This window comes from Bradyrhizobium arachidis (genome assembly GCF_015291705.1).
GTDB lineage: Bacteria > Pseudomonadota > Alphaproteobacteria > Rhizobiales > Xanthobacteraceae > Bradyrhizobium > Bradyrhizobium arachidis.
Genome location: NZ_CP030050.1, coordinates 6,695,852 through 6,750,215, shown reverse-complemented (window position 1 = coordinate 6,750,215; position 54,364 = coordinate 6,695,852). Strand labels below are relative to the sequence as shown.

General features: G+C 65.3%; 62 protein-coding genes (2 of these 62 cut by a window edge). 34 read left to right on the top strand and 28 right to left on the bottom strand.

Going from position 1 to position 54,364, the window contains the following annotated elements:
• The 3 genes from WN72_RS31830 to flaF form a co-directional block, all read left to right on the top strand.
• Positions 1-839 carry the 3' end of a DUF1522 domain-containing protein gene (locus WN72_RS31830; RefSeq protein ID WP_027560340.1) on the top strand. It extends 1,402 nt beyond the left edge of the window, so only the last 839 of its 2,241 coding nucleotides appear in the window; the start codon falls outside the window, past its left edge; its stop codon occupies positions 837-839.
• A gap of 242 nt (positions 840-1,081) precedes the next feature.
• A complete protein-coding gene (locus WN72_RS31825; protein WP_027560339.1) occupies positions 1,082-3,322 on the top strand; it encodes a DUF1522 domain-containing protein in 2,241 nt (746 codons plus the stop codon).
• A gap of 291 nt (positions 3,323-3,613) precedes the next feature.
• Complete coding sequence (gene flaF / locus WN72_RS31820; RefSeq protein ID WP_027560338.1) at positions 3,614-3,982, top strand: flagellar biosynthesis regulator FlaF; 369 nt, start codon at positions 3,614-3,616, stop codon at positions 3,980-3,982.
• 68 nt (positions 3,983-4,050) lie between these two features.
• Here the strand turns inward: flaF and WN72_RS31815 are convergent, their stop codons facing one another.
• The 4 genes from WN72_RS31815 to WN72_RS31800 form a co-directional block, all read right to left on the bottom strand.
• Entirely contained in the window at positions 4,051-4,410 is a 360-nt protein-coding gene (locus tag WN72_RS31815; RefSeq protein ID WP_027560337.1) for a hypothetical protein, read from the bottom strand.
• 159 nt (positions 4,411-4,569) lie between these two features.
• Positions 4,570-5,067: a hypothetical protein gene (locus WN72_RS31810; RefSeq protein WP_027560336.1), complete on the bottom strand. Its 498-nt coding sequence runs from the start codon at positions 5,065-5,067 to the stop codon at positions 4,570-4,572.
• A gap of 12 nt (positions 5,068-5,079) precedes the next feature.
• On the bottom strand, positions 5,080-5,451 hold the full coding sequence (flgJ, locus tag WN72_RS31805; RefSeq protein WP_027560335.1) for a flagellar assembly peptidoglycan hydrolase FlgJ: 372 nt from the start codon (positions 5,449-5,451) through the stop codon (positions 5,080-5,082).
• Positions 5,451-6,575, bottom strand: a complete 1,125-nt coding sequence (locus WN72_RS31800; protein ID WP_027560334.1) for a flagellar basal body P-ring protein FlgI — start codon at positions 6,573-6,575, stop codon at positions 5,451-5,453. Before WN72_RS31800 ends, flgJ begins: the two co-directional genes overlap by 1 nt.
• A gap of 284 nt (positions 6,576-6,859) precedes the next feature.
• On the opposite strand from WN72_RS31800, the gene WN72_RS31795 reads away from it, so the two are divergent.
• Positions 6,860-7,273: a flagellar assembly protein FliX gene (locus tag WN72_RS31795; protein ID WP_027560333.1), complete on the top strand. Its 414-nt coding sequence runs from the start codon at positions 6,860-6,862 to the stop codon at positions 7,271-7,273.
• Positions 7,274-7,458: 185 nt separating this feature from the next.
• Here WN72_RS31795 and WN72_RS31790 read toward each other — a convergent pair whose 3' ends face one another.
• Complete coding sequence (locus WN72_RS31790; protein WP_092213791.1) at positions 7,459-7,830, bottom strand: winged helix-turn-helix transcriptional regulator; 372 nt, start codon at positions 7,828-7,830, stop codon at positions 7,459-7,461.
• A gap of 146 nt (positions 7,831-7,976) precedes the next feature.
• On the opposite strand from WN72_RS31790, the gene WN72_RS31785 reads away from it, so the two are divergent.
• On the top strand, positions 7,977-8,588 hold the full coding sequence (locus tag WN72_RS31785; RefSeq protein ID WP_092213388.1) for an NAD(P)-dependent oxidoreductase: 612 nt from the start codon (positions 7,977-7,979) through the stop codon (positions 8,586-8,588).
• Positions 8,589-8,804: 216 nt separating this feature from the next.
• On the top strand, positions 8,805-9,170 hold the full coding sequence (gene dksA, locus WN72_RS31780; RefSeq protein WP_008554760.1) for an RNA polymerase-binding protein DksA: 366 nt from the start codon (positions 8,805-8,807) through the stop codon (positions 9,168-9,170).
• Between the two features lie 284 nt (positions 9,171-9,454).
• Here dksA and WN72_RS31775 read toward each other — a convergent pair whose 3' ends face one another.
• Positions 9,455-9,853: a winged helix-turn-helix transcriptional regulator gene (locus tag WN72_RS31775; RefSeq protein WP_194482932.1), complete on the bottom strand. Its 399-nt coding sequence runs from the start codon at positions 9,851-9,853 to the stop codon at positions 9,455-9,457.
• A gap of 97 nt (positions 9,854-9,950) precedes the next feature.
• On the opposite strand from WN72_RS31775, the gene WN72_RS31770 reads away from it, so the two are divergent.
• Both WN72_RS31770 and WN72_RS31765 read left to right on the top strand, forming a co-directional pair.
• Positions 9,951-10,979 (top strand): SDR family oxidoreductase, encoded by a 1,029-nt coding sequence (locus WN72_RS31770; protein ID WP_092213390.1) that lies wholly within the window; start codon positions 9,951-9,953, stop codon positions 10,977-10,979.
• A gap of 81 nt (positions 10,980-11,060) precedes the next feature.
• Positions 11,061-11,840: a 2-keto-4-pentenoate hydratase gene (locus WN72_RS31765; protein WP_092213392.1), complete on the top strand. Its 780-nt coding sequence runs from the start codon at positions 11,061-11,063 to the stop codon at positions 11,838-11,840.
• A 266-nt stretch (positions 11,841-12,106) separates the two neighbouring features.
• On the opposite strand, the gene flgH is transcribed toward WN72_RS31765, so the two are convergent.
• From flgH to flgF, 4 genes are read right to left on the bottom strand one after another with little or no spacing between them, the layout of a single operon-like run.
• Positions 12,107-12,868, bottom strand: coding sequence for a flagellar basal body L-ring protein FlgH (gene flgH / locus WN72_RS31760; RefSeq protein ID WP_092213394.1), 762 nt, complete (start codon positions 12,866-12,868; stop codon positions 12,107-12,109).
• A 3-nt stretch (positions 12,869-12,871) separates the two neighbouring features.
• Positions 12,872-14,011, bottom strand: coding sequence for a flagellar basal body P-ring formation chaperone FlgA (gene flgA, locus WN72_RS31755; protein ID WP_167380652.1), 1,140 nt, complete (start codon positions 14,009-14,011; stop codon positions 12,872-12,874).
• A 10-nt stretch (positions 14,012-14,021) separates the two neighbouring features.
• A complete protein-coding gene (flgG, locus tag WN72_RS31750; RefSeq protein WP_027560325.1) occupies positions 14,022-14,810 on the bottom strand; it encodes a flagellar basal-body rod protein FlgG in 789 nt (262 codons plus the stop codon).
• A gap of 16 nt (positions 14,811-14,826) precedes the next feature.
• Positions 14,827-15,588, bottom strand: coding sequence for a flagellar basal-body rod protein FlgF (flgF, locus tag WN72_RS31745; protein WP_027560324.1), 762 nt, complete (start codon positions 15,586-15,588; stop codon positions 14,827-14,829).
• Positions 15,589-15,967: 379 nt separating this feature from the next.
• On the opposite strand from flgF, the gene fliL reads away from it, so the two are divergent.
• The 6 genes from fliL (at position 15,968) to WN72_RS31715 (ending at position 23,181) form a co-directional block, all read left to right on the top strand.
• A complete protein-coding gene (gene fliL / locus WN72_RS31740; protein ID WP_027560323.1) occupies positions 15,968-16,468 on the top strand; it encodes a flagellar basal body-associated protein FliL in 501 nt (166 codons plus the stop codon).
• An 18-nt stretch (positions 16,469-16,486) separates the two neighbouring features.
• Positions 16,487-17,689, top strand: a complete 1,203-nt coding sequence (fliM, locus tag WN72_RS31735) for a flagellar motor switch protein FliM (protein WP_027560322.1) — start codon at positions 16,487-16,489, stop codon at positions 17,687-17,689.
• On the top strand, positions 17,686-18,132 hold the full coding sequence (locus tag WN72_RS31730) for a DUF6468 domain-containing protein (RefSeq protein WP_027560321.1): 447 nt from the start codon (positions 17,686-17,688) through the stop codon (positions 18,130-18,132). Before fliM ends, WN72_RS31730 begins: the two co-directional genes overlap by 4 nt.
• Before the next feature lie 9 nt (positions 18,133-18,141).
• Entirely contained in the window at positions 18,142-18,903 is a 762-nt protein-coding gene (locus WN72_RS31725) for a MotE family protein (protein WP_092213396.1), read from the top strand.
• Positions 18,904-19,006: 103 nt separating this feature from the next.
• Entirely contained in the window at positions 19,007-22,759 is a 3,753-nt protein-coding gene (locus WN72_RS31720; RefSeq protein ID WP_143130546.1) for a tetratricopeptide repeat protein, read from the top strand.
• Positions 22,760-22,944: 185 nt separating this feature from the next.
• Positions 22,945-23,181: a hypothetical protein gene (locus WN72_RS31715; protein ID WP_027560318.1), complete on the top strand. Its 237-nt coding sequence runs from the start codon at positions 22,945-22,947 to the stop codon at positions 23,179-23,181.
• A 107-nt stretch (positions 23,182-23,288) separates the two neighbouring features.
• Here the strand turns inward: WN72_RS31715 and fliP are convergent, their stop codons facing one another.
• Both fliP and WN72_RS31705 read right to left on the bottom strand, forming a co-directional pair.
• On the bottom strand, positions 23,289-24,047 hold the full coding sequence (gene fliP, locus WN72_RS31710) for a flagellar type III secretion system pore protein FliP (protein WP_027560317.1): 759 nt from the start codon (positions 24,045-24,047) through the stop codon (positions 23,289-23,291).
• Positions 24,044-25,015, bottom strand: coding sequence for a flagellar biosynthetic protein FliO (locus WN72_RS31705; RefSeq protein ID WP_092213400.1), 972 nt, complete (start codon positions 25,013-25,015; stop codon positions 24,044-24,046). Before WN72_RS31705 ends, fliP begins: the two co-directional genes overlap by 4 nt.
• 359 nt (positions 25,016-25,374) lie before the next feature.
• On the opposite strand from WN72_RS31705, the gene flgB reads away from it, so the two are divergent.
• The 10 genes from flgB (at position 25,375) to WN72_RS31655 (ending at position 34,670) form a co-directional block, all read left to right on the top strand.
• The gene (gene flgB, locus WN72_RS31700) at positions 25,375-25,779 is read left to right on the top strand and encodes a flagellar basal body rod protein FlgB (RefSeq protein WP_092213402.1); all 405 of its coding nucleotides are present in this window, start codon (positions 25,375-25,377) and stop codon (positions 25,777-25,779) included.
• A 14-nt stretch (positions 25,780-25,793) separates the two neighbouring features.
• Positions 25,794-26,219, top strand: a complete 426-nt coding sequence (flgC, locus tag WN72_RS31695) for a flagellar basal body rod protein FlgC (protein WP_027560314.1) — start codon at positions 25,794-25,796, stop codon at positions 26,217-26,219.
• 16 nt (positions 26,220-26,235) lie between these two features.
• Positions 26,236-26,544, top strand: coding sequence for a flagellar hook-basal body complex protein FliE (gene fliE / locus WN72_RS31690; RefSeq protein ID WP_027560313.1), 309 nt, complete (start codon positions 26,236-26,238; stop codon positions 26,542-26,544).
• Between the two features lie 117 nt (positions 26,545-26,661).
• Positions 26,662-26,925, top strand: a complete 264-nt coding sequence (fliQ, locus tag WN72_RS31685; protein ID WP_011088555.1) for a flagellar biosynthesis protein FliQ — start codon at positions 26,662-26,664, stop codon at positions 26,923-26,925.
• Between the two features lie 17 nt (positions 26,926-26,942).
• Positions 26,943-27,713, top strand: coding sequence for a flagellar biosynthetic protein FliR (fliR, locus tag WN72_RS31680; RefSeq protein WP_027560312.1), 771 nt, complete (start codon positions 26,943-26,945; stop codon positions 27,711-27,713).
• A gap of 7 nt (positions 27,714-27,720) precedes the next feature.
• Complete coding sequence (gene flhB, locus WN72_RS31675) at positions 27,721-28,800, top strand: flagellar biosynthesis protein FlhB (RefSeq protein WP_027560311.1); 1,080 nt, start codon at positions 27,721-27,723, stop codon at positions 28,798-28,800.
• Between the two features lie 154 nt (positions 28,801-28,954).
• Complete coding sequence (gene cckA, locus WN72_RS31670) at positions 28,955-31,543, top strand: cell cycle histidine kinase CckA (protein WP_092213404.1); 2,589 nt, start codon at positions 28,955-28,957, stop codon at positions 31,541-31,543.
• Positions 31,544-31,865: 322 nt separating this feature from the next.
• On the top strand, positions 31,866-32,876 hold the full coding sequence (locus WN72_RS31665; protein ID WP_092213406.1) for a Tim44 domain-containing protein: 1,011 nt from the start codon (positions 31,866-31,868) through the stop codon (positions 32,874-32,876).
• Between the two features lie 145 nt (positions 32,877-33,021).
• Positions 33,022-33,702: a lectin gene (locus WN72_RS31660; RefSeq protein WP_092213797.1), complete on the top strand. Its 681-nt coding sequence runs from the start codon at positions 33,022-33,024 to the stop codon at positions 33,700-33,702.
• 260 nt (positions 33,703-33,962) lie between these two features.
• The gene (locus WN72_RS31655; protein WP_092213408.1) at positions 33,963-34,670 is read left to right on the top strand and encodes a glutathione S-transferase; all 708 of its coding nucleotides are present in this window, start codon (positions 33,963-33,965) and stop codon (positions 34,668-34,670) included.
• A 295-nt stretch (positions 34,671-34,965) separates the two neighbouring features.
• On the opposite strand, the gene WN72_RS31650 is transcribed toward WN72_RS31655, so the two are convergent.
• The 4 genes from WN72_RS31650 to WN72_RS31635 form a co-directional block, all read right to left on the bottom strand.
• On the bottom strand, positions 34,966-35,640 hold the full coding sequence (locus WN72_RS31650; RefSeq protein ID WP_092213410.1) for a methyltransferase family protein: 675 nt from the start codon (positions 35,638-35,640) through the stop codon (positions 34,966-34,968).
• Positions 35,641-35,717: 77 nt separating this feature from the next.
• A complete protein-coding gene (locus WN72_RS31645; RefSeq protein ID WP_092213412.1) occupies positions 35,718-36,839 on the bottom strand; it encodes a helix-turn-helix transcriptional regulator in 1,122 nt (373 codons plus the stop codon).
• Positions 36,840-37,243: 404 nt separating this feature from the next.
• Entirely contained in the window at positions 37,244-37,417 is a 174-nt protein-coding gene (locus WN72_RS31640) for a hypothetical protein (RefSeq protein WP_167380653.1), read from the bottom strand.
• A 257-nt stretch (positions 37,418-37,674) separates the two neighbouring features.
• On the bottom strand, positions 37,675-38,148 hold the full coding sequence (locus tag WN72_RS31635; RefSeq protein ID WP_092213414.1) for a hypothetical protein: 474 nt from the start codon (positions 38,146-38,148) through the stop codon (positions 37,675-37,677).
• 242 nt (positions 38,149-38,390) lie between these two features.
• Between WN72_RS31635 and WN72_RS31630 the strand changes: the two genes are divergently transcribed.
• Complete coding sequence (locus WN72_RS31630) at positions 38,391-40,046, top strand: fumarate hydratase (RefSeq protein ID WP_027560303.1); 1,656 nt, start codon at positions 38,391-38,393, stop codon at positions 40,044-40,046.
• Positions 40,047-40,141: 95 nt separating this feature from the next.
• Here the strand turns inward: WN72_RS31630 and WN72_RS31625 are convergent, their stop codons facing one another.
• From WN72_RS31625 to WN72_RS31600, 6 genes are all read right to left on the bottom strand, one after another.
• Positions 40,142-41,062, bottom strand: coding sequence for an SH3 domain-containing protein (locus tag WN72_RS31625; protein WP_092213416.1), 921 nt, complete (start codon positions 41,060-41,062; stop codon positions 40,142-40,144).
• Positions 41,063-41,077: 15 nt separating this feature from the next.
• On the bottom strand, positions 41,078-41,374 hold the full coding sequence (locus tag WN72_RS31620; protein ID WP_092213418.1) for a hypothetical protein: 297 nt from the start codon (positions 41,372-41,374) through the stop codon (positions 41,078-41,080).
• 107 nt (positions 41,375-41,481) lie between these two features.
• Positions 41,482-42,036 carry an inner membrane-spanning protein YciB gene (locus tag WN72_RS31615; RefSeq protein ID WP_027560300.1) on the bottom strand — a complete coding sequence of 185 codons (555 nt, stop codon included), beginning with the start codon at positions 42,034-42,036 and terminating at the stop codon, positions 41,482-41,484.
• A 12-nt stretch (positions 42,037-42,048) separates the two neighbouring features.
• Positions 42,049-42,624 (bottom strand): hypothetical protein, encoded by a 576-nt coding sequence (locus tag WN72_RS31610; protein ID WP_092213420.1) that lies wholly within the window; start codon positions 42,622-42,624, stop codon positions 42,049-42,051.
• Positions 42,625-42,700: 76 nt separating this feature from the next.
• Positions 42,701-42,964 carry a hypothetical protein gene (locus WN72_RS31605; protein WP_027560298.1) on the bottom strand — a complete coding sequence of 88 codons (264 nt, stop codon included), beginning with the start codon at positions 42,962-42,964 and terminating at the stop codon, positions 42,701-42,703.
• Positions 42,965-43,028: 64 nt separating this feature from the next.
• Positions 43,029-44,426: a carotenoid oxygenase family protein gene (locus WN72_RS31600; protein ID WP_092213422.1), complete on the bottom strand. Its 1,398-nt coding sequence runs from the start codon at positions 44,424-44,426 to the stop codon at positions 43,029-43,031.
• A gap of 106 nt (positions 44,427-44,532) precedes the next feature.
• Here WN72_RS31600 and WN72_RS31595 point away from each other — a divergent pair, with 106 nt between their 5' ends.
• Together WN72_RS31595 and WN72_RS31590 are read left to right on the top strand one after the other, a co-directional pair.
• Positions 44,533-45,264 (top strand): TetR/AcrR family transcriptional regulator, encoded by a 732-nt coding sequence (locus WN72_RS31595; RefSeq protein WP_092213424.1) that lies wholly within the window; start codon positions 44,533-44,535, stop codon positions 45,262-45,264.
• Between the two features lie 45 nt (positions 45,265-45,309).
• Entirely contained in the window at positions 45,310-45,924 is a 615-nt protein-coding gene (locus WN72_RS31590) for a DUF6321 domain-containing protein (protein ID WP_092213426.1), read from the top strand.
• A gap of 8 nt (positions 45,925-45,932) precedes the next feature.
• On the opposite strand, the gene WN72_RS31585 is transcribed toward WN72_RS31590, so the two are convergent.
• Positions 45,933-46,538, bottom strand: a complete 606-nt coding sequence (locus WN72_RS31585) for a hypothetical protein (RefSeq protein WP_167380654.1) — start codon at positions 46,536-46,538, stop codon at positions 45,933-45,935.
• 159 nt (positions 46,539-46,697) lie between these two features.
• On the opposite strand from WN72_RS31585, the gene WN72_RS31580 reads away from it, so the two are divergent.
• Positions 46,698-47,252 (top strand): SET domain-containing protein, encoded by a 555-nt coding sequence (locus tag WN72_RS31580; RefSeq protein WP_092213799.1) that lies wholly within the window; start codon positions 46,698-46,700, stop codon positions 47,250-47,252.
• Positions 47,253-47,401: 149 nt separating this feature from the next.
• On the opposite strand, the gene WN72_RS31575 is transcribed toward WN72_RS31580, so the two are convergent.
• Together WN72_RS31575 and WN72_RS31570 are read right to left on the bottom strand one after the other, a co-directional pair.
• The gene (locus WN72_RS31575) at positions 47,402-47,800 is read right to left on the bottom strand and encodes a hypothetical protein (protein WP_092213430.1); all 399 of its coding nucleotides are present in this window, start codon (positions 47,798-47,800) and stop codon (positions 47,402-47,404) included.
• A 37-nt stretch (positions 47,801-47,837) separates the two neighbouring features.
• On the bottom strand, positions 47,838-48,068 hold the full coding sequence (locus WN72_RS31570) for a hypothetical protein (protein ID WP_194482931.1): 231 nt from the start codon (positions 48,066-48,068) through the stop codon (positions 47,838-47,840).
• Positions 48,069-48,169: 101 nt separating this feature from the next.
• On the opposite strand from WN72_RS31570, the gene WN72_RS31565 reads away from it, so the two are divergent.
• On the top strand, positions 48,170-48,991 hold the full coding sequence (locus WN72_RS31565; RefSeq protein WP_092213434.1) for a helix-turn-helix domain-containing protein: 822 nt from the start codon (positions 48,170-48,172) through the stop codon (positions 48,989-48,991).
• An 81-nt stretch (positions 48,992-49,072) separates the two neighbouring features.
• Positions 49,073-49,738: a DsbA family oxidoreductase gene (locus WN72_RS31560; RefSeq protein WP_092213436.1), complete on the top strand. Its 666-nt coding sequence runs from the start codon at positions 49,073-49,075 to the stop codon at positions 49,736-49,738.
• 5 nt (positions 49,739-49,743) lie between these two features.
• Here WN72_RS31560 and WN72_RS31555 read toward each other — a convergent pair whose 3' ends face one another.
• On the bottom strand, positions 49,744-50,913 hold the full coding sequence (locus tag WN72_RS31555) for a GNAT family N-acetyltransferase (protein ID WP_027560288.1): 1,170 nt from the start codon (positions 50,911-50,913) through the stop codon (positions 49,744-49,746).
• Positions 50,914-51,082: 169 nt separating this feature from the next.
• Here WN72_RS31555 and WN72_RS31550 point away from each other — a divergent pair, with 169 nt between their 5' ends.
• Together WN72_RS31550 and WN72_RS31545 are read left to right on the top strand one after the other, a co-directional pair.
• The gene (locus tag WN72_RS31550) at positions 51,083-51,511 is read left to right on the top strand and encodes a YeeE/YedE family protein (protein WP_092213801.1); all 429 of its coding nucleotides are present in this window, start codon (positions 51,083-51,085) and stop codon (positions 51,509-51,511) included.
• A 5-nt stretch (positions 51,512-51,516) separates the two neighbouring features.
• Positions 51,517-51,984 (top strand): DUF6691 family protein, encoded by a 468-nt coding sequence (locus tag WN72_RS31545; RefSeq protein WP_092213438.1) that lies wholly within the window; start codon positions 51,517-51,519, stop codon positions 51,982-51,984.
• 57 nt (positions 51,985-52,041) lie between these two features.
• Here WN72_RS31545 and WN72_RS31540 read toward each other — a convergent pair whose 3' ends face one another.
• Both WN72_RS31540 and WN72_RS31535 read right to left on the bottom strand, forming a co-directional pair.
• Positions 52,042-52,368, bottom strand: a complete 327-nt coding sequence (locus tag WN72_RS31540) for a hypothetical protein (protein ID WP_027560285.1) — start codon at positions 52,366-52,368, stop codon at positions 52,042-52,044.
• Between the two features lie 104 nt (positions 52,369-52,472).
• Entirely contained in the window at positions 52,473-52,877 is a 405-nt protein-coding gene (locus tag WN72_RS31535) for a hypothetical protein (RefSeq protein ID WP_092213440.1), read from the bottom strand.
• Between the two features lie 153 nt (positions 52,878-53,030).
• On the opposite strand from WN72_RS31535, the gene WN72_RS31530 reads away from it, so the two are divergent.
• Both WN72_RS31530 and WN72_RS31525 read left to right on the top strand, forming a co-directional pair.
• Positions 53,031-53,261, top strand: coding sequence for a hypothetical protein (locus WN72_RS31530; protein WP_027560283.1), 231 nt, complete (start codon positions 53,031-53,033; stop codon positions 53,259-53,261).
• Between the two features lie 13 nt (positions 53,262-53,274).
• Positions 53,275-54,364, top strand: partial view of a pyrroloquinoline quinone-dependent dehydrogenase gene (locus WN72_RS31525; protein ID WP_092213442.1) — the 5' portion only. The gene runs 950 nt beyond the window's last position; 1,090 of the gene's 2,040 nt are visible here — the first part of the coding sequence; it begins with the start codon at positions 53,275-53,277; its stop codon lies beyond the right edge, outside the window.

The window sequence follows — 54,364 nt, the reverse complement described above, 5'->3', positions numbered from 1 at the left end:
CCTTCACGGCGAGCCGCGCCGCATCGGCCGGCGGTGTCTCGGGCAAGACCTTGACCTTCTCCTCCTTCAACGGCGGCACGGCGGTCAACGTCACCTTCGGCGACGGCACCGGCGGCACGGTCAAGACGCTCGATCAGCTCAACACGCAGCTGCAGGCAAACAACCTGTCGGCCACGATCGACGCCAACGGCCTGCTCACGATCTCGGCGACCAACGACTATGCGTCCTCGACGATCGGATCTGTGATCGCTGGTGGCACGATCGGCGGCACGATCACGACCTCACTGACCTGGACGAACGCGACGACGCCGACCGTCGACGCAGTTGCCCAGGCCACCCGCTCGAACCTGGTTGCCCAGTACAACAACATCATGTCGCAGATCGACACGACCTCGGTCGACTCGTCCTTCAACGGCGTGAACCTCTTGAACGGCGATCAGCTCAAGCTGGTGTTCGACGAGACCGGCAAATCGAGCCTGAACATCACCGGCGTGACCTTCAACTCGAAGGGTCTGGGGTTGGCCGGCCTGGTACAGGGTGTCGATTTCATAGACAACTCCGCGACCAACAGAGTGCTGGCCAAGCTGAACGCAGCCTCGAGCACGCTGCGGTCGGAAGCCTCGACGCTCGGTTCGAACCTCTCGGTCGTGCAGGTGCGTCAGGACTTCAACAAGAACCTGATCAACGTGCTCCAGACCGGCTCGTCCAACCTGACGCTGGCCGACACCAACGAGGAAGCGGCCAACAGCCAGGCGCTGTCGACCCGCCAGTCGATCGCGGTCTCGGCGCTGTCGCTGGCCAACCAGTCGCAGCAGAGCGTGCTCCAGCTGCTCCGCTAATAAGCGCCTGAAATCACGGAACTAAAACTGGCGGCGGGGCTTCGGCCCCGCCGCTTTTTTCGTTCGTGCAGGGGCTCGATCGAGCCCGTGTTCCGGGCCGGGGAGGGCGCTAACCCGGCATTAACCCTATCCCTTAAGTCGCCGTTAACCATACTTTAAAGGACAGCCCCTAAAACTCGACAAAAGCCCGCTTTCCAGATCGGCGAGCCCGATTCGTATCCGGTTCAAAAGGAAGACCGCCAATGTCCAACATCGTTCTCTCGGCGTCAGTTCGCCAGAACCTGTTGTCGCTGCAATCAACGGCCGACCTGCTCGCCACCACCCAGTCCCGACTGTCGACCGGCAAGAAGGTGAACACGGCGCTGGACAACCCGACCAACTTCTTCACCGCGCAGGGGTTGGACAACCGGGCAAGCGACATCAGCAACCTGCTCGACGGTATCAACAACGGTGTGCAGGTGCTTCAGGCGGCCAACACCGGCATCACCTCGCTGCAAAAGCTGATCGACAGCGCCAAGTCGATCGCCAACCAGGCGCTGCAGACCACGGTCGGCTACTCGACCAAGTCGAACATCTCGACCACGATCCCCGGCGCGACGCCGGCGGATCTGCGCGGCACCACGAGCTACACTTATGCGACCGCGACCGGCAACGTCGTCACCAACGGCACGGGCGGCGGTACGACTCCGATCACCACCGGCACCACGCTCGGCGGCGTTTCGCAAGCCCTGACCGGTAACGCCGCTCCCGACGGTGCGGGCACGGCGGCCAGCCTTGCGCCGAATCTCAAGTTGCTCGGTACGCCGAGCGCCACCACCATTGCGGCGAACGGCGCACCATCCGACGGCGATGTGTTGATTGTCGACGGCAAGACCATCACCTTCCGGGCAGGGGCCGCCCCTGCGGTCGCCAACGTTCCCGCCGGCTCAGGCAAGAACAACAACGTCGTCACCGACGGCAATGGCAACTCCACGGTTTACCTCGGAACAGCTGCCGCCCCGGCCGCCTCCGTCCAGGACGTGATGGACGCGATCGATCTCGCAAGCGGCGTGCAAACCGCGGCGATCACGGGTGGCACCGCAACGCTGTCGAACTCCTCGGGCGCCAACGCCTCCATCGCCGGCGGCCAGCTCACCCTCACCACCGGCACCGGCGCCGATCTCAGCATCACGGGCAAGGCCGACTTCCTCAAGGCGCTGGGCCTGACCACCGCGACCGGCTCCGGCAATGTCAATGTGACCAAGGCGCGTCTGACCGCCCCAGCCACGCTGGGCACGCTCGTTCAGGACGGATCCACGCTCAACGTCGACGGCAAGACGGTCACGTTCAAGAACGCGGCCGCGCCTGCTGCCGCGCCGACCGGGTCGACCAAGATCGGCAACATCGTCACCGACAACAATGGCAACTCCGTCGTCTACCTCCAGGGCGCAACCGTTCAGGATTCGCTCAACGCGGTCGATCTGGCGTCGGGCGCCGGTATCGTCAGTGGCGGCGCCGTGGTCGCGGCCAGCGGTTCGTCGCTGTCCACCGTCGTCAACGGCGCTCTCAAGCTCAGCACCGGTACCACCGCAGATCTGTCGATCACCGGAACGGGCAACGCGCTGTCCGCGTTCGGGCTGACCGGTCCGACCGGCACGGGCACCGCCTTCACCGCGGGACGCTCGCCGGGTCCGGGCAGCATTTCGGGCAAGACGCTGACCTTCACCTCCTTCAACGGCGGCACGCCCGTGAACGTCACCTTCGGCGACGGCACCAACGGCACGGTCAAGACGCTCGACCAGCTCAACAATCAGCTTCAAGCCAACCACCTGACGGCGACGATCGACGCCAACGGCGTGCTCACGATCACCACCGTCAACGAATACGCCTCCTCGACGCTCGGCTCGGTGACCGCCGGCGGCGTCGTCGGCGGCACGATCACCGGCACGGTTGCCTTCACGACCGCGCAGCCGCCGATCCAGGATCCCGTGGCGCAGACGGCGCGCTCCAATCTGGTCAACCAGTTCAACAACATCCTGGCGCAGATCGACACCACTTCGCAGGACGCTTCGTTCAACGGCGTCAACCTGCTCAACGGCGACACGCTGAAGCTCGTCTTCAACGAGACCGGCAGTTCGACGCTCAGCATCAACGGCGTGGTGTTCAACGCGGCCGGCCTCGGCCTCAGCAACCTCGTCAACGGCGTCGACTTCATCGACAACGGTGCGACCAACAAGGTGCTGGCGAGCCTGAATGCGGCCTCAAGCACGCTGCGCTCGGAAGGTTCCGCGCTCGGCTCCAACCTCTCGATCGTGCAGGTGCGTCAGGACTTCTCGAAGAACCTGATCAACGTGCTGCAGACCGGCTCGTCCAACCTGACGCTGGCCGACACCAACGAGGAAGCGGCCAACAGCCAGGCGCTGTCGACCCGCCAGTCGATCGCGGTCTCCGCGCTGTCGCTCGCCAACCAGTCGCAGCAGAGCGTGCTCCAGCTGCTCCGCTAGTCTCGCGGCGTAAGAAATTGAATCGTAACGTCGCGGCGGAGCTCATGCTCCGCCGTTTTTATGGAGATCGCTAAGGCAGGATTAGCCGAGATCGATGCGCATCATGCGAGACGTGTTTACAGCGCGCATGTGCACATCTAGCTTCGCGATGACGAAGGACTCCGCGACCCGTAATAGTCCGGAGGGCTTCCAAGCAGACACGTAAGCAAATCTTAAGCGGTGCTGCCTAGGGTTGGGAAAGAAATCCTTAAGCGCGTTCAACGGGCTAGGTAAACCTCCAAGGTGTGATTGATGTCGAATTCCGCTGCCTCGGCTTACGCGCGTGTCGCAACGACCACCGCCTCTCCCCGGGACATCGAAGCGCAAACCCTGCTGAAGGCCGCCAACAAGCTTCAGGATGCCGTCAACAGCGCCGATCCGCTCAGCGAGCAGACCATGCAGGCGCTGATGTTCAATCGCAAGCTCTGGACGATCTTCCTCAGCGAGGCGATGCGCGACACCAATCCGCAGCCGCTCGACGTCCGGCAGAAGATCGCCAATATCAGCGTGTTCGTGCTGAGCCAGACCGCCGCGCTCCAGATGAGCCCGCAGTTCGATCACTTCCGTCCGCTGATCGAGATCAACCGCAACATTGCCGCCGGTCTGTCCGGCCGCCCGTAAGGACGGTGCTCCCCGCGACCGGCTCAACCTATCTCGGCACCGCGCTTGCTATGCGCGACACCTGATCGTCAGGCGCTGAGGTCCGTATTGAGCGGACGCGAGGGCTGGGCCTTCAGATCCTCCGCATGGAAGTAAGCCCGCCGGCGCAGCATCGCCTCGTCGGGAAACTGGTTGACCACTGCGTCGGTCTTCTCGTTGACCACCTGAAAAACGAACGAGGCGGCCGCCTGGTCGAACACGACCTGGCGCGAGATGTTCTGATTGTTCTGGAGATCATTGCGCACGGCCGCGCTGGTATCGCTCGCGGCGACCGTCTGGCTCACCGGCAAATCAGTTTGCACGGCCTCGTTCGCCGCCGAATTCGACGTCGTCACGATCTGCGCGGGGGCCGGTATCCCCACCGGCCGGATGCTGAAATCTGTACTCATGGCAGCCTCCTGGTTGCCTTACGCGAGTCAAATCCCAACCCCTCTCAATGCGCAACCATGGAACACCAGGATTGAAGACCGGGTAAGGAAACGTGCCTAACCGCGCGACGAGATCGCCGCGCGGTTTTTCGTAAAATTGTCGCTTGTTGTTGCGCGCGCTCAGAGCGAGCGGCTGACCGCGAGCGGCGTGATGTGGCGCGGGCCGGGAGCGGCGCGGCGTCCTGCGGCCGTATAGGTGTTCGGGACGTTGCGCTTCTGGATCTCGGCGTTGACGCCCCGCACGACGCTCTCGGAGACCGCATGTGCGGTGGCAAGCACCGTGAGATTGACCTGGAGCATGGCGCGGAACGCGTCGTGATGACGATGCAGCGTCGAGAGCAGCTCGGGTGCGGATTTCGCCAGCTGGGCCTGGTTGGCCTTTAATTCACTGACGGCGACGACATAGTTCTTCGACAGCTCCTGCTTCCTGCTCTCGAGCGTCATCGCCTCGCGGACCTTGCCGGCACGGACGAGCTCGGTCTCGCGTTCGATCAGGCCGAGCAGGGCGTTCATCGCATCCATCAGGTTCTCGGCGAGCTTGCGCGCTTCAATGCTGCCGGGCGCGGTGTTCGGGCGCTGCGCTGGCATCGGCTGACGTGCGGCGGTGAATTGGTTCATCTCGTTTTGACCTTATGCCGTGCGGATGGTTTTCGCCTGCTGCATGATCAGGGTGCGGTAGACCTCGGTGGCAACGCCGACGCCGCCGGCCTTGGCGAAGTTCTTGGAATATTGCTCGGTCAGCATCGAGCGCCACACGCCGGTGCCCGGCGTGTCGCCGAATGGGCCTTCGCCCTTCAGGCCCGAGGTCATCTGCGAGAACATGCTGTTGAGGAACATCGCCTCGAAATCGGTGGCGGTCTTCTGCGCCTTGGCCTGCTGCTGCGGCGAGACCTTCTGCAGCGCGGCGGCGAGCTCGAAATCGGGGCGGCCGTTCCGGCTCTCGACGGAGAAGGCCGGGGAGTAGGTGGTGAGGTGCGGGGTGTTGATCGTGCTCGTCTGCATCACATCACCTCGATGTCGGCTTCGATCGCGCCGGCGGCCTTGATCGCCTGGAGGATGCTGATGAGATCGCGCGGGCCGATGCCGAGGCCGTTGAGGCCGTCGACGAGCTGCTGGAGCGAGACGCCGTCCTTGACGAGAGCCAGTTTCCTGCCGTCCTCGGTGACGGAGACGCTGCTACGCGGCGCGACCACGGTGCGGCCGCGTGACAGTGGGTTGGGCTGGCTGACCTGCGGGCTCTCCGAGATCGTGACCGTGAGGTTGCCCTGCGCCACCGCGACGGTGGCGACGCGGACGTCGCGGCCCATCACGATGATGCCGCTGCGTTCGTCGATGATGATCTTGGCGGCCAGATCAGGGTCGACCTGGAGCTGCTCGATCTCGGTGAGGAAGGCGACGACGTTGCCCTTGAACTCCGGCGGGATCGAAAGCTGCACCGTCGAGGGATCGATCGGCTCAGCGGTCTTGACGCCGAGATAGTCGTTGATCGCCGCTGCGATCCGTTTGGCGGTGGTGAAATCGGCATTGCGCAGCGCCAGGCGCACGTTCGGCAGCCGGTTGAGCGCGAACTCGATCTCGCGCTCGATGATGGCGCCGTTGGCGATGCGGCCCACGGTCGGCACGCCGCGCACGATTTTTGCAGCTTCGCCTTCGGCCTGGAAGCCGGAGATCGCGAGCGAGCCCTGTGCCACCGCATAGACGTTGCCGTCGGCACCGAGCAGGGGCGTGACGAGGAGGGTGCCGCCCTGGAGGTTCTTGGCATCGCCGAGCGCGGAGACGGTGACGTCCATGCGCGTGCCTTGCGTGGCGAAGGCCGGCAGATTGCCCGTGACCATCACCGCGGCGACGTTGCCGGTGCGGATGGTGGCGCCGCGGATGTTGACGCCCATGCGCTCGAGCATCGCTTGCAGCGACTGCTTGGTGAAGGGGATGTTGTTGAGCGTGTCGCCGGTGCCGTTGAGGCCGACGACGAGGCCGTAGCCGATGAGCTGGTTCTGCCGCACGCCTTCGATGTTGGCGAGGTCCTTGATGCGCGAGGTCGCAGCCGCCGAACTGACCGACAGCGCCAGCGCCGACAGCGCGGCGCAGGCCACCCCAACAATCCTCACCCAACGAACGCCTGGCATTCTCTGCTCCCCAAGGCCCCTCAAAAAGCCTCCTCAAATCGAAGGACCTTCTGCGACACTCCCATGACGAGCTGGTCCGACGCTTTCCTTGCGAGCGCTGTGCCAACCCGGCGCAGTGGAGCTAGATCGCTGAATAGGTTGAATAAATCTGTTTCGACCGGTGTCAGCGGCCGTTGTCTCTGAGGAGCGAAACTGCCGCATGTCGGCAGATTTTGCCGGGCTGTTTACGTCCCGTTAACCATAAAACAGCGAAGGTGAGGCATCGATCACCCGGATTGCTTCCGATGCGCATCTACGGACCGAACGGCACCACGCTTGGAGCGCCGGCCAGCCAGGCCAGGCGAACGGGCTCGGGCACCTTCGTGCTGCCCGACACCTCGTCGGCGCAGGAGACGCGGAGCGCCGCCGCACCGAAGGCTGCCGGCAATATCGACGCGCTGATCGCGCTGCAAGGCATCGAGGAGGATCCGGTCGAGCGCCGCAAGCGCTCGGTCGCCCGCGGCAAGACCGCGCTCGACGTGCTCGACGATCTCAAGATGGGGCTTCTCTCCGGCAATCTCGACGCCTCGACCGTGATGCGGCTGCGCGATGCGGCGGCGAATTTGAAGTCGTCCTCGGGCGATGCCGGACTGGATGCCGTGCTTGCCGAGATCGAGCTGCGCGTCGAGGTCGAGCTGGCCAAGGCCGGGCAGGCCTGATCGTTATCCGTCACCCCCGCGCAACGGCGAAGCCGTTGTCGCCTGAGGTGGCCGCTTCTCCAGCGGCCCTCGAAGGGCGACGGCCCCGCTGAAGCATCTCGGCCGTACATCCTTCGAGGCTCCCGGCGCGATGCTTTGCATCGCGCCACTCGCACCCCAGGATGACGGGTCTGCCACTCGTCCTGTTAAGCCGCTTCATCCTTCAGCTGCGCGTCGTAGCGGCGCTGGGCGGCGAGGACGTCTTTCAGATTTTGCTCGGCCCAGTCGCGCAGGGGATCGACTGCGGCGGCGAGGGTTATGCCGAGCTGCGTGATCGAATACTCCACCGTCACAGGCACGGTCGCGATGGCGCGGCGCTTGATCAGGCCGTCGCGTTCGAGCGATTTGAGAACCTGGCTCAGCATCTTCTGCGAAATGCCTTCAATCGTCCGGCGCAACTGATTGAAGCGCATCGGCTCCTCGCGCAGCAGCAACAGGATCAGCACCGCCCATTTGTCGCCGACGCGATCGAGGATCTGGCGCGTGGGGCAGTTCGCTGCATAGACGTCGGGTTTCATCATTGGGGTCCTCAGATCCATTTCCGTTCCGGCGGTTACGCGGGTTACTCCGGCGTAATCAGGTAAGCACAAAGTGCTCTCTTAACACCAGCATTCTTTGCGATATCTAGTCACCGATAGTTACTATAGAAGCAAAGGAGCCTTCCATGAAAATCTCAGTCGCCGGCGCCTCGGGCCGGGCCGGGTCGGAGATCACCAAGGAACTGTCGCGCCGCGGCCACGCGGTCACGGCCATCGCCCGCAATCCCGACAAGATCGCGGCTCTGCCGAATGTCACGCCGACCAAGGGCGACGTGCTCGACCAGGCCGGCCTCGCCAAGCTGTGGGCGGGGCACGACGTTGCGGTGAGTTCCGTGCACTTCCTCGCCAGCGACCCGCTCAAGCTGATCGGTGCGGCGAAGCAGTCCGGCGTAAGCCGCTACCTCGTCGTCGGTGGCGCGGGCAGCCTGGAGGTCGCTCCCGGCGTGAAGCTGGTCACAACCCCCGGTTTTCCCGCCCAGTACAAGGCCGAGGCCGAGAAGGGTTCCAACTTCCTCGACCTGCTGCGGCAGGAGAAAGACCTGAACTGGACCTTCATCTCGCCATCGGCGCTGTTCGTCGAGGGGGAGCGCATTGGCAAGTTCCGGCTCGGGACCGATCAGCTTCTCGCAGATGCGAACGGGAAAAGCTGGATCAGCTTTGCCGACTACGCCATTGCACTGGCCGACGAGATCGAGCGCCCGGCCCATCTGAGGCAGCGCTTCACGGTCGGCTACTAGGCCTTCGGCCGCCCCCCAGGCTCTCCAGGATAAACCTTCCTGTGCAAGGGCTTGGGGGCGGCACCTGGGCGATCAGGACAATATTGTCTGTCACAGGACGTAGCTATATAAGGCCCCGCTCAACGGACCCCGTTCCGTTAGCGAGTCGTTGCTTAGACAGATGGGCCGCCCTTGGAAAAGTTGAAAAACTACCGACCAACCGAAAAAGAGCCTTTCATGAACGACCGGCAGAAGGAGTACTTCCGTTTGAAGCTCCTCGCCTGGAAGGATGAGATCCTCAAAGAGTCCAAGCTCACCCTGCAAGCGTTGCAGGAGGAGAACGTCAACCACCCCGATCTTGCCGATCGGGCATCGTCCGAAACCGACCGCGCCATCGAACTCCGCGCCCGCGACCGCCAGCGCAAGTTGATCGCCAAGATCGACGCCGCGCTCCAGCGTATCGAGGACAACACCTACGGCTATTGCGAGGACACCGGCGAGCCGATCTCTTTGAAGCGGCTCGAAGCCCGACCCATCGCGACGCTCTCGGTGGAAGCGCAGGAGCGCCACGAGAAACGCGAGAAGGTCTATCGCGACGAATAGAGCCCGAGCCGCAGAGTTGCGGCTCTTTGTTTTTGGGACGCAAGGCGCCGTTTCGCGCCGGGACCAGCTTTTTGCCTGTCGCCTGCGGCCGCGCACGTCAATGTGTGAGCGCAATCGCGAAAAGTGAATCGCGATCAATGGGCTAGAGTCACTTCCTCCGAGCTCACGTGAGTTCGGATGAGAAACAGCCTTCACTTCAGGTGGGGGAAGATTTTGCGAGTCGCGTCAACAAGATCGACTCCAAGCTTGCGGCGCTGAACGAGCTGCATCACGCATCGCTGCAATCAGGCCTGTCGCGACGCCGCAAGGCGCGCATCGCCATAGAGCCTGGACCAGCTCAACATTTCCTTAAACGCCGGCAACAGGCCGTAAGCCGCATCCGTCAGCTCGTACTCGACCCTTAAGGGTTTTTCCGCGAACACGGTTCGCGTTACGAGGCCATCCTGCTCGAGCTCGCGCAGTTGCGTCGTCAGCATGTGCTGGGTGATGCCGCCGATCGATCGCCGCAACACGCCGAAACGAACCGCACCGTTCATCAGCGCGAACAGGATCTCCAGCTTCCACTTGCCGCCGAGGGCATGGATGGCCCGCTTGAAGTCGGCGAGCAGGGTAGGGTCCGGGCTGCAATCGCAGTCGCCATCGCAAACGCTGGTCAGGTTTTCCATACCGGTCTCGAAATCCATTCTACTTGTTCCCCCAGGACATAGTGACCAGATGCGGCCTTGAGCAGGGCCATGGCGGAACCAAATTCGCCGGCCTAAGCAGCGAGGGAATTTGGGAATGAGCACTGTTCTGGTCACTGGCGGCTCGGGCTTTGTCGGAGTCCACGTCGTCCTGCAACTGATGGCCGCCGGCCACAAGGTGCGGACCACGGTGCGCCGGCCGGACCGGCGGGACGACGTGCTGGCCATGCTCCGCGAGGGCGGGGCGGCTGCACCGGAGAGCCTGTCGTTCTTCACCGCCGACCTCACCGCGGACGACGGTTGGCGCGAGGCAGCCGCCGGCTGCGATTACGTGCTTCATGTCGCCTCGCCGCTCTCGACCAATGTCCCCGAGGACGAGAGCGAGATGATCATCCCGGCCCGCGACGGCACGCTGCGGGTGCTGCGGTCCGCGCGCGAGGCTGGCGTCAGGCGCGTCGTCATCACCTCGTCGCTGGGTGCAATCGGTTATGGCCATCTGCCGCGCGAAAAACCGTTCGACGAGACCGACTGGACCAATCTCGAGGGCGCCGACGTGCAGCCCTACATCAAGTCCAAGACGCTGGCCGAGCGGGCGGCCTGGGATTTCATCGCGCATGAGGGCGGCGGGCTCGAGCTGTCGGTGGTCAATCCCGCCGGCATTTTCGGCCCCGTGCTGGGGCCGGACTTCTCCGGCTCGATCGAGATCGTCAAATCGCTGCTCGATGGCGCCATGCCGGCGGTGCCGCGGGTCTATTTCGGCGTGGTCGATGTGCGCGACGTCGCCGACCTGCACCTGCGGGCGATGATGGCGCCTGAAGCGAAGGGCGAGCGTTTCATCGCGGTCTCCGGCGAGACGATGTCGATCCTCGATATCGGCAAGGTGCTGCGGCGGGAACTGGGACCGCGGGCGCGGCGGGTTCCGCGGTTCCAGGCCCCGGATTGGCTGGTGCGGCTGGCCGCGACCCGGGTCCCGCTGCTGCGCGCAGTGGTGCCGATGCTCGGACGTGTCAGGCATTCCTCCAGCGCCAAGGCGAGGTCGGTGCTCGGCTGGCAGCCCCGCTCCAATGACGAGGCGATCCTCGCCACCGCCGAAAGCCTGATCCGGCTTGGCCTGGTCAGGAGTTGAGGCCGCCCGGGCGCGCTTGTCAGGCCCGGGCGGGGATGCTGAAGTGCCGTCCTCGATTGGGTAGCGTGGGAGACGGCGCCGATGGACAAGATTCTCGCAGGCGCAAAGGCGATCGCGCTGGCGCGCCGCAACCATGCGCCGCTGGCGGCGCTGGAGCGTCCTCCCGCCGATGAGGCCGAAGGCTACCGGGTCCAGCGGGCGCTGCACGATCTGCTGCTGCCGCATGTCGGGCCGCTGGTCGGCTACAAGATCGGCTGCACCAGCCAGGTGATGCAGGACTATATCGGCATCCCGCACCCTTGCGGTGGCGGCGTGTTCGAGAAGGGAGTGCATGACAGCGGCGCGAAGCTTGCCGCCAAGGACTATGTCCGTGTCGGCGTCGAATGCGAGATCGCGGTGCGGCTGCAGCGCGACCTCGCCGCCGGCGAGGCGCCGTTCACGGCCGAATGGGTCGCCGAGGCGGTCGAGGCCTATCAACCCGCGATCGAGATCGTCGACGACCGCTATGTGAAATGGGAGACGATGGGCGCGCCGACACTGATCGCCGACGATTTCTTCGCCGCCGGCTGCGTGCTGGGCGAGGCGGTGCCGCGCTCGTCGGTGCCGGACCTGAAAGCGGTCAAGGGCCGCGCCATCGTCAACGGCGAGGAGGTCAGCCACGGCACCGGCGCCGACGTGCTCGGCCATCCCCACAACGCGCTCGCCTGGCTCGCCAATCATCTCGCCGCAGAAGGCAAGGGTCTGCATGCGGGGCAGCTCGTGCTGACCGGCAGTCTTGTGAAGACACTGTGGCTGAAAGCCGGCGACAAGGTGCGGATGGAGCTGGATGGGCTGGGCGTGGTCGAGGTGGAGTTTACGTGAGCTCTCCGCGTCGTCATTGCGAGGAGCGAAGCGACGAAGCAATCCAGAGTCTTTCCGCGGAGGGATACTAGATTGCTTCGCTGCGCTCGCAATGACGGGGTGTGAGGCGGCGACGTCGCTACAATTGCGCTGATGTCACGCGCTGCAAGCAAAGCATAGATCGCGAAAACACATGCGGCCCTCGCCAGGGGAGCTAGCGAGGGCCGCGTAGTACACCGTCGTTCGCGCCTAGGTTCGCGAACACGATGTGGGAGCTCGGGAGAGACTTAGAAGGGCAGCAGCACGTCCATGACTTGCTGGCCGTAGCGCGGCTGCTGCACGTCCATGATCTGGCCGCGGCCGCCATAGGCGATGCGGGCCTGTGCGATCTTGGTGGAATCGATGGTGTTGTCGCTCTGGATGTCTTCGGGGCGGACGATGCCGGCGACCACGAGCTCGCGGATCTCGTAATTGACGCGGATCTCCTGCTTGCCCTCGACCACGAGGTTGCCGTTCGGCAGCACCTGGGTCACGACGGCGGCGACGTTGGTCTGCAACGCTTCCGTGCGGTTGACCGAGCCCTTGCCGTCGCTGGAGGCGGAGGAGTCGGCAGTGAGGATGCGGCCGGGCAGGATCTTGTTCGCCTGCGTGATGGTCTTGGACCCGATGAAATCGGTAATGCCGGAATCTTCCGAGTTGGTGCGGCTGCGCTGGGTCTCGTTGGCGATGTTGGCCTTGTCGGTGATGTTCACGGTCACCGTGAGCAGGTCTCCGATCTGGTGGGCGCGCTGGTCCTTGAAGAAGGCGCGGCTGCCGTTGCGCCACAGCGAGTTCGGATTGTAGGAGGCGACTTCCGGCTTCGGCATCGGCATTTGCACCGGCTTGTAGCCGGGCTGCGTCGTCGGATTGTCGATCGCCGACAATTTCGGTTGCTCGCCGATCTGCGACAGCCGGTCGATCGAGGAGCAGCCGCCCAGCGCGCTGGCTGTCAGCAGCAGGGCAGAGATCGCGATGCGACGAAAACGGGAAGCCGAACTGAACGAGGACATGACTTACTCTGACTTGGCTGGAGCTTGCGAGACGCGAGTTTGCGGGATCTGGGCTTGTGCGACCTGAGCCTGTGATGCGGGAGCCTGGACCAGGTTCCGGACGAGAGCCGCTGTGTCGACGGGTGCGGGCGCTTCGTCCCGCTTCAGCGAGGAGGTCTGCTCGACCGCAGGTGCCATCGGTGCGGACTGGCTCGCGCCCTGGACCGTCACCTGACCGCGGCCGGTGACGACACCGGTCAGGGTGCGCTTGGTCTGGAGGTTGAGGACGCTCACGGTGTCGCCCTCGGCGCCGCTCTCGATCGCCTTGCCGCGGGTGGTGAGGTAGATGCCGGGCACCTGATAGATGACGGTGACGCTCTGGTCGCGCTGCACGAAGTCGGGCTTGACGATGTCGGCGACGCGGATCGGGGTGCCCGCGCGCATCGGCCGGCGCAGCTGCATGCCGATGGTGCGCTCGCGCGAGGCGGGCTCGCCGGTGACTTCCGCCTTGGGCCGCCGCTCCAGCGAGATGTCGGAGGATTTGAGGAGGTCCGCGCGGTCGATGTCGCGCGTCAGCACGGCCACTTCCACCGTCTCGATCGCGGTGCCGGTGAAGCGCAGCTTGGTCGGCGTCGGATTGCTGTCGTTGCTGACCTCGAAGGCGATGTCGAAACGGCCGCTGCGGGCGTCGTAGCGGGTCGCCACCGGCTGGAGCGCGCCGGTGTTGGAGGCATCCAGCCGCATGTCGGAGACGCCGCGGTCGAAGGTCACGGTGATGTTGGCGGCATCCCCAAGGCCGAAGCGGCGATCGAGCGCGGAGGCGACCGCGATCTCGAGATCCTTGTTCGCGAGCGTGCGGGCGAGGCGGGTGACCTGGACCTCCTTGATATCGCCGGTCATCACGCCGATCACCTGCTTGGCGCGGAGCACGCTCAGCACCTGGGCGACCGGCAGCGCGCCGGTGGTGCCGAGATCGGGCGAGCGGTAGACCGGGATCAGGGCGGCCGAGCCGGCATTGTCGATGAGGTCGCCGACCCGCACCACGTCCGACGTCACGGTGACGCTGGCGCGCAGCATCGGCACGGCGATGACGTCGTCGGCGGCCTGCGCCGGCAGGGCCAGCATCAAGAGAGCGGAGATCGTGGCGATTGTGGTGCGGATCATCGTCATCACCTCAGCGGAACAGCGCCGTGGTCGATTGCATCATCTGGTCGGCGGCGCTGATGACCTTGGCGTTCATCTCGTAGGCGCGCTGCGCGGCGATCAGGTCGCTCATCTCCGAGACGACGTCGACATTGGCCTGCTCCAGGCTGCCTTGCGTGATCTTGCCGTAGCCTTCGGAGTTCGCGGTGCCGTCCTGCGGCGGACCGGAGGAGGGCGTCTCGGTGAACTGATTGCTGCCGACCGGCTGAAGGCCGGCCTTGTTGATGAAACGGGTGAGGCCGATCTGGCCGAGCACGGTCGAGGTCGACGAGCCCGGCAGCGTCACCGAGACCTGGCCCTGCTCGTTGACGGCGAGGCCCGAGGCATTGTTCGGGATCGTGATCGTCGGCTGCACCGGGTTGCCCTGCGCGGTGACGACGCGGCCCTGATTGTCCATCTGGAAGGTGCCGTCGCGGGTGTACTGGTAGGTGCCGTCGGGCATCAGGATCTTGAAGAAGCCTTCGCCAGAGACCGCGAGGTCGAGATCGTTGCCGGTCTGCGACAGCGTTCCCTGCGTCATGCTGCGCGGCGTGCCGACGGTCTTGACGCCGCCGCCGATGTCGACGCCGACAGGCACGATGGTGCCCTGATCGGAGGCCTGCGCGCCGACGCGACGGACGTGCTCGTAGATCAGGTCCTGGAACGCCGCGGTCTGCTTCTTGAAGCCGGTGGTGCGCAAGTTGGCGATGTTGTTGGAGATCACCTGAACGTTGAGTTCCTGTGCCGCCATTCCGGTCGCTGCGGTGTGAAGCGCCTGCATGTCAGTTCTCTCCTAATCAGGCCGGAACGTCGGCGAGCTTCTCGATCGCCGATTTGTGGAGGTCGCTCTGCTGCTGGAGCAGGTTGGCGATGGCGGTGTAGCTGCGCATGACCTCGACCATGCGGCTCATCTCGCCGACCGCATTCACGTTCGACTTCTCGATGTAGCCTTGCTGCGCCGTGGACTTGGTGTCGGCCTGCTGGGTCGCCGATCCCGCGCTGTAGAGGTTGGCGCCGAGCTTGCTCAGCTTGGCCGGATCGTCGAACGACACCATGCGGATCTTGCCGCGAATCGAGTCGGTCTTGGCGGTGCCCTCGAGCACGGTGATGGTGCCGTCGGGCGCGATGTTGATGTCGTGGTCGGTCGGCTGGAACGTGATCGGTCCGCCGGTGCCGAGGACGAGGTTGCCGTCGGAGGTAACGAGCTGGCCGGTGCTGCTGAGCGTGAATTTGCCGTCGCGAGTATAGCGCTCGGCGCCGTTGGCCTGCACCGCGAAGAATGCGTTGCCCGAGATCGCTACGTCGAGCGGGTTCTTGGTCTCCTCCATCGGCCCCTGGCCGACGTCGCGGAAGGTGCCGCGGTCCTGCACATAGGAGACGCGCCGGTCGGAGCCGACGAAATTGTCTTCGCGCGCGTTCGAGTTGAGGTACTCCTCGAACAGCGAATGGTCGGCCTTGAAGCCGTTGGTGTTGGCATTGGCGACGTTGTTGGCGATGACATCCATCTGCCGTTCCAACGTCATCTGCCGCGACAGGCCGATCAGAAGCGCGTTCTGCATCGGAAATCTCCCCTGAGTGGGCCTGCCACCTCGCTCTCCCAAGCGCCTTGGCGGACCCGTGAACGAGACTGTCAGGTTCTCCCAAACCGTTCGGTCTCGCCCCTCTCTCAGCGAAAGCCGTGCCAACTCATAAAAATTAGATATTACAATGATTTATCGATTTTTCAGCCGCGCCGGCAGGCGGCAGAAAGGTTCTGTTAGCCATGTTTGCCCGGCAGATTTTTCCTAGCAGAGGCCCAATCGAAAGGTTCCGTTAACCATTATTACCGTAGCGTTTGCGTGTAAGAGGAGCGCATTGCGCTGGGGCATTTGTATCGCGTCACTGTCTGCCAGGAGGCTTCGCTCTTTCGATTCCTTTGAGAGATGAGCCGGGCGACCCATGGCAGAGAATGAAGCGGAAGGCGGCGCAGCCACTGAGGGCGCAGAAGCCGCTCCGCCGAAGAACAAGCTGAAGCTCATCATCATGGCCGTCGGCCTGCTCGCCGTCCTCGGCGGCGGGGCTGCGACCTGGTTCTTCTTCTTCCGCCATGGCGAGGACGAGCATCATGCCGAGGCGGCGCCGCCGCCCAAGCCGCCGGCCTTCGTCGACGTCCCCGACATGATGGTCAACCTCGCCGGCGCGCCGGGCGAGCGCGTGCAATATCTGCGGCTCAAGATCGTGCTGGAGCTGAAGGAAGAGAAGCAGATCGAGGCGATCAAGCCGACGATGCCGCGCGTCACCGACATCTTCCAGACCTATGTGCGTGAACTGCGCCCCTCCGACCTCAACGGCTCCGCCGGCATCTTCCGCCTCAAGGAAGAGCTGACCAAGCGCGTCAACGCGGCGGTCGCGCCGATCCAGGTCAGCGCGGTGCTGTTCAAGGAAGTCGTGGTCCAGTGAGGGTGACGGGCTAGCACCATGGCCGGCAACGAGCAGATGGACCAGGATGCGATTGCCGCCCAATGGGAGGCGTCGCTCGATTCCGAGGATCCCGCAGAGGCCGCGAAGGCCGCTGCCGAAAACGAACTATCGGAGACCATGGCCCTGCAATGGGCGGCCATGGTCGAGGACGGCAGCCGCGATCTCGGCACCGGCAAGAATTCCGGCGAGCGGGTGCTGTCGCAGGAGGAGATCGACAATCTCCTCGGTTTCACCGTCGGCGACGTCACGCTCGACGACCACAGCGGCATCCGCGCGATCATCGATTCGGCGATGGTCTCCTACGAGCGTCTGCCGATGCTCGAAATCGTCTTCGACCGTCTGGTGCGGCTGTTGACGACCTCCTTGCGCAATTTCACCTCCGACAACGTCGAAGTCTCGCTCGACCGCATCACCTCGGTGCGCTTCGGCGACTACATGAACTCGATCCCGCTGCCCGCCGTGCTCTCGGTCTTCAAGGCCGAGGAGTGGGAAAATTTCGGCATGGCGACGGTCGATTCCAACCTGATCTACTCGATGATCGACGTGCTGCTGGGCGGCCGCCGCGGCACCAGCCAGCTCCGCATCGAGGGCCGGCCCTACACCACGATCGAGACCGAGCTGGTCAAGCGGCTGGTCGAGGTGGTGCTGGCCGACGCCGAGCAGGCGTTCCGGCCGCTCTCGCCGGTGACCTTCACCATCGACCGGCTCGAGACAAATCCGCGCTTCGCCGCGATCAGCCGTCCCGCCAATGCCGCGATCCTGGTGCGCCTGCGCATCGACATGGAAGACCGCGGCGGCAATATCGAGCTGCTGCTGCCTTACGCCACCATCGAACCCATCCGGGGCGTCCTGCTCCAGATGTTCATGGGCGAAAAGTTCGGCCGTGACCCGATCTGGGAGGGCCATTTCGCCACCGAGATCGTCCAGGCCGAGATCGCCGTCGATGCCGTGCTCTACGAGGCCGACATTCCGCTCAAGCAGCTGATGCGGCTCAAGGTCGGCGACACCCTGCCGCTCGACATGCGCGCCGATGCCAACGTCACCGTGCGCTGCGGCGACGTCACCCTGACCGAGGGACGGATGGGCCGGGTCGGGGATCGCGTCGCGATCCGCGTGACGAAACCCTTGCGCAAGCCAAGTACGACACTTGCGATGTTCGAGAAGGTGGACGAGCAGAACAAGATGATGGAGGCCCCATGAACCACTCCCTGGGAATGGCGATCGAGACGCTGGTGGCTATCCTGCTGATGCTCACAATCGGCTACTGCATCCTGCTCAACAAGCGCTTGACGCGGCTGAAGGCCGACGAGCATTCGCTGAAGGCCGTCATCGCCGAGTTGATCACCGCGACCGAGATCGCCGAGCGCGCGATCGGCGGGCTGAAGCTCGCAGTGCGCGACGTCAACGAGAACCTCGGCAGCCAGCTCGCGGCGGCGACGCAGATGTCCGACCAGCTCTACAAGCAGCTCGGCGAGGCCGATAACGTGGTGCGGCGCCTGTCCAAGATCGCGATCGCCGCGCGCCCCGTCACCAGTCCGGAAACGGCCGCAGCGCCCGCAGCCAAGCCCGCCTCGGCGAAGGCCGTGGCGGCGGCGGCCGAAGCCTTCTCCGAGCGCCGCCGATCCAACGGCCTTGCCGCATGAAGTCAGGGTATGAAGTCCTTTCGTAACATCCGCGTCATTCCGGTCGTCCTGGTCGCCGTCGCAGGTCTCGCCACGCTGAAGGTCGCGGGTCTCGTGATCAATGGCGGCTATGTGTTCGATTATCAGCCGAACCCGATCAAGAAATCCTGGGCGCAGGAGAACCTGAACTTCCCGACCGGCCGCGAGGACCCCGACATCACGGGATCGACCCATGGCGCGCCGAAGGAGGCGCCCAAGCCCGCTGCGCCCGAGACCAAGCCCGAAGGCACGGTGGTCAAGGTGGAGGAAGCCCAGCCGCAGGTCTCGGCCTCCGAGCGCGCGATCCTCGAGCGCTTGCAGGCGCGCCGCCAGGAGATCGAGGCCCGCCAGCGCGAGATCGACATCCGCGAGAGCCTGCTCAAGTCGGCCGAGAAGCGCATCGAGAACAAGGTTGAGGAGATGAAGGCGGTGGAGACTCGCATCTCCGCGACGCAGGCCGAGCAGAAAGCCGCCGAAGCCCAGCGCATGAAGGGCCTCGTGACCATGTATGAGGGCATGAAGCCCAAGGACGCGGCGCGGGTGTTCGACCGGCTGGAGATGGGCGTATTGATCGAGATCGCCTCGGCCATTGCGCCGCGCAAGATGTCGGACATCCTCGGATTGATGTCGCCGGAAGCCGCCGAGCGGCTGACGGTCGAGATGGCCCGAAGAGCCAATGGCGGCGGCGATCTCTCCGCTTCGGCCGGTGACCTGCCCAAGATCGACGGCAAGCCGACCCAAAAGCCGAATTGAAGGCTCATACTTAAGAAGTCCTTAATTGGCAAAACCTACATTCGAAGGCAGGAGCCGGCCTTAGCGCCGGCGTGGATCGTCGAAATCGGAAGACATGCCGCCAATGGCGCGAGAGGCTGGATTGTTGTCGCGAGCCCGCGCTTTGGCGCGGGGGCTGTCGCGTCATGTCAGCAAGGCGCCGGTGCTGGTGGTCTGCCTGATGCTCGGCTTCGACGGCACGGCCCGGGCTGCCGATCCGATCCGCGGCGAGGCAACCTTCTCGGCCGGCGGCGGCTTTGCCCGTCTGGTGATCAAGCTCGGCGAGGACGTTCCCTCCGAGGTGACGACCGCGGGCTCCATCCTCATCGTCCGGTTCGACCGGCCGGTCGACGTTCCCGTCGATCGCGTTCCGGAAGGCGCGCCTGATTACGTCAATTCCGCCCGGCGCGATCCTGATGGCGGCGCCATCCGTCTGTCGCTGGCCCGGCGCGTCACCGTCAACACCATGAATGCCGGCGAACGCACCTTCATCGACCTTCTGCCGGAAGGCTGGAAGGGACCGCCGCCGAGCCTGCCGATGGACGTGGTCAAGGAGCTCGCCGAGCGCGCGCGTGTAGCCGAGCGCGCACTGCGTGCGCAGCGAGCCGCGGCCGAGAGCAAGAAGCGTCCGCAGATCCGCGTGCGCGCTTCGATCCAGCCGACCTTCGTCCGCTTCGTGTTCGAGATGCCCGACGGCGTCGGTGTCTCCTCCGTACTCAACGAGCAGAAGCTCACGCTCGCCTTCAATGCCAACCTGAATTTCGATCTGGCGGATGCCGTCGTCGCGGCGCCGCCGAACGTCGCTTCGATCAAGCAGAAGGCCGACATCGACCAGACCAATGTCGAGATCGCGCTGATCGGCGATTCCGACGTGCACTCCTTCCGCGACGACAAAAATTATGTCGTCGACATCTCATTCCAGCCGGAGAAGGGCAAGACCGCGGCGACGGCCGAGTCCGTGATCGCGCAGGCGAAGCCCGCGGCCCAAGGCCATGGACCTGCGCCTGCGCCGGAAAAGCCTGTGGCCGAGAAGCCGAAGGAGGCCCATCGCGAAATCGCGCCGCCGACGTCCGAGACGATCGCGCGCGAAGCCAAGATCGAAGTGAAGCCCGAGGTGAAGCCGGAAGCGCCCGCCGCGATGCCGCCCGTCGAAGCGCCGAAGCCGGCGCCGGCTCCCGCGGCTGAAGCCGCGCACGCTGCGGAAGCGCCCAAGGACTTGCAGAAGGAAACTCCGAAGCCTGTTGCTCCCGTGGCGGAAGCCGCCGTACCGGTCGCTCCGGTCAAGCCAATGGCGCCTGCAGTCGCCGAGGCGCCCAAGGAAATCGTCAAGGAGATCGTCAAGGAAGCTGCTCCGGAGCCTGTCAAAGCCGAGGCGCCGGCCGCGCCGCAGCCCGCGATTGCCAGCGTCGATGCGCGCCGCGACAGCGACGGTCTGCGCGTGACGTTCCCGATTCAGGTCGCAACGGCTGCGGCGGCGTTCCGCCGCGGCGACACGGTCTGGGTGGTGTTCGACACGCCGAAGCCGATCGATGTCGAGGCGATCCGCACCAAGGGCGGCGCGATGATCGGCGAGGTCGGCCGCGTGCCGCTCGACAAGGGGCAGGCGGTCCGCATCCGTCTCACCCGGCCGCTGGTCTATTCGCTGACCAGCGAGGAGGTCGGCAAGGAGACCAACTGGCTGCTCACGCTCGCCGACAAGATCCAGGCGACGCCGCTGCCGCTGATGATGTCGCGCAACATCACCGATCCCGCGCTCGCCAATCTCGCGATCCCGTTCGCCAATCCGGGCCTGTTGCATAAGCTGACCGATCCCGACGCTGGCGACACGCTCTATGTCGTCACCGCGCAGCGGCCGGTGCGCGGCTTCATCAAACGGCAGGATCTCGTCGATCTGTCGCTGCTGGAATCCGCGCACGGCATCGCGATCCGGCCGAACTCCGACGAGGTCGGCGTCGAGGTCGGGTCCGACAAGGTCATCCTCGGCAAGAAGGGCGGATTGACGCTGTCGCCGGTCGACATCTCGTCCGAGCGCGCGCCGACCGCGGTGCGCCCGATCTTCAGCCCCGAGGGCTGGCGCAAGGGCCAGTCGGAGAATTTCTGGACACGCCAGAGCGATCTGGTGACGGCGATCTCGGCGGTCGAGCCGGGGCAGCGTTCGCTGCCGCGGCTCGACCTCGCGCAGTTCTACATGTCGCGCGCCATGTACCACGAAGCCAAGTCCGTGACAGATGTGATGCTGAGCGATCCCCTCAACAAGGAGGAGAGCAGCGCGCTGATCATGCATGCGATCGCGAGCATCCTGATCGGCCGGCCGGCGCAGGGTCTGAAGGACCTCGCCAATCCCGTGATCGGCAACAGCCACGATTCCCAGCTCTGGAAAGCGCTCGCCTATGCGCGCCAGGGCAAATGGGCGGACGCCCGCGAGAAATTCAAGAACGTCGAGTTCGCCATCGCCTCGCTGCCGCTCGACATCCAGCGCATCGTGACGATGGACGCGATGCGCGCCGCGCTCGAGGTGAAGGACTATGCCGGCGCCTCCAAGCGCCGCGGCGAGATCGAGGTGGTCGGCGTGCCGCCCGAGGCGGCGCCCGGCTTTGCCGTGCTGCGCGGCCGGCTCGCCGAGGCGCTCGGCCATGACAAGGACGCGCTCGACGACTACAAATTCGCGGTTGCCTCGAACGACCGCCAGGCGGCGGCCGAGGCCAAGCAGCTGGAAGTGGCGCTGCGCCAGAAGCGCGACGAGATCAGCAAGGAAGACGCGCTGCGCGATCTCGAGACGCTGTCGATGACCTGGCGCGGCGACTCGATCGAGGTCAAGACGCTCCAGATGCTGTCGAAGATGTATGCCGAGAGCGGGCGCTATCGGGATGCGCTCGCCGCGGCGCGCACCGCAACGAGGCTCCAGCCGAACGCGGAAGCCTCGCGGCAGGCGCAGGACCTCGCCTCCGACCTGTTCACGCAGATCTTCCTGGGACCGAAGGGCGACGAGCTGCCGCCGGTCGAGGCGCTCGGGATGTTCTACGAGTTCCGCGAGCTGACGCCGATCGGCCGCCGCGGCGACGAGCTGATCCGCCGGCTCGCCGATCGTCTCGCCTCAATCGACCTGCTCGACCAGGCTGCCGAACTGCTGCAATACCAGGTCGACCACCGCCTCGAGGGCGCCGCGCGCGCGCAGGTCGCCGCGCGCCTCTCCATGATCTACCTCGCCAACCGCAAACCCGACATGGCGATCACGGCGCTGCGCGCGAGCCGCATCAGCGATCTCTCCGGCGAGCTCAGGCAGCAGCGCCTGCTGCTGGAAGCGCGGGCGCAGAGCGACGTCGGCCGCCACGATCTCGCGCTCGACATCGTCTCCAACGTCTCCGGGCGCGAGGTGCTGCGTCTTCGCTCCGACATCTTCTGGGCGGCGCGGCGCTGGCGCGAGTCCGCCGAGCAGATCGAGCTCTATTACGGCGACCGCTTCCGCGACTTCAAGCCGCTCAATGCGGTGGAGAAGAGCGACATCATCCGCGCCGCCGTCGGCTATGCGCTCGCCGACGATTCGATCGGCCTGTCGCGCTTCCGCGAGAAATACGCGCCGCTGATGAGCGAGAGCGCCGACCGCGTCGCCTTTGACATTGCCAGCAAGCCGGCCGCGGCCTCCAGCGCCGAATTCGCCGAGATCGCGAAGCTCGCTGCCAGCGTCGACACGCTCGACGGCTTCCTGCGCGAGATGAAGCAGCGCTTCCCCGACGCCACCGCCCGCGCGCCGGCCGCGCCGCAGGCCCATGACGAGACCGACCACACCGGCTCGCTGCCCACGATCCCGGTCGTGCGGCAGATCAAGATGACGCGCTAAAGCGCGATGAGATTGAGATAAATCGTCATCGCGCTTTGGCTTCTTGTTGTTTGAGCATGATCTTCTCGGAAAACCGCTTCGCACTTCTCCGGATCATGCTTTAGGAACCCTGCTACCTCTCGGCCTCTCGACAGGTGCCGCGCAAGGCGGCAACCTGTACCCCTTCATGCCGGGAGAGCGTTGAAATGAGCAAGCCTGCCAAGACCGAAGCCGAACTCATCGCGATGGCACGGGCCGAACTGAAGGCCCATGCCGATGGCCCGGACGACCTCGCCATCTCCATCGTCCGCGACGGCGACAGCTGGGAGTTCCGCGCCGACGCCGATCAGGCGACGAGGGACAAGCCAGGCTTCCCGGAAAGTGTCGCCATGCTGGTGCAGATCGGCGATCACCTCAGCAAGCAGTATGACGTGAAGGGGTAGGGGCGAACTGTAAACGTCGTCTCGCTGTGCGCCACATTCTCGGTGTCATCGCTCGCCTTGTGCGCACTTGCGCACTAGGCGGGGCATGACAGCGGAGATCGCGGCCGCTACCCCCCGTAACTCTGCACCAGGCTCCCCGCCACCAGCGACCAGCCGTCGACCAGCACGAAGAAGATGAGCTTGAACGGCAGCGAGATCGTCGCCGGCGGCAGCATCATCATGCCCATCGACATCAGGACCGAGGCGACGACGAGATCGATGATCAGGAACGGGAGGAACAGCAGGAAGCCGATCTCGAAGGCGCGTTTCAGCTCGGAGATCATGAAGGCGGGGACGAGGATGCGCAATGCGAGCTCGTCGGGGGTGGCGGGCGGCGGTTCGCCGGAGAGATCCAGGAACAGCTTGAGGTCCTTCTCGCGCACGTTCTTCTGCATGAAGCCGCGCAAGGGCACGGAGGCGCGCTGGAGCGCGTCCTCGACGCTGACCTGGTTGGCGACGAGCGGGCGGATGCCCTCGTCGTAGGACTTTTGCAGCACCGGTCCCATCACGAAGAAGGTGAGGAACATCGCCAGCGCAATGATCACCGAGTTCGGCGGCGCGGTCGCTGTGCCCATCGCGGTGCGCAGCAGCGACAGCACCACCACGATGCGCGTGAACGAGGTCATCATGATCAGGATCGACGGCGCGATCGACAGCACCGTGAGAAGCGCGATCAGCTGGATCGCGCGCTCGGTGACGCCGCCGCCGCCAGCACCGCCGCCGAGATTGATGCTGATGTCCTGCGCATAGGCAGGCATCGCGAGCGAAGCCGCGCCGATCAGGACAGAAAGAAAAACAACTCTACGCGGGAGGGCCGGCAGCCTCACGAAGACGGCTTCGGACGGCCGAGCAGGGAGGCCATCTCGTCTTCGAGATTCTCAAAGCTGGTCTTCTCCGCGGCCGGCTTCGGCGGCGGGGCAGGTGGCGCCGGCGGCTCACTGCGGGCTGCGCGGGGCGGCGCCGCGGGCGGCTCGGGCGCAACCGGAGGCGCGACCGTCTCGCCGCCCGGGCGGCGCAGCGCAGCTTCGAGACGCTGCGCCATCTCGGCGAGATTCTGCTCTGCGCTCGAGGGCGCAGCAGCGGGGCCCGGCGGCGGAACCGGCGGTGCCTGGGGCACGGGCGGCGGCGGTGCGGCCGGGCGATCGGCGCGCACCGGCGGCACCTTTACGGGCTCGCTCTGGCGCGGCGGACGCGGCATTAGCGGCGGCTCGCTGCGGGCAATGCGCGGCGGCGGCAGCGGCTCGGGACGCGACTCGCGCTCGGGGCGCGGCGCGATCGGCTCTGGCGGAAAGCCGGGCAGCGACGGCTCGCTGCGGCGTTCGGCCAAAGCGGGCGCGGGCCGGCGCACTTCGTCGGCGAAGGAGGGGCGCGCAGGCCGCGGCGGCGGCTCGGGTATTGGCGGCTCGGGATGATCGAGCAGTTCGGGCCGCGGAGCCTCATCGGCCCAGCCGCCGGCATCCGGCATCGGGGCGAGGCGTGGCGGTTCGGCGCCGTTGGAACGCTGCGGAAGCTGGTCGCGGCCCGGGGCGGCGCGAACGATATTGGGCTCGACGACGATATCGGTCGGGCCGCCGATCATCAGGAGGTGCTCGACATTGTCGCGCCGGACCAGCACCAGGCGGCGCCGGCCGTCGACCGCGGCAGCATCGATCACGGCGAGCCGGGGCATCCTGCCGCGCTGGGTGTTGGCGCCGAGCCGGTTACCGGCGAATCGGCGCACCAGCCATGCAGCGACGCCGATCAACGCCAGAACGACGATGAACGCGAGGATGAAGGTGATAGGGCTGCCTTGCATACATGTCCCCGACAAATGGCGCTTCTCTTGCGCCCATGGTCAGATGCGCCAACCACCGGCGTACGATGCCCCAAACTGCGATCTCTTAACGTCCCACGGCAAGTTTTGCCGTCCCCAAACTCTTATTAACCTATGAATCGCCCGATCCAAAACGACTTCTTGGCCTGTGCACGCCCGGCCAAGCGGTTGGGTTAATACCACTTTTGGGAACGTAGAATCACGGGGCAGCGAATTCGTGTCCCGGCAAGGGACAAGCGAGCATCATGCGTTCCCGGCATCCTTAACCACCTGTTAACCATACACGCGGCAAATTCTGCCTAGCTTCGGACACAGGTCCGACGGCGGAAGGAGCCGCAACGATGTCCATCAACGACCTCCCGGTGCTGTCGGCGCTTCGTACCAAGATGCAGTGGCATCAGGAGCGCCAGCGCGTCCTGTCCGAGAACGTCTCTAATTCCGACACCCCCAAATTCCGCCCGCGCGACCTGGTCGAGCCGAAGCTCGACAAATCCGGCGCGGTGACCGGCTCGATGGGCCCGCTGGCGATGACCGTGACCAGCGCCTCGCACATGACGCCGTCGGGCGCGGCCTCCAGCTTCGACCAGAACAAGAATGCGGGCTTCGAGACCCGCCCCGCGGGCAATGCCGTCAATCTCGAAGAGGAGATGATGAAGGCCGCCAGCAACCAGATGGACTACGCGGCGGCGACCTCGCTCTATTCGAAGAGCCTGCATCTGCTCAAGACCGCGATCGGCAAGGGCTAGCGCAGGGGTAGACCATGGCGAATGACAGCAGCGACTTTGCCCGCTCGATGGCGATCGCGACCTCCGGCCTGCGCGCGCAGGCCGGGCGCATGCGGGTGATCTCGGAAAACATCGCGAACGCCGACTCGACCTCGCAGACATCAGGTGGCGATCCCTACCGGCGCAAGGTGCCGACCTTCTCCTCAGCGCTCGATCGTACGCTCGACGCCCAGGTCGTCACCCTTGGCAAGATCAAGCCCGACCAGTCCAACTTCCGCGTCAAATACGAGCCGAACAATCCGGCGGCGGATGCCACCGGCAACGTCAAATATCCCAACGTGAACTCGGTGGTCGAGATGACCGACATGCGCGATGCGCAGCGGTCCTACGAGGCCAACCTCAACATCATCAGTGCGACGCGCCGGATGATCCAGCGCACGCTCGACATCCTCAAGAGCTGAACAGGACATTTGAGCCATGGCATCACCGACAATCGCCGCCAATGCCTACGCCAATCTCGCCCGCGTGCTGGAGAACAGCGGCGCCGGCAAGGGCAGCGAAGCGAGCGGGCAGTCCTTTGCCTCGCTGCTGAAAGACGCCGTCGGCAGCGTCATGGAATCCGGCCGCAAGTCCGACGCGCAGACGGTGGCGATGGCCGCCGGCAAGGCCAACGTGATGGACGTGGTGACGGCGGTCGCCGACACCGACGTCGCGGTGTCCACGCTCGTGTCGGTCCGCGACCGCGTGATCGCCGCGTATGAAGACATCCTGAAGATGCCGATCTGATTTTTGGGCACGTCATTCCGGGGCGGTGCGAAGCACTGACCCCCGGAATCTCGAGATTCCGGGTTCTCGCTTCGCGAGCTCCGGAATGGCGGAAACTACTGGAAGCGAGAATTCAAAATGACCGGACCCGAAACCCTCGACGTCGCCCGCGATGCAATCTGGACCATCGTGATCGTGTCGTCGCCGCTGATGGTGGTTGGCCTCGTGGTCGGCGTCATCGTGTCGCTGTTCCAGGCGCTGACGCAGATCCAGGAGCAGACGCTGATCTACGTGCCGAAGATCCTCGCCATCTTTGCCACGATGCTATTAGCGCTTCCATTCATGGCCGACTCGCTCCACGCGCACATGCTGCGGATCTCGTCGCGAATCATCGGCGGCTGAGGCACAATGCGCCCGTCATGCGCATCGACGTCTCGCTGCTGCCGGCGCTCGCCGCGTCCTTCATGCTCGCCTTCGCCCGGGTCGGCGCGATGGTGATGCTGCTGCCAGGCCTCGGCGAGACCAACATCCCGACGCGCATAAAACTGTCGATCGCGCTGCTGCTCACGCTGATCATCCTGCCGTTGCACCGCAATGCCTATCATGTCGACATGGGATCGCTGGCGCCGCTTCTGGTGCTGATGCTGCATGAGATCGTGATCGGCATCGTGCTGGGCGCGACCGCGCGGGTGACGCTGTCGGCCCTGCAAGTCGCCGGCTCTGTGATCGCGCAGCAGATGGGGCTCGGCTTCGTCACCTCGGTCGATCCGACACAGGGCCAGCAGGGCGTGCTGGTCGGCAACTTCCTGACCATGCTCGGCGTCACGCTGCTGTTCGCCACCGACAGCCATCACCTCGTGATCGCGGCGCTGAACGACAGCTACTCAATTTTCTCGCCTGGTGAGACCGTGTCGAGCGGCGATGTCGCTTCGCTGGCGACGCGCGCCTTCGCCGCCGCGTTCCGCCTGGGCTTGCAGCTCTCCGGGCCGTTCCTGGTGTTCGGCCTCGTCTTCAATATTGGGCTCGGTGTGCTGGCGCGGCTGATGCCGCAGATGCAGGTCTACTTCGTCGGGGTGCCGCTGTCGATCTTCGCGGGCTTCCTGGTGCTCGCCGTGGTGCTCACCGCGATGATGGGCACGTATCTGGATTACTTCATCGGTGTCATGCACCAGATGATGCCGCTCAAATAGGTGATCGATGGCGGAAGACAACGATCCCGAAAGTCAAACAGAAGACCCGACACAAAAGCGCCTCGACGAGGCGCTCGAACGCGGCGACGTTGCGAAAAGCCAGGAGATCAATACCTGGTTCATGATCGCGGGCGGCACGCTCGTGGTCTCGACCTTTTCGGGATCGGTCGGCAGCGGGCTGGTGACGCCGATGCGCAACCTGCTCGCCAATTCCTGGATGATCAGGACCGACGGCAGGAACCTGCTCGCGCTGATGCAGCAGATCGAGTTCGCCGTGCTCGCCGCGGTCGGCGTGCCGCTCTTGATGCTCGTGCTGGCGGCGATTGCCGGCAACATGCTCCAGCACCGCCTGGTGTGGTCGGCCGAATCCCTCAAGCCGAAGTTCAGCAAGCTCTCGCCCGCCGAGGGCTTCAAGCGCATCTTCGGCAAGCAGGCGGCGGCGAACTTCCTCAAGGGGCTCGGCAAGCTCGTCGTGCTCGGCGCGGTTATGACCATAGTCCTATGGCCGGAGCGGCATCGCATGGAGGCGATGGTCAAGCTCGATCCGGCCGCCATGCTGGGCGCTACCACCAGCATGACCATCCATCTGCTCGGGGCGGTGGTCGCGGCGCTCGCGATCATCGCGATCGGCGACTATTTCTTCCAGTATCGCAGCTGGTTCCAGCGGCAGAAGATGTCGCTCCAGGAGATCAAGGAAGAGTTCAAGCAGTCCGAAGGCGACCCGCACATCAAGGGCAAGCTCAGGCAATTGCGCCAGCAGCGTTCCAAGAAGCGCATGATGGCCGCGGTTCCCAAGGCCTCCGTGATCATCACCAACCCGACCCACTATTCGGTGGCGCTGTCCTACGAGCGCGGCATGTCGGCGCCGATCTGCGTCGCCAAGGGCGTCGACAACCTCGCCTTCAAGATCCGGGAGATCGCGCGCGAGCACGACATCCCGATCGTCGAGAACGTGCCGCTGGCCCGCGCGCTCTACGCCACCGTCGATATCGACCAGGAAATCCCGACCGAGCACTACCATGCGGTGGCCGAAGTCATCGGCTACGTCATGCGGCTGAAGCGCGGATTCGGCGCCGGGCGGGGATAAAACACCCGAAAAGTACCGGAAATGGCCGTAATCTGGGAATCAGCGTACCTTTCGCCCCTGCTGCCCTTGCGCCTCCGGGTCCGATTGAGGCAGGGAAGGCCCCGTGCGCGCGGCGGCGCGTTGATTCTCTGCCAACAGGCTGCGCCAGCTTGAGATGACTGCTGAGACCAACCACGACCTCACACGCGAGCCCGTTGCGGCGCACGAGCCGTCGCCGCGCTCGGGCAGCATTGCGCTGGTGCTGCTGGTGGCCGCCGGTCTCGTCGCGGTCGCCATCGGGCTGATGACGCTCGGGCGCGCGCAGGCGCAGCCCTACATCCTCGGCATCCTCGCCGTGCTGGCGATGGTCGGCCTGTTCAACCTGTTCGCCTTCGCCGCCGGCATCATCCGCTTCGCCGACCGTAATCTCGACGATCCCATCATCGCCCGCATCTCCGATCATGCCTTCGACGGCCTCGCCGTGACCGATCCGCGCGGCCATGTGGTCTATTCCAACGCGGCCTATCTGACGTTGACGGGCGCTGCCGGTCCGCAGGACGTGCGGCCCGTCGAGCGCGTCTTTATCGGCAACCCTGACGTTTCCGAGGCCGTATTCCGCCTGCTGAAGGCTGCCCGCGAGGGCAAGCGGCAGCAGGAAGAGGTGCGCATCTCCGGGCACGAGGGCAGCCAGGGCCGCTGGCTGCGGATGCGGGTACGTCCGCTCGGCAGCGGCAAGCGCGAGGCGAAATACGCGGTGTGGTCGATCGCCGACATCACCCGCGACCGCGAGCGCCAGGAGGACGTGTTCCAGGAGCTCCAGCACGCGATCGAATATCTCGATCACGCGCCTTGCGGCTTCTTCTCGGTCAATCCGGCCGGCGAGCTTGCCTATGTCAACGCGACGCTGGCGAACTGGCTCGACTACGACCTCGCCGAGATCGGTTCCGGCGGGTTGAAGCTCTCCGACATCGTCTCCGGCGACGGCGCCTCGCTGCTCACCGCGATCGTGGCGGTTCCGGGCGAGGTGAAGACCGAGGTCTTCGACATCGATCTGCGCATGCGTACCGGCAAGACCATGCCGGTGCGGCTCTATCACAAGCTTGCTTTCGGCGCCGACGGCGCGCCGGGGCCGTCGCGCACGCTCGTCATCAGCCGCGCCCGCGACGAGCGCAGCGATCCCGATCGGGCCGCCGAAGTGCGCTTCATGCGCTTCTTCGACCACACGCCGATGGCGATCGCCACCGTCGATCGCGCCGGAAATGTCGTGCGGGCGAACGCGCGCTACGCCAAGCTCGGCCAGGCGCTCGGCCTCGACAGCGCCTCCAAGTCGATCTTCCGCGCGGTCAATTCGCGCGACCGCCAGCTCCTGATCGCGGCCATCAACCAGGCCGCCGACGGCCAGGCCGACGTCGCGCCGGTCGAGGTGGCGCTGGAAGGCACCAAGGAGCGCTGGGGCCAATTCTTCGTCACGCCGGTGGACGCCGCCGAGAACGAGGCGGAAGCGGCCATCGTGCACATGCTCGAGACCACCGAGCGGCGTGCGCTGGAAAACCAGATCAACCAGTCGCAGAAGATGGAGACGGTCGGCCAGCTCGCCGGCGGCATCGCGCACGACTTCAACAACGTGCTCTCCGCCATCATGATGGCGAACGACTTCCTGCTGAACGCGCACAAGCCGACCGATCCGTCGTTCCAGGACATCATGCAGATCAAGCAGAACGCGACGCGCGCCGCCACATTGGTGCGGCAGCTGCTGGCGTTCTCGCGGCGGCAGACGCTGCGGCCGCAGGTGCTCGATCTCGGCGACGCGCTGTCCGACCTTGCCATGCTGCTGCGCCGGCTGATCGGCGAAAAGGTCAAGCACGAGACCATCCACGGCCGCGATCTCTGGCCGGTCAAGGTCGACGTCTCCCAGTTCGAGCAGGTCATCGTCAACCTCGCGGTGAATGCGCGCGACGCCATGCCCGACGGCGGCAAGCTGATCATCCGCACCGCCAACGTCACCGCCGAGGAAGCAGCCAAGCTCGCCTATAAGGGCATGCCGGCCGCGGACTACGTGCGGATCGAGGTCGCCGACACCGGCACCGGCATTCCCGCCGACATCCGCGACAAGATCTTCGAGCCGTTCTTCTCGACGAAAGAGGTGGGCAAAGGCACCGGCCTCGGTCTCTCCACCGTCTACGGCATCGTCAAGCAGACCGGCGGCTTCATTTACGTGGACTCGGAGCCGGGGCAGGGTACCTCGTTCCACATCTTCCTGCCGCGCCATCATCCCGAGGCGGAGGTGCAGGTGGAGCAGCCGCCGGCCACGGCCGTCAGCGCCACCAATGGCGCCGCGAAGGAGGCCGCGCCCGCGGCCGCGGAGGCGAAGCCCCGTACCGATCTCACCGGGCAGGGCACGATTCTTCTCGTCGAGGACGAAGAGGGCCTGCGCGCGCTCAACGCCCGCGGCCTGCGCTCGCGCGGCTACACCGTGGTCGAGGCCGAGAACGGCGTCGAAGCCATGGAGGTGCTGGACGAGCAGAGCGGTGCGATCGATCTCGTCGTCTCCGACGTCGTGATGCCAGAGATGGACGGCCCGACGCTGCTCAAGGCAATGCGCGAGAAGAATCCCGACATCAAGTTCATCTTCGTCTCCGGCTACGCCGAGGACGCGTTCGAGAAGAGCCTGCCCGAGGGCCAGCAGTTCGACTTCCTGCCAAAGCCGTTCACCCTCAGCCAGCTCGTGGCGGCGGTGAAGGAGACGATGACGAAGCAGGGGTGAGGGCTAAGAGGCGCTGCGCCGCTTCTGCAATGCTCCGTCATTGCGAGCGTAGCGAAGCAATCCAGAATCCCTCCGCGGGAAGACTTTGGATTGCTTCGTCGCAAGGGCCCCTCGCAATGACGGAGTCCGCACTCACGGGCAAAAGCGGAATTCACCTCGTTAAGCCAGTGGTAACCCGCGACCACGGTTCCCTCGCGCCACCCCGGCAAACCCCCGCCAAATATGGGCTTTTGCCACATCCCCGCGACTGAGGGCCGCAGCTGTGGGTTCCGAAACCGTCTTCACTTTTCGGGAAGTCTGCCCATCTTAGGGGCACGTCCCCATGCCGGGGATTTGGGAAACGCACATGAATTTCTCGCAACGCTCCCGCAGTCTTTTCAAGACGATCGCTGTCGTGCTGGCGCTTGCGCTGCCGACCGCGCTCGCCATCTCGTCTGCCGATGCGCGCGTCGGCGGCGGCATGTCGTCGGGGTCGCGCGGCTCGCGGACCTATTCGGCGCCGCCGTCAACCACGACCGCGCCGGGCTCGACCTCGCAGTTCAACCGCACCTACACCCAGCCGGGCGCAGGCATGAATTCGGCCGCGCCGGCGCGTGGCGGCCTGTTCGGCCGCGGCGGCGGCTTCCTCGGCGGCCTTGCGGCCGGCTTCCTAGGCGCAGGCCTGCTCGGCATGCTGTTCGGCGGCGGCCTGTTCGGCGGCCTCGGCGGCCTGTCCTCGATCCTCGGCCTGATCATCCAGATCGTGCTCGTGGTGTTCGTGGTGCGGCTGGCGATGTCGTGGTGGCAGCGCCGCCACAGTCCGCAGGCGGCCTATGCCAATGCTGACGCAGGCGCAGGTCCCGGACCGCAGACGAACTATCGCAGCGGCCTCGGTGGCGGACTTGGCGGTGGTCTCGGCGGCTTCGGCTTCGGCGCCCACAACAATGCGCCGCTCGAGATCAAGCCCGACGACTATGAGGCGTTCGAGCGCCTGCTCGGCGATATCCAGACCGCCTGGTCGAACGAGGACGTGGCCAAGCTGCACACGCTCGCGACGCCGGAAATGGTCTCCTATTTCGAGCAGGACCTTGCCCAGAACCGTGCGCGGAACGCCGTGAACAAGGTCACCAACGTGAAGCTGCTCCAGGGCGACCTCGCGGAAGCCTGGCGCGAAGGCGAGACCGAGTACGCCACCGTGGCGCTGCGCTTCGCGCTCACCGACAAGACGCTCGACCGCAACACCGGCGCGATCGTCGCCGGCAGCGAGCAGCCGGGCGAGGCGACCGAAATCTGGACCTTCGCCCGTCGTCCGGGCGGCGGCTGGGAATTGTCGGCGATCCAGCAGACCAACTGATCGCGGACGAGATGAGAAACCAGGGCGTCGTGCTTCGGCACGGCGCCCTTTTCTTTTGGGCGTCTTGCAGCGCGGCATCGGAATAAGCGGGCGCGGCTCGGGTTGGAGTCAGGCGGCGAACCAAAAACACTCCTGGGAGGACAAGATGATCCGTATCGAGAGATCCGTGACGATTTCAGGGCTCGCGCTCACGCTGGCCTTGCTCGCGGCGCCATCCGCGCAAGCGCAGTCAGCTGACATGACGTTCTTCGTGACCTCCAGCGGCCCGGGCAAGGGCGCCGATCTTGGCGGTCTGGAAGGAGCCGATGCGCAGTGCGCGAGGCTCGCTCAGGCCGCCGGCGCCGGTGCCAAGACCTGGCGCGCCTATCTCTCGACCCAGGCGGCCGACGGCAAGCCGGCCGTCAACGCCCGCGATCGCATCGGCAAGGGACCGTGGCAGAATGCCAAGGGCACGGTCATCGCCAAGGACGTTGCCGACCTGCATGGTCCGGCCAACAATCTCACCAAGCAGACGGCACTCAGCGAGAAGGGCGAGGTCAACAACGGCGCCGGCGATGCGCCGAACCGGCACGACATCCTCACGGGAACGCAACCCGACGGCACGGCGTTTTCGGCCGGCGACGACAAGACCTGCAAGAACTGGACGTCGAGCACGCAGGGCGCTGCCGTCGTCGGTCACGCGGATCGCAAGGGTCTGCGCGATGACGAGCCGTCAAAGTCCTGGAACAGCTCTCACCCCTCGCGTGGTCCCGACGGCGGCTGCTCGCAGGCCGATCTGAAGAGCACCGGCGGCGACGGGCTGCTGTATTGCTTCGCGGCGAATTGAGACTCCCGTTATTGCGAGGAGCCACCCGGTCCCGCCTTCGGCGGGCCGGATGACAGACTCCGCGACGAAGCAGTCCAGACTGCCTCTGTGGAAAGATTCTGGACTGCTTCGCGGAGCCTGTCATCGGGCCGCGCTTCGCGCGGACCCGTTGGCTCGCAATGACAGTGTGCTTGTGGCGCGGCTGTTCCGTCTCGCCCTGACGGAACCCCGAGCCACATGCTACATTGGTTCCGCAGCATTCACGCTCACGGACCCCTCCCATGAAATACGAGCTCTACTATTGGCCCGAGATCCAGGGCCGCGGCGAATATGTGCGGCTGGCGCTGGAGGAGGCAGGGGCCGCTTACGTCGACGTCGCGCGGGGGCCGCGCGGCACCAGTGCGATGATGAAGATGATGGACGCGGATGGCGGCACCCCGCCCTTTGCGCCGCCGTTCCTCAAAGCCGGCAAGCTCGTCATCGGCCAGACCGCGAACATCCTGCTCTATCTCGGCAGCCGCCACGGCCTCGCACCGAAGACGGAAGCAGGCCAGCTCTGGGTGCACCAGCTTCAGCTCACCATCACCGATCTCGTAGTCGAGATCCATGACACCCATCATCCGCTCGGACCTTCGCTATATTACGAGGACGCGCGGCCGGCCGCGAAGAAGCGCACCGCCGACTTCTGGGACGAGCGCGTGCCGAAATATCTCGGCTATTTCGAGCAGCTGCTCGCCGGCAATGGCGGCACTTACGTCACCGGCCGCCGGCTCACTTACGTCGATCTCTCGCTGTTCCAGATCGTCGCCGGGCTGCGCTACGCGTTTCCGAAGCGCATGAAGGCGTTCGAGACGGATATTCCGGGTCTCGTCGGCCTGCACGACCGGATCGCCGCGCGGCCGAACATCAAAGCCTATCTCGCAAGCGAGCGCCGCATTCCCTTCAACGAGCAGGGCATCTTCCGCCGCTATCGCGAGCTCGACAATTAGCCGGTCCGGACGGAAGCTGGCGGCAGCCCCCGTTCCGGACCGGCCGTTTCGGGCGCGATCAAGCGCCCGAAAACCTGATGGCTTCCGGCAAATTGTGAGCGATCGTGACCAGCCCGCTCGCTTGACTCATCGGGCGCAAGGTCGTGCTCGTCGGGACAGGGCGGCTTGCAGAACATTGTCGCGTCTTTCGTTGTGTGGGTGCGCGTTTCCTCTAGCGAGGCTCGCATCCGGCGACGTCAGTCGATCGAAGGAGGGCAGCGTTTTTCCGTTTAGGGTGCTGAGGCGTGATGCGCGCTCACCACACGCCCGGCAGCAAACGGTAGTGCACTCGCGCCGCATAATCGGCATAGCCCGGCAAGCCCTCGCGCAGCGTGCGCTCCTCGATTCCGATGCGGACCGCAAACAGCGCGAGGAAGAGGGGCGCCATCGCAAGTCCCCACCACGAGCCAAGCAGCAGCGGGAGGCCCGCGAAGAACAGGACCATGCCGCTGTACATGGGATGGCGCACATGAGCGTAGGGACCCGTCGAGATCACCCGCTGTGCGCGCTCGGCTTGCAGCTTCACCACGGGCGCCGCGAACGAGTTCTCGCGGAACACCCACATCGTGAACAGCATGCAGAGCACGAACAACACGAAGCCGAGGATCTGCAGGGCGAGCGGTACGTCGGATGCAAGCAGCCGCCGGTCGAGGCCCATCGCGACCAGCCAGGCCAGCATCGCAACGATGAACACTGTGATGAACGCCTTGTCGGCGGGCGGCTGGTCCCGCTGGATGACCGGACGCAGACGTTCGGCGAGCAGCGCCGGGTCGAGCCGGTAGAGCCACCAGCCACAGAGCGGGCCGAGCAAGGCAGAGGTGACGAGGAACACCCAGGCCGAAGGCCAGTGCAAGGTCCCGGCGCAAGCGAACAGCAATGCGCCCATCGCGACGGTGAAGATCGTGTTCTGCAACAGCAGTCGGGCGATCATGCTCGATCCGGCTCCATCCCGGACTGTTGTATAGCGATTTTTTCCGGCAAACATGCGGCCGATGCGATGGGCCGGCTTCAGATCTTGATGGGCGGTGTAAAGGCCGCGATGAGCCGAACCAGATCCGCCTGCCGTTTGGTGCCGGTCTTGATGAAGATCCGGGTGAGATGGGTCTTGATGGTCGTTTTGGCGATGCCCATGCTTCTGGCTACGTCAGGAACCCCGCCGATTTCGACGATGGCGAGGAAGACGCGCAGCTCGGTCGGCGTCAGCTTGAACAGCTTGCGGATGAGGTCGGGCGCGACGATCGTATCGATCGTTGCCTTGCTGATGAACAGGACGGCGCAGGCCTCATAGCTGGCCCCGAACATTTGCCGGCGCCCGGCGGTCAGCGGCAGGAGATGCCCGACATAATGCGAGCCGTCGCGGGCCGTCAGATGCAGCGAGATGCTCGCGCTCGTCATCGCGCGGTCGCCGACAGCGGTCCCCGTCAGCGCCTGGCGCAGCACACGATCGGCATTGAGGTCGGACGTCGCGAGCCGGCCGTGGACCGAGCGAAGCACGTCGGCGCCATCGAGAAGCTCCCGCGCGCTTTCATTGGAATGGGTGATATGGCCGTTGCCATCGAGCAGCAGGACGGCGGTTCGCAGGGCGTCGAGCGTCCGGGCCGACGCCGTCCCGAGTTCGTTCTGCTGCTGGAGCTTCTGCCGGACCAGCATCGCGCGCTGCATGTGCGGCGTGAGGTAAGAGATCACCTGGTACATCCTGCGATCGACAGGACCTCCGGCCTTCATGATCGAGAGGCGGGATATCCCGTCGGCGGACTTGTCGAGCAGGATATTGGCGGCGTCCTCGAGACCCTGCGGCCGGGTCCATTCGTTGTAGAACGTGGTCGTCCAGAATTCGTCGACATCGATCCAGTCCCGGATCGTCTGGATCTGGCCGACCGGCGCGTGGAGCACGCCGCGCGACGGATCGAATGGCTCGTAGGTTTCGATGTAGGACTGAATATAGGTAGGCTCGACGCCGACGGCGTGCGAGATCACGGCCTCGCCGCCGGCCCCGATCCGGACCAGACCGCCGCTCTGGCCGCCCGCTAGATCGATGATGCTGCCAAGCGTGGTCGTCCATCGGGAATCGTCGAGCGAGGCATCGTAGATGTCCGTCACCAGCGAGAGCAGCTTGTCATTCAGTTCCATTGGCTTGCAGTTCCATTGGGTGTCTCATGGGCGCCTAGACGGACTCGTCGGCCTCGCAGATGAGCACGCCGGATGCGGAATCGTGATGAGCCGGGTCACACTTGATGTGACTGGGCAGGTGCCCGCTCGGTTCAGCGCCGCCTTTGCGGATGCTGAACGAGGCCGGCCGGATGCTGGCGGCGAGGAGGGCGGACGTGGCGAGGAACAGCCGGGCCGGTGGCCAATGGAGGGCACGGCGGACGCGAACAACAGCGGGCCACCGGGATGAAGAGGATCGCGTTCTGCTCGTGGGGGGCGGGGTCAACCGCGCACGATATCGACCCGGCTAACCGGCAAAGATGCGACCGGACATACGAAAGGCCCGATCGACCGGGATCGGGCGTTTCAAGTTCAGAAGGACGCGATCAGATGAGCTGATCGATCCGCGTGCCCTGGCCCGGCGGCAGCGGCGCGGGCGGCTGCGGCTTGTAGGTCGGGTCGTTGTCCTTGGCCTTGGTTTGATCGTCCTGCTGCTTGATCGCGTCGTAGCTCGGCACCACGATCGCGATCGGCGGCGGCGCAACGGTAGAAACGCTCATCCACAAATCCTCACACATGGAAACAATTGACCCTGCCCCGGGAGGAGCGAAATTTCCTTCAAGGCAATTGTTAAAATGCGAGGAATGGTGCGGTGGAATGCGCCTTTTCGCGCCTCATCGCGCTGTGCAAGGAAGCGTACGAACCTCTCCTCGTCATTGCGAGCGCAGCGAAGCAATCCAGTCTGCCTCCGCGGAGGGATTCTGGATTGCTTTGCTGCGCTCGCAATGACGGAGCGTGCGGAGAGAGCGAGGCTTGCCTACTCGTCCTTGCCGCGCGTGATCGCGATGGAGGCATCCGTCTTGGTGCGGGTGCAGTCCATGTTGAGCCGCCGGTAACGCATCGTGATCTTGTCACCGCGCAAGAGACCCATCCGCTTCAGGCAGCGTGTCGCGCCCGTGGTGGTGTCGTCCTTGGTCACGGTGAAGACGATCGCCGCCATCGACCCCACCAGCGCGAAGAACTCCGGCGTTGGCTTGCGGTCGCCCTTGGCATAGAGCTCGATCGAATATTTGTCGCCGCGGCAACCCACCGACAGCTCCTTGGCCGAGGGATGCGTCAGGTACACGATGTTGCCGGCGCGGAAATTCACCTTGAGACGATCGATCTGGTTCGCCAGCTCCTTGGCACTGTCATCGCAGCGGTCGGCGCGCGCGGGCGAGGTGAGGGTCACAAGGCCGGTGACGGCGGCGGCGACAAGAATCGCGCCGCGGAGGTTCAGTTTGAAAATCATGATGAAAAGCCTCTGAGGGCGCGCATTCAACCTTTGTCGCGCCCGGAGCGCAAGGGGTGCACCCAGGTCTTCCGAGCATCATGATGGCCATGCGGCTCCGCTGACATCGCAGAAAGAGGGCCGTCAGGCTGCCGAATCCGGATGCCCCGGCCGCGCCGGAACGCCTTCCCTTTGCGTCAAAAAAGCTTAGAACGCTTCTATGCTAGGGCCCGCCAGGGCTCCAAAACCCCGAGATTTGCCCCATGAACGCTCCCACCGCCTTCCCCGACCCGTCAAAGCCCGTTCCGCCCTACAAGCATACCCCGCTGTTTCCCCTGGGCAAGGACGAGACGCCCTACAAGAAGATTTCGTCCGAGGGTGTCAGGGTCGAGAAGGTTCTGGGCAAGGACATGCTGGTGGTGTCGCGCGAAGCGCTGCGGGCGCTGTCGGAGGCGGCTTTTGGCGACATCAATCACTATCTGCGCCCCGGCCATCTGAAGCAGCTTCGCGCGATCCTCGAAGACGGCGAGGCGAGCCCGAACGACAAGTTCGTCGCGCTGGACTTTTTGAAGAACGCCAACATCGCGGCCGGCGGCGTGCTGCCGATGTGCCAGGACACCGGCACCGCGATCATCATGGGCAAGAAGGGCTGCAACGTCATCACCGACGGCGACGACGAGGCCGCGCTGTCGGAAGGCGCGCGCGATGCTTACTTGCGCCGCAATCTGCGCTACTCGCAGGTGGCTCCGCTCTCGATGTACGAGGAGAAGAACACCGCCAACAACATGCCGGCGCAGTGCGAGATCTACGCCGAGGGTGACGACGCCTACAAGTTCATGTTCATGGCCAAGGGCGGCGGCTCCGCCAACAAGAGCTTCCTGTTCCAGGCGACGCCCTCGGTGCTGACCAAGGACCGGCTGCTCGCGTTCCTGAAGGAAAAGATCCTGACGCTCGGCACCGCCGCGTGCCCGCCTTATCACCTCGCCATCGTCATCGGCGGCACCTCTGCCGAGCTCTGCATGAAGACGGTGAAGCTCGCTTCCGCCCGCTATCTTGATGCGCTGCCAACCCACGGTTCGCCTGACGGCAACGCCTTCCGCGACGTCGAGATGGAGAAGGAAATCCACAAGATGACGCAAAGCCTGGGTGTGGGCGCGCAGTTCGGCGGAAAATATTTCTGCCACGACGTGCGCGTGATCCGCATGCCACGTCATGGCGCTTCGCTGCCGATCGGGCTTGGCGTGTCCTGCTCCGCCGACCGCCAGGTGCTGGGCAAGATCACCAAGGACGGCATCTATCTCGAGGAGCTCGAGCACAATCCGGCGCAGTATCTGCCGCAGGTCGAGCAGTCGCTCGGCGGCGAGGTCGTCAAGATCGACCTCGACCAGCCGATGAAGGACATCCTGGCGACGTTCTCGAAGTACCCGATCAAGACCCGCGTATCGATGACCGGCACCATGATCGTCGCGCGCGACTCTGCCCATGCCAAGCTGCGCGAGCGGCTGGAGAAGGGCGAGCCGCTGCCTGACTATTTCAAGAACCATCCGGTCTATTACGCCGGCCCCGCCAAGACGCCCGAGGGCTACGCCTCCGGCGCGTTCGGTCCGACCACTGCGGGCCGCATGGATTCTTTCGTCGACCAGTTCCAGGCTGCCGGCGGCTCGATGGTGATGGTCGCCAAGGGCAACCGTGCGCCGGCGGTGCGCGAGGCCTGCAAGAAGTATGGTGGCTTCTATCTCGGCTCGATCGGCGGTGCCGCGGCGAACCTCGCCGAGCACTGCATCAAGAAGGTCGAGGTGCTCGAATATCCCGAGCTCGGCATGGAAGCCATCTGGCGCATCGAAGTCGTCGACTTTCCGGCGTTCATCATCATCGATGACAAGGGGAACGACTTCTTCAAGGAATTGAATTTGGGCTGAGCTGTCATGGCCGGGCTTGACCCGGCCATCCATCGTTCTTTGATGGATACGCGGGGCAGGCCCGCGTATGACGAGATGTATTATCGGCGAAGCCTCTAACTACAATTCGTGACCTGGTTGGAGCACAGCGCGCGCCACCAGCCGTGGACGCCGTCGTAGCTCTCGACGAGGCCCCAGACGCCGCTGCACGCCATGAGCCGCTTCGGTCCGCCGTCGCCGTCAATCGGGCCGCCAAGCTCGTGCTGAGCTGGCATCCATTTGGCATCGACGAAGGGCGCCTGGAAAAGTCCGCCCATGCGCGTGGCGCCATTGGCGTAATTCGCGCCGACCTTGTTCGACGCGACCCAGCCGCGGCCCGCATAGGGTTTTGGCGCGCTGCGCGGATATCGCTTCTCGTCCTCGTAGTCCTTGCCCGGGGCCCTCGCGCCTTCGATCAGGAACCAGCCGTCCCTGAAGCCGACGATGCGGAATTCGGTGAGCCAGCCGCCGTCGGGCGTGTTCTCGGCGCCGCCGAGCTTGAGCCGGTAGGGCGGCGGCAGCGTGCCGAGCACGCGTGCTTTCACGGAAGGTTCAGCCCGCACGTTGAGGCCGCTCGGGTCCTTGTCGATGGACCAGGCGCCGAGATCGCACGGCTCGGTGCCTTCGGGCAGGCTGGCGCGTTTTGCGGCGAGATCGGCGTGCAGTTTTGCGAAGTCGGCGTCGTCGTTGTCGGGCGCCGGCTCGGTGCGCGGCTTCAACGCGGCCGAGATCGCGCGCGTCGCGTCCGCCGTCAGCGTGACGACGAGGACTTGGCGCGCGGCGAACACGCTTGCCGGCGTCTTCGGATCGTTTGATGGCGCCGGATAGACCGCGAGATAGCCGGTCGAGCCTTCGGTGCGGTAGGCGAGGCCTGCGACGTAGCCCGCCGGCACCATGGCGAGCGCGCTTGCACGCCACGCCGGTTCGGTGTCATCCGCGCGCGCCGCCAGTGTCGCGACGCACAGGATCGTTGCCGCGATGAGACGGAGCGCACGCATGATGCAGCGCGGTCTTTACGCCCGCGCGCCCGTGAACGGGAAGCTGCCCATCGGGCCGATGCCCATTTCGCCGCTCATGCTGTCGCCGGAGACCTTTCCGATGAACTCGAGGGTCAACGGCATCGGATTGGTGATCGAGACCTTCCAGTTGATGGCGTCGCCGCTGATGGTGCCGTCGAAGATCTCGGCGGAATTACCATCGGCGCCCTGCGTGCCCGTCAGCGTGCCGCCGGAGCTCAGCAGGGTCAGTGTCGCCTGCCGCTCGCCCATCGGCGTCGTCATCGTCAGATTCCAGTTGCCGTCTACGGCCATTCCCGTCTCCCGAACAAATCCCGGCGGGCCACGACAATCCGCGGCCAGTCCTGGGTCGAGCGTATAGCGCAACTCGCGGGGCCTGCCTAACCCAGCATTGGAGGCATTTAGGCGCGGGCAGCCGCGCGGCGGCGGCTGGTGACGATGAGCCTGAGAACCACATATTGCACGGCAAAGGCCAGGATCTTGGCGCCGCCCGCGACCACTGTGATGTAGAACGCCCACAGCTTCAGATCGCCGGTCGAAGCCACGAAGATCATGCCGGCGCCGATCGCGAACATCAGCGCCGCCCACGCATAGCCTGCGGCCGTCACATATTCCGGGACGGTCTCGGTGACGATCGGCGGCATGTAGCGCAGCATCCAGCCGCGCTTGAGCATGATGGCACCGATCGCGAAATGCGCGATCGAGGGCTTTGCCAGCATGAAGCGGGGATCGTTGGTCAAAAGCGTGACGGCTCCCAGCACGACAACGAGCGCGACGCTCGCATAAGTCATGAAGTTCAACTGCTGCCCCTTGATCCGGGCGTAGATCACCTGCGCGACCGCGCCGGCAATCGCCACCGACGTCGCCAGGATGACGTTGTCGGTGACGAGATAGATGACCAGGAAGATGATCGCGGAGAGGAAGTCGGAGGCGAGGCGGGCGAATACGTCCTTCATCGTCGGTCCTGTTCAGCGAGGGGCGGGCAGTGCGCCGGACGGCGTACCGTACTTGATCTGGCGATACTCAGGATACCACTTTGTGAAGTAGATCGCGCTGTTGCGGGCGGCGAAGGCCACCGCAAGGCTCGACCAGAGCGGCAGGCCGGGGACGTAGAGCAACACGAGATTGGCGCCTGCCATGAGCAGCGCGGCCACGGTCCAGGCGCCGGTGATGATGTAATTGGCATAGCGGAAGCCGGGCATCGCCGCGGTCTCGGCCGGGACCGCTTCGAGGGCATATTGCAGCGTGAAGGGACGGCGGAGCAGCATCGAGCCGAGTGAGATGACGAAGATGCCGATATCGACCGACAGCTTGACGCCGAGCGTTCCGAGCGCGGGGTCGAGCAGCGTGAGATAGAGGCCGATCGCGGCGAACAGGATCGCCGAGCCGACGGCCAGCACCTTCACCGAGCGGCCGCGCGCCACGTCGATCGCAACGGTGGCGAGGCAGATCGCGGATGCCGCGAACACGCTGACCGCGGCCGACGTCACCAGCATGAGGAAGGTGAAAGCGCCGTAGGGCGCGAGGATCAGGAAAATCGCCATGGGCCGCCTCGGTCAGGTCGATCTTTACGATGTAAAGATCAGTAGTCCAGGCGCGACGTTGGGTCAAGCAAAATCTTTACAGTGTCAAAATCGTGTAGGTGACTTCCAGAAAGTGAAGTGCTGCAACGGCTTGGTCGGACGCCTCGTCGGCCAATTCCGCCCAGGGCAGGCGCGACAGGACCGGCAGCGCGGAGGCAACCAGGAGGCCGACGGCCAGCAGGATGCCTCCATTGAAAATGGCATGGTCCCGTCGCCGCAGTCGGATCATCTGGAGCGCGAGTACGGCGCCGGTCAGGGCGAGGACGGCAAGGCAGCCCGCGGTGACCGAGGAAATGTGCATGGGAAACTCCTCTTTCCGTCGTTTCCTGGTTCGCAACTTCGTCGCGCCCCGGAATGACCGGGCGCTACGCCGCTCCCACCCAGTTGCCGTGAAAGCCATCGGGCACGCGGTGGCCGAGCTGCACCAGTGCGACGGGCCCGACCTCGATATCGGAGGCGTTGAACACCGCGAGGTCGCTGCGGTTCTCCCGCGCGCGCCAGACCACGGCGAGCAGCCAGCCGTCGCCCTCGGGCGCATCTTGCGAGCGTTCGACGAACACCGGCTCGGAGATGGTATCGCCGGTGGGCAGCAGATAATGGCCGAGCCGCCGGCCGTTGCCGTCAACATGGACGATGCCCGAGAGCGCGCCGAACATCGGCAGTTTTGGATTGGCGCAGGCGTACCAGCCGTGACGGCTCTTCAACCCGGCGCGGCGATCGTCGATGCGCGGGAATTCGCCGGTGAGATCGTCGAGATAAGTCTGCTGGAAGCGGTCGGTATTCCCTGAGAGATCGAACGTCCAGCGGCAGTGTCGGGCGCGCGATTTCTCCGGATCGGTCGGCCGGCCGTCGGGATGCGGAAACAGCGGCGCTTCCTCGAACTGCATGACGTCGGCGATGATGCGGTTCTCCTCCTCCCACGCGTTCATGACGTGGAAGACGTAGCAGGCTTCAGCGCGGAACCAGACGATGTCCTTCGCCGTGCCGCTGCGCTTCATCACGCCGACATAGGCGCCCTTGTCCGGCTCCCACGCATAAGGCGGCCGTCCGCTCATCGCGCGCTCCATGCTGCCGGTGATGGGCAGGATCGGAAACAGCACATGGTTCGCGGTGACGATGAAGTCGTGCACCATGCTGGCATAGGGAGCCTCGAACCGTTCGAAGCGCGTCGCCTTGCCGGAGGGATCGATCGATCCGTAGGAGAGGGCAGGCGTCAGCGGCCCCGCGGCGTTGTAGCCGAAGAACACGAGCTCGCCTGTGATGGGATCGACCTTCGGATGCGCGGTGAAACTGCCGGCGACGCGGCCCTGGTAGTTGTGATAGCCGCGTGTCGCGAGCGTGCCCGGCTCGATCTCGGTCGGCAGATGCGCTTCTTCCAGCGCAAGCAGCTTGCCGGCATGGAAGATGACGTTGGTGTTGGCGACGCCGCCATCAGTGAGGTTTGCCGGGGCATCCGGCAGCTTGCGGCCGAAGCCGCCGAACAGCGCGCGGCCGGCATCATGCTCGGCGAGCCATTTCGGCGTGCGGACCCAGCGGTTGCGATAGCTGGCGCGGCCGTTCTCGAGGTGGAAGGCGTGCAGCATGCCGTCGCCGACGAACCAGTGCGCACCGGGGGAATCGAACTGCGGATTGGGCCCGTTGCGATAGAGCGTGCCGTTCAGCTCGCGCGGCAATTCGCCGACGATCTTGAGGAAGGGGGCGTCGGCCTCGAATGGAATCGGGCCGAGGTTATGGCGGCGCTCGGCGATACCGTCCTGCTGCACGGCGTAGCCCTCCGTATCTTTACATCGTCAAGATTGGATAGGGCCGATCGCGGCTTCCGTCAAGTGAAATCTTTACACTGTAAATATTGCGTCATATAGCTTGCAAATGGCCAAGAGCGACACCAAGGGCGAAACAGCGCGTCACCCACGTGCCCCCGGACGAACAACCTCGACCGCGGCGTCGCGCCCGGCGCGCCGCCCAGCGAGTGCGAAGACCGATACGCCCTATCATCACGGCGCCCTGCGCGAGGCGCTGCTCCAGGCCGCCGAACGGGTGCTGGAGCGCGACGGGCTTGGCGGCCTGACGTTGCGGGCGGTGGCGCGCGAGGCCGGCGTCTCGCATGCCGCGCCGACGCATCATTTCGGCGATCTCACCGGTCTGCTCAGCGAGCTCGCGGCCGTCGGCTTCCGCCAGTTCAACGCGGCGATGGCCTCGTCCTGCGAGGCCGCCGCCACGCCGCTCGAGCGCGCGCTGGCGCGGCCGAAGGCCTATGTCGCCTATGCGCAGGCGCATCCCGGCATGTACGGCATCATGTTTCGCACCGAGCGGCTCGATTACTCCCGACCGTCGTTGCAAGAGGCGGCTGAGGCTTCGTTTGCCGGACTTGCCAATGCCATCGGCGCGATGCGCCAGGAGCAGATCAGCGGCGATGCGCTGACGTTGAACCAGGGCGCGGCGATCGCGCGCGCCTGGTCGATGGTGCACGGCTTCACCATGCTGCTGCTCGACGGGCGCCTCGAGGACATTCTGGAGCGTCTGCCCGAGGGCACGACGGCCGAACGGCTGCTCGAGGCAATGCTGACCGCGCCCATCACGGGCAAGCTGCCAGGGCCCTGATCGACGGGCGAGGCAACCCTTGCCGTGGTCAGGCGTTGACGCCGCATGGCAAGATCACCGCGCGCTCCCTGGAAACGCCCCAATCCGCGCAAGCGCGCGGGCAAGGCATCCAAGCACCTCACGCCCGCGCAGAAATCGGCGGCGAAGACGCGCGCCCGCCGCGCCGGCCGCCGCTATCCCAACCTCGTGGACAACATGCGCATGGCAGCGAAGAAGACTTCCAAATCCTCGAAGGCAAAGACGTCAGCGAAGAAAAGATCAACGAGGAAGAGCCGCAAGCGCACCGCGAAGAAGACGGCAAAGTCCTCGCGCAAGCGCAAGTCACCGGCGCGGGAAAAGGATCCGCGCGGCGGCCTGACCGCAGCCGGCCGCAAGGCTTTTGCGCGCAAGCAGGGCGCTCACTTGCGGCCCGGCGTCACCAAGAAGGAGTCCGAGATGACGCCGCAGGAGATGCGGCGCAAGGGCAGCTGGGCAGTTCGCTTCTACAGCCGCGCGAAATTGCCGCCGCTGGTCGATGCCCAGGGCCAGCCGACCCGACATGCGCTCTCGGCGCATGCCTGGGGCGAGCCCGTCCCGAGGACGGTTGCGGCGGCACGGCGCATCGCGGCAAAGGGCGAGCGTCTGCTCGCGCGCTATCGCCGCATCAAGGCCAGCGCTTGAGCGAGGACCTAGCGCATCGTTGCGAGCTCGACAGCGCGGCCGCGATTGCCGATGATCTTCACCTCGTCCTTGCCGCAAGTGAAGCTGCGGGCGAAATCGTCGGCGGCCTTGCGCGCAAGCTTGTTGGCGTCGGGATTGGCGACCGCATCGACATAGGCGACATGGCAGACCGGGCCCGGCGGCAGCCGCGTCACGACCAGCAGGGCCTTGGTGTTCGGCCGTCCCTTCTTGTCGGGATCGTTGTTGTCGGCGATGTGCCAGCGCTGGATGATCGCAAACGGCTTTGCGCCCGCAGTCCGCCATTCGACGGTGGTCTCGGATGAATTGAATGGGGCGAACCAGGTCTGTGCCGCCGGTTCCTCCGCAGCGACCTTGCGGCTGCGGCCGAACGAGACGATCTCGCGCAGATCGTCCCCGTCGATCAGCACGATCAGGCCGCCCTTGCCCGGGCAGACCCGCGTCGTGCTGCCGTCGAGCTCGCTGGGTTTGCCGACCTGACGGCAGTCCTTTGGCGCTGTCGACGTGTAGGAGCTGCCCATGGATTGGGCGACTGCGCTGTTGAGGCCGATGCAGCTGATCAGGACGGCCAAGCCCGTGCGGGTCATACGGTTCATGATGACACCTTCAAGTCGCGGGAACCTTTCCATCAGACGTCTTCATTGTGGGCAAGGTTCAAACAACGGCGCGATAGACCTGACAGCGGCGCGGAATCGTTCTAGAAGGGCGGCTTCCGCCCGCGCTTGCCGCATCTCGTTCGCGTCACTCATTCGATCATGCCAGCCATCGCTTCCAGCAAAGCTTATCGCGTCGGCCGTTCCAAGACCGGCCTTGGCCTCTTCGCCACCATGCCGATCAAGAAGGGCACCCGGATTATCCGCTATTTCGGGCCGATCCTGGACTCGCGCATTCCCGCGCATGACGAGATCGAGAACAAATATCTGTTCGAGCTCAACGGCCGCTGGACCATCGACGGCTCAGTGCGCAAGAATCTCGCACGCTACATCAACCATTCCTGCCGGCCCAACGCGGAGTCGGATGTCCGCCCGCGCGAGCGCAAGGTGTTCATCCGCGCCATCAAGAACATCGAGCCCGGCGACGAGATCAACTACGATTACGGTACCGACTATTTCAAGGCGTATCTGAAGCCGATCGGCTGCAAATGCGCCTCCTGCGAGAACAAGCGCAAGAAGCTGCGTGCCGAGGCGCGGGTCGAACGCGCCAAGGTGAAGGCGCGCACGGAAGCCAAGGCCAAGAAGGCGCCCGTCAAGCGCGCCAAAAAGAAGAAGCTGAACGGTCACGCGTTCGTCAAGGCCCGCGCGCGGGCATAGCCTTTAACCGCGATGTCCTGCCCCGCGAAAGCGGGGTATCCAGTACGCCGCAGCTTCTCCGTATCCACGGCGTCTCTGGAATACTGGGTCGCCCCGGTCCAGTGCACAATTGCGCACAAGGCCGGGCGCCGACAGCCGCGGATGTGGCCTTACGCCGCCACAACACTCCCGCTCTTCCGCAATCCCACATATTGCAGCTCGGCGAACACGCCGGTTGCGACCGCCTGCGCCACGATCATGAGCTCGCCGGCAAGGTTCGGCGACACCGCGCCCGAAAGCAGCAGCGCGATGCTGGCGATCGTCCAGGCTGCGTTGCCGATCACGACCAGCAGCACGAGCGGCTTTGCAAGGCAGGCGCGCGAGGCGAGCCAGCCGACCAGCGCGGTGTAGGCGACCAGGAACAGGCCGGTCTCGCGCAGCAGCGCTTCGGGCAGGTTGAACAGCGAAGCAAACGCGCCTGCGGCGAAGGTGAAGCCGAGGGCGGCGATGCCGCTGAAGATGGCATCGGCGAGCAGGGCGCGGCGCAGGAAGGTGGATGCGTCGATCATCGTAGGTCTCCTTGGCTGGTTGGGCTCGGGGTGGGATTCAGCGCAGTCCGCGCCACCAGGCGCGAAGCAAGCGGGCGATGCGGTACGGGCAGAGGCTCCTGCCGACGCCGTACTCGAAGGCGACAACCTGGGCGACGACATAGTGGCCGGTCGAATGCACCAGCGGCTCCGGCATGTTGAGGCTGCGCGCCAGCATGCGGGTGGCGAGCGCGATCGCCCATGGAAGAAGGTGGTCCACGACGGTTCGGTAGAGCAGCAGCGCGATCATGATCATCTCCTGTTGCGACCCAAGATGCGTGCGCCCGCGCCCCAATTCGATTACCTCGCGGGTAATGGAAGGGCTGAAATCCGCATGCTAGGTTTTCGACCATGAGCGCACACGCATCCACGGCACAGGCCGAACGCAGCCAGCCGGTCCATATCGGCGATCATTTGCGCGAATGGCGGCAGCGCCGCCGGATGAGCCAGCTCGATCTGGCGGGCGAGGCCGAAATCTCGGCGCGGCACTTGAGCTTCGTCGAGACCGGACGAGCCGCACCCTCGCGCGATATGGTGCTCAGACTCGCGGAGCGTCTCGATGTGCCCTTGCGCGAGCGCAACGTGCTGCTGGTCGCGGCCGGTTTCGCGCCCGCGTTCCCGCAGCGCCCGCTGGAGGATCCCGCCTTGAAATCAGCCCGCCAGGCGATCGACCTCGTCCTCAAGGCGCATGAGCCCAATCCGGCGCTGGCCTATGATCGGCACTGGAACCTGGTCTCCGCCAATCGCATGGTCGCGCCGCTGCTCGAGGGCATCACGGAGCGGCTGCTCGGCCAGCCCTTCAACGTGCTCCGGCTCGCCTTTCACCCGGAGGGGCTGGCGCCGCGCACCGTCAATCTCGCGGAATGGTGCGCGCATCTGCTCGAGCGGCTGCACCGTCAATGCGAGGCCACCGCCGATCCCGAGCTGATCAAGCTCTATCACGACCTCAAGAGCTATCCCATTCCAGCGCGCTCGGCGCCGTTGTCCAGCGACGCCGTCGCGATCCCCTTCAAGCTGCGCCATGATGGAGAGATACTAAGTTTCTTCTCCACCACCATGGTGTTCGGCACTCCCGTGGACATCACCCTGTCCGAGCTGGCGCTGGAGACGTTCTTCCCGGCGGATGAACGCACGGCCGAGCGGCTCAAGCAGATGGCCGCAGCCATGTCCTAGTGCTATATCCGGCGCCCTTGCCTCAGGGCGTGTTCGGCTTATCTTGGGGCGAACTCGCACCGCCCGAAGGAGGCGCCTGACATGAGCACGCTCAAACCGCTTCAGATCGACGTCGTCTCCGACGTGGTGTGCCCGTGGTGCTATATCGGCAAGCACAGGATCGAGAGCGCGCTGGCGCTCGTGCCCGACGTTCCCGTCAAGCTCAATTTCCGTCCCTTCTTCCTCAATCCCTGGGTGCCGCGCGAGGGCATCAGCCGCGAGGCCTATCTCACCCAGAAGTTCGGCTCGGTCGAAGCGTACAAGGGCATTGCCGGGCGCGTCGTCGCGGCTGCCAGCGAAGAGGGCCTCGTCTACAAGCCAGAGCTGGTGGCGCGGCAGCCCAACACGACCGATTGCCATCGCCTGATCCTCTGGGCCGAGTCGATCGGCAAGGCGCCCGAGATGAAGCAGCGCCTGATGGAGCTGTACTTCCGCGACGGCGGCGATCTCACCGACGTCAACGTGCTGGTGCAGGCGGCCGCCGATATCGGCCTTGACGCCGACGACGTGCGCAAGCGCCTCGCCACCGACGAGGACGTTGCGCGCGTTTCTGCCGACGCGCAGGAGGCCGCCGAAAAGGGCATCTCCGGCGTGCCGACCTACGTCTTCGCGCAGAAATATGCCGTCTCCGGCGCGCAGGATCCGAACCTGCTCGCCCGTGCCATCCGCCAGGTGTCGGAGGAGATCAACGCGCAGGCGGCGGAGTAGCTGGCCTATTTGCGGAGCAGGTGAACTGCCCGGCGCGCCGCCGCGTAGGCGGCGCCGTGCGCTGCGAGCGCTCCGTGAATGAGCGCCACAACCGGATCGTTCCGCCGCAGCGGGATCAGCACGTCGCCGATCGCGAAGCGTCCGCGCCAGATCGGATTGATCATGGGATGGTCGGCACTCGCGGTGGAATCCGCGCTCGCAATGGCCGGATCGGCGCAGAGATGGCGGGTGAGGTCGAGCGTGAGCTGCACGCCCGGCGAATATTTTGCAAAACGCTCGTCGATGCCGAGCTTGAAGAAGAAGGCGCGGTCCCGGTGACGTAGCACGATGCCGGCGGCGACCGGCGTCGTGCCGGCGCGCAAGCTGACGATCTCGCACTGTGCGGTTTCTGCCAGAGCCGGCACGGCGCGGCGGATGAAGGTTGCGTCACCCGCATCCTGGATCAGCGCAGTGCCGCGCTTGCCTTTCCAGCCGCTGGCTTCAAGCTGCAAGAATGTTTCGAGCGCGAGCCTGATCTCGTCAGGATTGCGCGCGACTTCGAAGGCGACGGGCCCATGCTCTTCGAGACGATGTCGCTGGCGGCGCAGCTCCTTGAGCTTTTTGGTGCCGAGCGCCTCGCGCAGCAGCGTCTCGCCATCCTGCGTCGCGTCGAGGCTGGCGCGGATGTAGGAACCGAGCACGCGCGGCTTCAGGCCGTCGCGGTTGAGAACTTGCTGGAGTGAATTCATCGCCGCGCCGTCGAGGGCGACGTCGTTCAGCACGAGCGCATGCGCGCCGGCCTCGCGTGCCTGCTGCAACAAGCGCGCGGCCGCCTCGACCGGAGCGTCGCGGTCGATCAGCGGGCTGCACAGCGTGCCGTAGGGATGCGCGCTCACCAGCGCGGGCAGGGGGATCTTCAGGGCGCGCCAGAGCGAGATCACCGGCATCAGCCCGGTCAGCCGCACTGAGGATCCATCATATGCGGCAAGCGCGGAGGCATCCGTGCGGCCGCGCGCACTTGCGCTGACAGCGAGCTCCCAGGCGGGCAGATAATATCCGTTCGGCTCGACCGCGCGCTGCGCCAGCGCACGCCATTGGCCGGGGTCGATCGCAGTGAGCGGGACGCGCGCGCCCATGGCCGCGGCATGCCTTGCCGATGCCGGATTGATCGCAGCCTGGTGCGCGATATCGACCACGTCCCGTCGTTCCCCGTTCAGGAGGTCATGCTTAGCGCAAAGATTGGAAAATACCGTTGGGACGCCGCTTCAATTCGAGTGGTAATATTAACACCCCGTTCAGCATCCGGGCGGACGATCGCTGGCCGTATCGGTGGATGAACGATTGCTCTCGCTCCGGAGGATCATCATGATCGCGACATCTTTCACGCCGGTTGCTTCGCTCCTTGGCGGCGCGTTGATCGGTCTGTCTGCCGTGCTCCTGATGTGGGCGACAGGGCGGATCGCCGGGGTCAGCGGCATCGCGGCGCGGCTATTTCCGCCTTACGAGGACCGCGAGCTCGCCGGCCGGCTCGCCTTCGTCGCAGGCCTCGTCGCCGCACCACTGCTGGTTCTGCTTGTGACCGGACGCCTGCCGGCGCAAACGATCGCCGCGACAACGCCGGTGCTGATCATCGCCGGATTGCTCGTGGGCTTCGGCTCGGTGTGGGGCAGCGGCTGCACGTCCGGCCATGGCGTCTGCGGCCTGTCGCGACTGTCGGTGCGCTCGCTGGTTGCGACCATCACCTTCATGGCGACGGGCATCGCCACCGTCTTTGTGATCCGTCACTGGAGCTGACGACGATGACAATCCTCGTTCAATTCGCGATCGGCCTGATCTTCGGCCTCGGCCTCATCATCTCCGGCATGTCCAACCCGGCGAAGGTGCTGAACTTCCTGGACGTCGGCGGCATCCCTGCGGGCACTTGGGACGCCAGCCTCGCCTTCGTGATGGCTGGTGCGGTCGCAGTGACCTTCATCGGCTTCAGCCATGTCCTGAAGCTTCCGCGTCCGTTCTTCGCCGAGCGCTTCTACGTTCCGGCGCGAAAGGACATCGATCCCAGGATTGTTGTTGGTCCCGCGATCTTCGGCATCGGCTGGGGATTGGCAGGCTTTTGTCCCGGTCCGGCGCTCACCGCGCTCGGATTCGGTTCGCGGTCGGCCTTCGTCTTCGTCGCTGCGATGTGCGCTGGCATGATGCTCGCGCGTTTCATCGCGAACCTTCCGTCATCGGCGCGCGTCGCCGCGCCGACCGATCCGCTCGAGACCTGACATCGACGGGACCGGGCGAGCTGTCTCGCCCGGTCCCGCCCTTCATCGCTTCATCGATTACCAGCGGTCGCCGACACCGACGCCCACGCTGACGCCCGGCGTGTGAATGCCGACGCCGCCACGCGGACCGTCATCCCAGTCGCGATAGGCGCGGCGCTCATAATAGCGCTCACGCGGCATCCGGGCGTAGGAGTCGCGCACGATCACGCGCGCGCCGCCACGGGTGCGATAGCAATTGCCGGCATCGTCGCAGACGAGCCGCACTTCCTGGATCAGATCCGGGTTGGTGTATTCGCTGGTCGTATAGATGTCAGCGGCCTTTGCGCCGCTCGCCGCTGCCAGGGCTCCGACGCCAGCCAGCAGTGCAATCGTAAACGTCCTCATCACGTCCTCCTCGATACTGCCCTCGGCGGTAACAAGAAGGGGAGGCGGGGATCGTTCCGGCCCATTTACAGGTTTTTCCCGGAACTGCGCTATGCGTGTCGGTCCTAGATGGGCTCGTAGGTTTCCGTTCCGCAGGTGTCGTCGGCTTCGGCACGCCGGCGATCGACCACCTTTCCACTTGATATCGTCACAATGTAGGTCTGCATGCCGAGCGCCGTGCCGGTCGCCGAGGTGAGCTGTGCGCGGACGCAGGCGGTCCAGCCGGGTCCTCGCACCTGATGATGGGGTGGGGCCACATGCACCTCGCGCGGATAGGAGGTGTTGAGGAAGACCACGTCGATCTGCTCGCGCACCACGCGCTTGACGTCAGGGGGCGCCTCGGGCGGCGGCACCTCGGCTTCCTTCATGCGCATGAACTCGGGCACGGGCGCCCGGCTGTCGGCAAAGCCGCAGGCACCGAGCGCGAGCGCGCCGGCGAGCAGCGCCGCATGAGCAATGATCCGCAACATCCCTGGAGGTCCCCCGCGGGCCAAGAGATAGGCACGAATGCGATCCGGCGAAGTCCCGGTCGATCAAGATTTGCTGAAGGCCGCGATGTCGCGGCATTGGCTATTACGGGATTGCAGGCTAGTTTGTACCCCCAGAGGTGGGGGATTGCTCCAATGAGGATTTTGGTCATTGCGGCCGCCGTGCTGGCACTGACGGCTGTCTCGGCCGAGGCGCAGGGGCGCGGCAGAGGTCAGCCCAATGAAGGCGGCCAGAAAGCGGACAACAAGCCCAAGGTCGACGAGAAGGCCTACAAGGCCGCGCTCGAGCGCATTCCGGAGCCCAAGGAAAAGTATGACCCGTGGGGCGGGGCTCGCCCCACCGAGCCCACCAAGAAGCCGAAATAAAGCGTGGCGGGCGATGCGTTTGCGCACCCGCCTGCATATCGTCGTCGCGCTCATTGCGCTCTTGTTTGCCGCGCCGCCGTGCGGGGCCTGGGAGAGCTGGGGCAGCGATGCCGGTGGCTCGCGCTTCGCGCCGCTACGACAGATCACGCCCGACAATGTCGGCCAGCTCATCCGCGCTTTCGAATATCACACCGGCGATCTCGCCGCGCGCGCGCCCGAGGTGATGCGACGAACCAAATTCGAGGCGACGCCGCTGTTCGTCGAGGACAGCCTGATTTTCTGCACGCCGTTCAACGAGGTGATCGCACTCGATCCCGGCACGGGCGCGCAGAAATGGCGCTATGATCCGAAGATCGCGACCAATCAGCGTCCTGCCAATCGCTATGTCTGCCGCGGTGTCACCTGGTGGATCGACGATCAGGCGCCGCCGGATGCCGCCTGCCGATCGCGTATCTTCATGGGCACCAACGATGTCCGCCTGATCGCGCTCGATGCGAAGACTGGCATTCCCTGCGCCGGTTTCGGCAAGGGCGGCGAGATCAAGCTCGATATCGGCATGCGGCTGGATTGGCCGGGCGAATTCCAGATCACCTCGCCACCGGCAGTTGGCCGCGGTGTCGTCGTGGTCGGCTCCGCGATCGCCGACAACAGCCGCATCGATGCGCCGAGCGGCAGGGTGCGCGCGTTCGATGCGCGGAGCGGCGAGGCGCGCTGGACCTTCGAGCCGCTCCAGCGCGCCGGCATCGAAGCCGGCCATGCCAATGTCTGGGCGCCGATGTCGGTCGACGAAACCCGCGGGCTGGTTTTCCTGCCGACGACATCGCCGTCGCCGGACTTCTGGGGCGGCAAGCGGCCGGGCAACAACGAGCACGCCAATTCGGTGGTTGCGCTGCGCATCGAGACCGGCGAGCTCGTATGGGCATTCCAGACCGTGCATCACGACGTCTGGGACTACGATCTGGCGGCGCAGCCGACGCTCGCGCGCCTCGACACCGGCGAGGGCCAGCGCGACGTCGTGATCCAGCCGACCAAGCAGGGCTTTGTGTTCGTGCTCGACCGCGACACCGGCAAGCCAGTCTGGCCGGTCGAGGAGCGCGCCGTGC

Coding starts and splice junctions, on each gene's coding strand:
- WN72_RS31825 (WP_027560339.1), top strand. CDS start 1,082: ATGTCCAACATCGTTCTCTCGGCGTCAGTTCGCCAGAACCTGTTGTCG.
- flaF (WP_027560338.1), top strand. CDS start 3,614: ATGTCGAATTCCGCTGCCTCGGCTTACGCGCGTGTCGCAACGACCACC.
- WN72_RS31815 (WP_027560337.1), bottom strand. CDS start 4,410: ATGAGTACAGATTTCAGCATCCGGCCGGTGGGGATACCGGCCCCCGCG.
- WN72_RS31810 (WP_027560336.1), bottom strand. CDS start 5,067: ATGAACCAATTCACCGCCGCACGTCAGCCGATGCCAGCGCAGCGCCCG.
- flgJ (WP_027560335.1), bottom strand. CDS start 5,451: ATGCAGACGAGCACGATCAACACCCCGCACCTCACCACCTACTCCCCG.
- WN72_RS31800 (WP_027560334.1), bottom strand. CDS start 6,575: ATGCCAGGCGTTCGTTGGGTGAGGATTGTTGGGGTGGCCTGCGCCGCG.
- WN72_RS31795 (WP_027560333.1), top strand. CDS start 6,860: ATGCGCATCTACGGACCGAACGGCACCACGCTTGGAGCGCCGGCCAGC.
- WN72_RS31790 (WP_092213791.1), bottom strand. CDS start 7,830: ATGAAACCCGACGTCTATGCAGCGAACTGCCCCACGCGCCAGATCCTC.
- WN72_RS31785 (WP_092213388.1), top strand. CDS start 7,977: ATGAAAATCTCAGTCGCCGGCGCCTCGGGCCGGGCCGGGTCGGAGATC.
- dksA (WP_008554760.1), top strand. CDS start 8,805: ATGAACGACCGGCAGAAGGAGTACTTCCGTTTGAAGCTCCTCGCCTGG.
- WN72_RS31775 (WP_194482932.1), bottom strand. CDS start 9,853: ATGGATTTCGAGACCGGTATGGAAAACCTGACCAGCGTTTGCGATGGC.
- WN72_RS31770 (WP_092213390.1), top strand. CDS start 9,951: ATGAGCACTGTTCTGGTCACTGGCGGCTCGGGCTTTGTCGGAGTCCAC.
- WN72_RS31765 (WP_092213392.1), top strand. CDS start 11,061: ATGGACAAGATTCTCGCAGGCGCAAAGGCGATCGCGCTGGCGCGCCGC.
- flgH (WP_092213394.1), bottom strand. CDS start 12,868: ATGTCCTCGTTCAGTTCGGCTTCCCGTTTTCGTCGCATCGCGATCTCT.
- flgA (WP_167380652.1), bottom strand. CDS start 14,011: ATGATCCGCACCACAATCGCCACGATCTCCGCTCTCTTGATGCTGGCC.
- flgG (WP_027560325.1), bottom strand. CDS start 14,810: ATGCAGGCGCTTCACACCGCAGCGACCGGAATGGCGGCACAGGAACTC.
- flgF (WP_027560324.1), bottom strand. CDS start 15,588: ATGCAGAACGCGCTTCTGATCGGCCTGTCGCGGCAGATGACGTTGGAA.
- fliL (WP_027560323.1), top strand. CDS start 15,968: ATGGCAGAGAATGAAGCGGAAGGCGGCGCAGCCACTGAGGGCGCAGAA.
- fliM (WP_027560322.1), top strand. CDS start 16,487: ATGGCCGGCAACGAGCAGATGGACCAGGATGCGATTGCCGCCCAATGG.
- WN72_RS31730 (WP_027560321.1), top strand. CDS start 17,686: ATGAACCACTCCCTGGGAATGGCGATCGAGACGCTGGTGGCTATCCTG.
- WN72_RS31725 (WP_092213396.1), top strand. CDS start 18,142: ATGAAGTCCTTTCGTAACATCCGCGTCATTCCGGTCGTCCTGGTCGCC.
- WN72_RS31720 (WP_143130546.1), top strand. CDS start 19,007: ATGGCGCGAGAGGCTGGATTGTTGTCGCGAGCCCGCGCTTTGGCGCGG.
- WN72_RS31715 (WP_027560318.1), top strand. CDS start 22,945: ATGAGCAAGCCTGCCAAGACCGAAGCCGAACTCATCGCGATGGCACGG.
- WN72_RS31705 (WP_092213400.1), bottom strand. CDS start 25,015: ATGCAAGGCAGCCCTATCACCTTCATCCTCGCGTTCATCGTCGTTCTG.
- flgB (WP_092213402.1), top strand. CDS start 25,375: ATGTCCATCAACGACCTCCCGGTGCTGTCGGCGCTTCGTACCAAGATG.
- flgC (WP_027560314.1), top strand. CDS start 25,794: ATGGCGAATGACAGCAGCGACTTTGCCCGCTCGATGGCGATCGCGACC.
- fliE (WP_027560313.1), top strand. CDS start 26,236: ATGGCATCACCGACAATCGCCGCCAATGCCTACGCCAATCTCGCCCGC.
- fliQ (WP_011088555.1), top strand. CDS start 26,662: ATGACCGGACCCGAAACCCTCGACGTCGCCCGCGATGCAATCTGGACC.
- fliR (WP_027560312.1), top strand. CDS start 26,943: ATGCGCATCGACGTCTCGCTGCTGCCGGCGCTCGCCGCGTCCTTCATG.
- flhB (WP_027560311.1), top strand. CDS start 27,721: ATGGCGGAAGACAACGATCCCGAAAGTCAAACAGAAGACCCGACACAA.
- cckA (WP_092213404.1), top strand. CDS start 28,955: ATGACTGCTGAGACCAACCACGACCTCACACGCGAGCCCGTTGCGGCG.
- WN72_RS31665 (WP_092213406.1), top strand. CDS start 31,866: ATGCCGGGGATTTGGGAAACGCACATGAATTTCTCGCAACGCTCCCGC.
- WN72_RS31660 (WP_092213797.1), top strand. CDS start 33,022: ATGATCCGTATCGAGAGATCCGTGACGATTTCAGGGCTCGCGCTCACG.
- WN72_RS31655 (WP_092213408.1), top strand. CDS start 33,963: ATGAAATACGAGCTCTACTATTGGCCCGAGATCCAGGGCCGCGGCGAA.
- WN72_RS31650 (WP_092213410.1), bottom strand. CDS start 35,640: ATGATCGCCCGACTGCTGTTGCAGAACACGATCTTCACCGTCGCGATG.
- WN72_RS31645 (WP_092213412.1), bottom strand. CDS start 36,839: ATGGAACTGAATGACAAGCTGCTCTCGCTGGTGACGGACATCTACGAT.
- WN72_RS31640 (WP_167380653.1), bottom strand. CDS start 37,417: ATGAGCGTTTCTACCGTTGCGCCGCCGCCGATCGCGATCGTGGTGCCG.
- WN72_RS31635 (WP_092213414.1), bottom strand. CDS start 38,148: ATGATTTTCAAACTGAACCTCCGCGGCGCGATTCTTGTCGCCGCCGCC.
- WN72_RS31630 (WP_027560303.1), top strand. CDS start 38,391: ATGAACGCTCCCACCGCCTTCCCCGACCCGTCAAAGCCCGTTCCGCCC.
- WN72_RS31625 (WP_092213416.1), bottom strand. CDS start 41,062: ATGCGTGCGCTCCGTCTCATCGCGGCAACGATCCTGTGCGTCGCGACA.
- WN72_RS31620 (WP_092213418.1), bottom strand. CDS start 41,374: ATGGCCGTAGACGGCAACTGGAATCTGACGATGACGACGCCGATGGGC.
- WN72_RS31615 (WP_027560300.1), bottom strand. CDS start 42,036: ATGAAGGACGTATTCGCCCGCCTCGCCTCCGACTTCCTCTCCGCGATC.
- WN72_RS31610 (WP_092213420.1), bottom strand. CDS start 42,624: ATGGCGATTTTCCTGATCCTCGCGCCCTACGGCGCTTTCACCTTCCTC.
- WN72_RS31605 (WP_027560298.1), bottom strand. CDS start 42,964: ATGCACATTTCCTCGGTCACCGCGGGCTGCCTTGCCGTCCTCGCCCTG.
- WN72_RS31595 (WP_092213424.1), top strand. CDS start 44,533: ATGGCCAAGAGCGACACCAAGGGCGAAACAGCGCGTCACCCACGTGCC.
- WN72_RS31590 (WP_092213426.1), top strand. CDS start 45,310: ATGGCAAGATCACCGCGCGCTCCCTGGAAACGCCCCAATCCGCGCAAG.
- WN72_RS31585 (WP_167380654.1), bottom strand. CDS start 46,538: ATGAACCGTATGACCCGCACGGGCTTGGCCGTCCTGATCAGCTGCATC.
- WN72_RS31580 (WP_092213799.1), top strand. CDS start 46,698: ATGCCAGCCATCGCTTCCAGCAAAGCTTATCGCGTCGGCCGTTCCAAG.
- WN72_RS31575 (WP_092213430.1), bottom strand. CDS start 47,800: ATGATCGACGCATCCACCTTCCTGCGCCGCGCCCTGCTCGCCGATGCC.
- WN72_RS31570 (WP_194482931.1), bottom strand. CDS start 48,068: ATGATCGCGCTGCTGCTCTACCGAACCGTCGTGGACCACCTTCTTCCA.
- WN72_RS31565 (WP_092213434.1), top strand. CDS start 48,170: ATGAGCGCACACGCATCCACGGCACAGGCCGAACGCAGCCAGCCGGTC.
- WN72_RS31560 (WP_092213436.1), top strand. CDS start 49,073: ATGAGCACGCTCAAACCGCTTCAGATCGACGTCGTCTCCGACGTGGTG.
- WN72_RS31550 (WP_092213801.1), top strand. CDS start 51,083: ATGATCGCGACATCTTTCACGCCGGTTGCTTCGCTCCTTGGCGGCGCG.
- WN72_RS31545 (WP_092213438.1), top strand. CDS start 51,517: ATGACAATCCTCGTTCAATTCGCGATCGGCCTGATCTTCGGCCTCGGC.
- WN72_RS31540 (WP_027560285.1), bottom strand. CDS start 52,368: ATGAGGACGTTTACGATTGCACTGCTGGCTGGCGTCGGAGCCCTGGCA.
- WN72_RS31535 (WP_092213440.1), bottom strand. CDS start 52,877: ATGTTGCGGATCATTGCTCATGCGGCGCTGCTCGCCGGCGCGCTCGCG.
- WN72_RS31530 (WP_027560283.1), top strand. CDS start 53,031: ATGAGGATTTTGGTCATTGCGGCCGCCGTGCTGGCACTGACGGCTGTC.